This is a genomic window from Pseudomonas sp. AC193 (assembly GCF_979258075.1).
The window spans coordinates 3,904,503-3,961,387 of record NZ_OZ409832.1 but is presented as its reverse complement, the minus strand read 5'-3'; the positions used below and the strand labels follow the sequence as shown (position 1 = coordinate 3,961,387).

The following is a 56,885-nucleotide window of genomic DNA, read 5'->3' as shown; positions in this document are numbered from 1 at the left end:
GCTGCCGAAGGCTGCGATCTTTTGATCTTGAAAAAGAAAAGATCGCAGCCTTCGGCAGCTCCTACAGAGATTTTTGTTTAGCGGGAGAAACGGCGGGCGATCAGGTGGTCAATCGACAACTTGCCCGGTCCGGTCGCCATCAGATACAGCAATACCGCCGCCCACGTACCGTGAGTCGGGTAAGCATCCGGGTATACAAACAGCTGAATGGTCAACGTCATCCCCAGCAACGCCATGGCCGAAAAGCGCGTAGCAAACCCAACCAGAATCAGCACCGGAAAGAAGTGCTCGGCAAACGCGGCCATGTGCGCGGCGATCTCCGGCGACAGCAGCGGCACGTGATATTCGCTGGTGAACAACGGAATGGTCGAATCGGCCAGACGCGGCCAGCCAAGCTGAAAGGTGCCGTCGATGAGGTCGATCGCCAGCCCCTCGATCTTGGTCTGCCCGGACTTCCAGAACACCGCTGCAATCGCGAAGCGCGCAATAAAAGCGATCAGGCTCTGGGGGATTCTCTCGAGCAGCGCAATGGCGCGAGTGATCAGGTTGTTCATGGCGTTACCTTATTGTTCAAGTGGGTGATGACGTTGCGCGCGATCAGCAAGGCCAGGGTCTGGCTGAGATCGAATTCAGGGCTGTTTTCGGCGGCTGCCAGCAATGGCTGGCCGTTGATCAAATGGCGGATAAACACGCTGGCGCCATAATCGATGGCGAACACCTCAACCTCCAGACCGTTGCGCAGGATCAGCGCGTGCTGGCCCTGATGGATCTCGATGCCTTCAAGTGAAGGTTCTTGCTGATGTGCAGCCCAGATCGCAACCACGGCATAAGTGGAATCGAGCAGGTGCAGGGAGGGATGAAGCTTGAAGCGCAGTTCGCTCAAGCCTTGCGGGGCGGCGAGTGCTGCGGTGATTTGTTCTGGCCGTACGGGGTCGGCGTCGGCGGCGTGATAGGCCTGCGTGCGTAAATGCTCAAGGCGCGCAACATCGGCCAGATAGGGCACGCTCGATGCCGGTTCGAAGGCGTCGATAAAGTCCGCAAACGCTTCGCCATAGCGGCTCATCAACGGACTCTGCGGCGGCTGCTGTTGTACGAAAATGGCCGCCATGGCGCGGAAAAATTCCTCGCCGACCAATTGCGCAACCACCGGATAACCGTCCGCCAGTGCGTTGATCAACGAGCTCTGCACATTGTTGCGGTACACCGCAAAACGACTGGCGGGATCGGCGCCGTTGTTGCTGCACAAACCGGCAGGGCAGGGCAGACGTACATTGAGCAGCGCGGCGCTGAATTCGCTTTGCATGCTCATGGGCGACTCCCGGCGCACAGCAGCATTTCGTCTGCCTGCTGCGCTTCGGCCAGCAAGGTGTTGAACGGGGGCACCTGATTGTCCCGTTCGATCAAGGTTGCTATCGGCCCGATACGATCCAGCGTCTGCCAATACAAAGCCCAAACCGCCTGATCGATCGGCGCGCCATGATCGTCAATCAGCAATCGGTCGCCGAGGTTGTCGGAATCTTCGGCGAACCCGGCCAGATGAATCTCACCAACCGCGTGCAGGGGCAGCGCATCGAGATACGCCAATGGATCACGGTGATGATTTACGCACGACACATAGACATTGTTGACGTCGAGCAACAGCCCACAGCCGCTGCGACGGATCACTTCATGGATGAAGTCAGGCTCGTCGTACGTTGAATGCTGAAACGCCAGATACGTTGCCGGGTTTTCCAGCAGCATTGGCCGTTTAAGAGTGTTCTGCACCTGATCGATGTGCGCGCAGACGCGGTTCAGCGTCGGCTCGTCGTAGGCCAGGGGCAGCAGGTCATTGAGGAACACTGGGCCGTGGCTCGACCAGGCCAGATGTTCGGAAAAGGAGTGTGGTTGATAGCGCTCGATCAGCTCGGCCAGACGTTGCAGGTGCTGAGTATCCAACGGCCCTTCGCTGCCGATGGACAAACCGACGCCATGCAGCGACAGCGGATACTGTTCGCGAATCAAACCGAGAAAGTGATGAAACGGGCCGCCGGCCACCATGTAGTTTTCGGCGTGGACTTCGAAGAAACCGATGTCCGGCTGGGTGTCGAGCACTTCACGAAAGTGCCCGGTCTTGAGCCCCAGCCCGGCACGGGGCGGGAGCCCGGTGAGGGCTGCCTGAGTGCGGGGGAGGGCATGGTCGTCAGGTGTGAACATGATCGTCACTCAGGCAGGCCGTGAATCAGGACTTCGCTTTGAAAGCTTCCATCTGGCCGAAGCCGGTCGGCGAGGTTTTGCTTTCAGTCTTGGCGCAGGTGCCTTTAGGGACGAGCTTCCAGGCGTTGGCCTGGTAGTCGGTTTTCGCGGTGCCAGCGCAGGTGGTGCCGGCGCCTGCAGCGCAATCATTCTTGCCTTTCATGGCCACGCCAAAGCATTTTTCCATGTCATCGGCCGCGTGGGCGGTGGAGACGGCGGCAATGCTCAGCGCAGAGCCGAGGGCCAGAACCAAAGCGGTAGCGGACAGGGTGCGGGTGGTAGCAGTCATGGTGTTTCTCCAGTTTCGGTCAGGGTTTTTACAAGCGTTTTTGCGCTTGCTTAACCCTCTAGAGAAAGGTCATGGCGATGCGTTACAGCGGGGCTGGATGTTTTTTTTTATAATTCTTCCGGGCACCGCCGTCCCCCTTGTGGGAGCGAGCCTGCTCGCGAAAGCGTTGTGTCAGACACCATTGATATTGAATGACACACCGTCTTCGCGAGCAGGCTCGCTCCCACAGGGGGATTTTCGGTGGGTTCGAGGTTTATGGTGGACATAAAAAACGGCCCGAAGGCCGTTTTTTTGTTGGGCGAAATGCGTCAACCGCCGAGGTATGCCTCGCGTACTTTCGGATCGGTCAGCAGCGCTTCACCGGTGCCGTGCATGACCACACGGCCGTTCTCCAGAACGTACGCGCGGTCAGCGATTTTCAGCGCCTGGTTGGCGTTCTGCTCGACCAGGAACACCGTCACACCGTCCTTGCGCAGCATTTCGATGATGTCGAAAATCTGCTGGATGATGATCGGTGCCAGGCCCAGCGACGGCTCGTCGAGCAGCAGCAGTTTTGGCTTGCTCATCAGCGCACGACCGATGGCGAGCATTTGCTGTTCGCCGCCGGACATGGTGCCGCCGCGCTGGTTGAAGCGTTCTTTCAGGCGTGGGAAAAGTCCGAGAACCTTGTCCATCTGTTCCTGATAGTCGCCCTTGTCGGTGAAGAAGCCGCCCATCGAGAGGTTTTCTTCAACGGTCAGACGGGCAAACACCCGACGACCTTCCGGCACCACCGCGATGCTTTTGCGCATGATCTGCGACGAGTCCTGGCCGACCAGTTCCTCACCCATGTAACGGATGCTGCCACTGTGCGCTTGCGGCGAACCGCACAGCGTCATCAGCAGCGTGGACTTGCCGGCACCGTTGGCGCCGATCAGGGTCACGATCTCGCCCTGACGGACTTCGACGTTGACGCTGTGCAGGGCCTGGATCTTGCCGTAGAAGGTGGAAACGTTTTCGAACTGCAGCATTTACGCTTCCCCCAGGTAGGCTTTGATCACTTCAGGATTGTCGCGGATCTGTTCCGGCGTGCCGTCGGCCAGAGGCGTGCCCTGGTTGATCACGACGATGTGGTCTGAAATGCTCATGACCAGTTTCATGTCGTGTTCGATCAACAGCACGGTGACGTTGTGCTCCTCACGCAGCACGCTGATCAGCGCCTTGAGGTCTTCGGTTTCCTTCGGGTTCAGGCCGGCGGCCGGTTCGTCGAGCATGAGGATCCGCGGACGGGTCATCATGCAGCGGGCGATTTCCAGACGACGTTGCTGACCGTAGGCCAAGGTGCCGGCGGTACGGTTGGCGAACTCCTTGAGGTTGACCTTTTCCAGCCAGTACTCGGCAAATTCCATGGCCTCGCGCTCGCTTTTGCGGAACGACGGGGTCTTGAACAGGCCGGCCAGGAAGTTCGTGTTCAAGTGACGGTGCTGGGCGATCAACAGGTTCTCGACCGCCGTCATGTCCTTGAACAGGCGCACGTTCTGGAAGGTGCGCACCACGCCTTTGAGGGCGATCTTGTGGCCCGGCAGGCCTTGAATCGGCTCGCCGTCGAGCAGGATGCTGCCACCGGTTGGCTGATAGAAACCGGTCAGGCAGTTGAACACGGTGGTCTTGCCGGCGCCGTTCGGCCCGATCAAGGCAACCACTTGTTTCTCTTTGACGGTCAGGGCCACGCCGTTGACCGCCAGCAAGCCGCCGAAGCGCATGCTCAGGTTCTCAACTTTTAAGATCTCGCGGCTCATTTTCGCAACTCCATGTGTGGGCGTTGCATCGGCAGCAGACCTTGTGGACGCCAGATCATCATCAACACCATCAGCGCACCGAACATCAACATGCGGTACTCGCTGAACTCACGCATCATTTCCGGCAACAGGATCATTACCACGGCGGCCAGAATCACACCCAACTGCGAGCCCATACCACCCAGCACGACAATGGCGAGGATGATTGCCGACTCGATGAAGGTGAACGATTCCGGGGTCACCAGACCCTGACGGGCAGCGAAGAAGCTACCGGCGAAACCGGCGAACGCAGCACCGAGGGTGAACGCCGACAGCTTGATGATCGTCGGATTCAGACCCAACGCACGGCAGGCGATCTCGTCTTCACGCAGCGCTTCCCACGCTCGGCCGATCGGCATGCGCAGCAAACGGTTGATGACGAACAGCGCCGCCAGCGCCAGCACCAGGGCAACCAGGTAGAGGAAGATCACCTTGTTGATCGAGTTGTATTGCAGGCCGAAATACTCGTGGAAGGTTTGCATGCCTTCCGCAGCCTTGCGTTCAAAGGTCAGGCCGAAGAACGTTGGTTTCTCGATGTTGCTGATGCCGTTCGGACCGCCAGTGATGTCGGTCAGGTTACGCAGGAACAGACGGATGATCTCGCCGAAACCGAGGGTTACGATCGCCAGATAGTCACCGCGCAAACGCAGCACCGGGAAGCCCAGCAGGAAGCCGAACGTCGCCGCCATCAGGCCGGCAATCGGCAGGCAGATCCAGAAGCTCAAGCCGTAGTAGTGCGACAGCAGCGCGTAGCTGTAGGCGCCGACGGCGTAGAAGCCGACGTAACCGAGGTCGAGCAGACCGGCCAGACCGACGACGATGTTCAGGCCGAGGCCGAGCATCACGTAGATCAGGATCAGCGTTGCGATGTCCACCGCGCCACGCGAACCGAAGAACGGCCACACCAGTGCACCGATGATCAGCGCAATGATGAAGTAGCGCTGCGTGGTCGGCAGGGTCAGGAAGTTGCTGGCCTTGGCCGGGATCAATGGCATGCCCGGCGAGGATTTCCACGCCTTGCTGATCTGCTGGTTGAACAGCACCCGCAGGAACATCAGCACCGAACAGATGGCGATGGTCGCCAGAATCATCGGACTGGTGTTATGCACTTCGAGGTTGATGCCGACGATGGTCAGTTTCAGTCCGAGTACCGGGTAGGCCACAGCCCACACCAGCAAGGCACTGAACAGTGCCTGTTTAAGATTCCTAGTCATACTTTCTCAACCTCCGGACGGCCCAGAATGCCGGTCGGACGGAACAACAGCACCAGAACCAACAAGCCGAAAGCCACGACGTCCTTGTATTGGTCGCCGAAGATATCGGCGCCAAACGCTTCCGCCACCCCAAGCACCAACCCGCCGAGCATGGCGCCGGGGATGCTGCCGATGCCGCCGAGTACCGCTGCGGTGAAGGCTTTGAGGCCGACGAGGAAACCGGCGTTCGGGTTGATCACGCCATATTGCATGCTCAGCAGCACGGCCGCGATGGCCGCCAGCGCAGCACCAATGACGAAGGTCAGGGCGATGATGTTGTTGGTGTTGATGCCGAGCAAGTTGGCCATCTTGATGTCTTCGGCGCAGGCGCGGCAGGCGCGACCCAGGCGAGAACGGGAGATGAACAGCGTCAGGCCGAGCATGGCGATCAGCGTCACCACGAACACCACGATTTGCATGTAGGAAATCAGCACTTCATGTGCGCCACCTGGCCCGAAGGAAATGTTCCCGGGGATCAGGTTGGGGATGGATTTGTCCTTGGAGTCTTGCGCCAGCAGAACCGTGTTCTGCAGGAAGATCGACATACCGATGGCGGAAATCAGCGGGATCAGACGGTTGCTGCCGCGCAGGGGGCGGTAGGCGATCCGTTCGATGCTGTAACCGTAGGAACTGGTGACAACGATGCTCGCAATGAAGGCCGCGGTCATCAACAGCGGGACGTTGTCGATTCCCATCATGGCCAGCCCGGCGATGGCGATGAACGCCACGTAGGAACCGATCATGTACACCTCGCCGTGGGCGAAGTTGATCATTCCAATGATGCCGTAAACCATCGTATAGCCGATGGCAATCAGGGCATACGTGCTGCCAATGGTCAGGCCATTAACCAGCTGCTGGAAGAAGTGATAGAGGTCAGGCATTACAACGCTCCTAAAAACCTGATACGCATTTCACTGGTGGAGTCATTTTCCCGCCCGGCCCCGTGGATCTATATCCACTTCGAATCCGGGTTTTGCCAGCGAACCGCTGATGACGGTTTTGAGATTTTCAGGTGGGGAGACTGGCGGATCACGCCAGCGCGGCCCATACATTCGTAAAACAAAGCCCACGGCACGCCGTGGGCTTTATTGGCAGTCAGTCAGGCAGCGCCTTACTGAGGGGATACTTCAGTTTTTGGTTTGCCGAAGTGCCACTCGTAAACCACAAATTTGAAGTCCTTCAGGTCGCCCTTGGCGTCGAAGCTCAGGTCGCCAGTCGGGGTTTTGAAGGTGCCAGCGTGAATGGCTTCAGCCACTTTGGCCGGGTCTTCGCTCTTGGCAGCGGTGATACCGCCGGCAATCACTTCAACCGCCGAGTAGGAAGGGAACACGAACGGGCCGCTCGGATCTTCTTTCTTTGCTTTGAATGCATCAGCCAGGGCGATGTTGGCCGGATCCTGGTCGAAGGATTTCGGCAGGGTTACCAGCAGACCTTCGGAAGCGTCTTTGGCGATCTGCGAAATCGAGTCATTACCCACGCCTTCCGGACCCATGAACTTGGCTTTCAGGCCTTTTTCAGCCGATTGACGCAGGATCAGGCCCAGCTCCGGGTGGTAGCCGCCGTAGTAAACGAAGTCGACGTTGGCTTGCTTGAGCTTGGCGATGATCGAGGAGAAGTCCTTGTCGCCGGCGTTGACGCCTTCGAACACGGCAACTTTCACGCCTTTCTTCTCAAGGGTCGATTTGACGGCGGTGGCGATACCTTCACCGTATTGTTGCTTGTCGTGCAGCACAGCAACGATTTTCGGTTTGACGTGATCGGCAATGTAGTTACCGGCGGCAGGGCCCTGGGCGCTGTCCAGACCGATGGTACGGAAGACCATTTTGTAACCACGGGCGGTGATGTCCGGGCTGGTGGCGGCCGGGGTGATCATGATCACGCCTTCGTCTTCGTAGATGTCCGAAGCCGGTTGAGTGGAGCTGGAGCACAGGTGACCGACCACGAACTTGACGCCGTCGTTGACGACTTTGTTCGCTACCGCTACTGCTTGTTTCGGATCGCAGGCATCGTCGTATTCAACGGCTTCGAGTTTCTTGCCGTCGACGCCGCCCTTGGCGTTGATTTGCTCGATGGCCATTTTCGCGCCACTGAACTGCATGTCGCCGTATTGGGCTACTGGAACCGGTCTTAGGGCCGGCGATACCGATTTTGATGGTGTCAGCTGCAAACGAATGGCTGGCAACCCCGGCCAGAACCATAGCGGCAAACAGTTTGGAAATCTGCTTAGTAGCCTTAGTCATAGTGCTCCACTCTTACTGTTGTATTTTTTTTTGAGTTCTGGCGCCGTAGCAGCAGAACCGGGTCAGATATCTTTGCGATACCCTCCGGAAATGCCCCCGGCAACTGTACCGGTACAGTGTAGAGCGCCGGTTGTTAGCCTGGGAAGCGGGCGCCGAGGGGCAAAACCTGAGGGTGTCGCTTTTTTGAATGAAAAAGACAGAATTGCGGCGGGGCGTTCGTGGGGTTATGCCCCAATCAACAGCATTCCTTGGCTTTCCTGCTCTTTTCGTTCGGTACAGCCTTTTGCAACCGGGTTTTGCTGACGGATCACCGACGTTATTATTCGCGTCGATTTCTTTTCCGGACAGTTCCCATGAATCAAGAACCTAGCACCCTCTATGCCAAGCTGCTTGGTGAAACCGCATCTATTACCTGGAAAGAGTTGGAGCCGTTCTTCGCCAAGGGTGCCCTATTGTGGGTCGACCCTGACCTGGATTTGATCGCCGCCGCCGAGGCCGTGGCGTCGGATGATGGCGAGAAAGTCGCCGCCTGGCTGGCCGAAGACAAAGTCGCCAAGCTGTCTGAAACGCGGGCGCTGGATCTTTTCGAACGCGATCCGCAGCTCTGGGCAGTGGTGGTTTCGCCGTGGATTCTGATCCAGGAAAGGGCGGGTGCTGCCGACGTTGCACCTTGATGGTGCGTCCGCTGGTCGGCGAAAAGTGTGTAGCGGAGTAGCGTGATGGCACGTTGCCGTGAAGAAAGGCCACAAGCGAGGGTGGCATCACGGTGACGTAAACGTAACGGGAACAGTTGAGAGAGCAGCCTTTGGGCTGCTTAATTGTTTCTGGATGTTGGAATGGCTGAAATATTCAGTGAATTTGGGGGCCTCTTCGCGAGCAAGCCCGCTCCCACATTTGGAATGCATTCCCCTGTGGGAGCGGGCTTGCTCGCGAAGGAGGCGACTCGGTCCTGGATCAGACCGTAAACGACTTCCCAGTATGGTTATTCAGCGAAATAACCTTGGTCTTGCCAATCCGGTGACGATAGATCTCGCGCAAATACTTGATCGACTTCTTCACACAATCGCGCGACAACCGAATGTCATTGATCGAAACAAACTTGTCTTTGTCGTTGATCAGCTCGCGGTACTTCTTCTCGTACATCGGTTTGATCGCGTACCAGTTGGTGTCGAGGATCTTCGCCGGGTTCTCGAATTCATTAAGCAAATCGTCGATGCGATCTTCGTCGAATTCTTCATTAATGATGAAGTCGAGGATCGAGTTGTCCAGCGTCTCATCGAAACGGTACGGGGTCTTGGCGAAGCAGCGTTTGATGAACGCGACGATCAGGGTCAGGAAATCATCCGACAGGCACGGGCTCTTCGCGATCAGCGTGGTCAGCGACAGGTTGGCCGAGGCGCCGATCACCAGCGCATAACGCTTGAGCGTGGTGTTGGGGAACAGGCTGTTGAGGTGGGTCTTCAACCGGTTCAGATCCATGTAAGACAGCTTGTAATCCTTCGGCAGCGAAACGATCGAGACCACCGACGAGCAGTTCTTGAAGAAGTGCAGGTCGTGCAACGCGGCGGCGTCGTAGCCGGAATTCTTGTACTGCTCCAGCGAAGCGCGATAACGCTTGGATTCGATCGGCAGCAGGCTGATGCCTTCGATCGCTTGCGTGACCTTGTTGAAGTGCGGCAGGTCGATCGAGCGGAAGAACAGATCGTCGATGTTCAGGCGCTGCGGCTCTTTATCGAAGACCTTGAATTTGTCGCTGCTCGGCGGCGGAGTTTCCGGCACCACCGATTCGGCGTAGGCAATCGCCACCGGGCCGGCCAGACTCATGAACAGGTCGTTGGCATCGAGGCGAATGGTCTCACCGATGTCGATGCCGGCGCGGCGGAAATAGTTCTGGTCGTAGTCAGTCGTTACCGCCTGCGCCGTCAGAATGTTGAAGATCTGCTGCGAGATGTATTGGTTGGCGTGCTTCTCCATCGCATTGACATCAATGTTCTGGATGTTGCCGTCATCGCTCTCTTCGGCGTAACGCATGATGTCGTTGGAGATCAGCATCATCGCGTTCCATGGGCGGATACGGCCCATGACGCTGGCTTCGCTGCTGTCTTCGTTGGCGAAGTTGTAGGAGAAATCCCATTCTTCCGAGAGGTATTTGCACAGCAGGCGTCCGGCGTTGATGTGCAGCGCCTCGGACATTTCGCTGCGGTGATCAGAAATATTCGGCAGCACGCAGATGCCGCTGGTAAAGATCGGTTCGAACACGAACGAATGACCGCTCTTGCCGTCATGCTCGTCCATCGGTTTGGTGTCGAACGTCTTGTTCATGTACGAGTGCTGCTGGGCCAGACCGAATTCCGAGGCCATGCCGGAACCGGTACCGCCGCCGGCACTGAAGATCGAGAAATACAGGCGCGACTGGTTGGCTTTGATGCCGCAGCTGTCGATCAGGTACGAGTGGATCATTTTCCAGTCAGGGCTGGAGAAACGCTGGGTGTCCTTGTTGAGGATGATCTTCGCCAGATACTGGCCGAGAATCGGCGCGTTACCGGCGCCACCGGCGTGGACTTCGGACAAGTCCATGATCTTCATTTTGCTGTAGTCGCGAAGGAAACCGCTTTTTTCGCCCTTGCGCGAGAAACGAATGCGCCCGGCGATGTCCTTGTCGAGGTCGCCGAGCATTACCAGCGGCTCGACCAGAAACACCGGTTTGCTCGCTTTGCTGTTGCCGATGCGCAGGTTGTTCTTGATCCACTGCGCCGGGCTGTAGCCTTTTTCGGTGGCGCGTCGGTCATTCGACGGGCGATCTTCGTTGTTGAATTCGTTGAGGTAAAACTTGCGCGCGTTGTACACCAACTCCGCCACGTCGAGAGCGATGTTGGAGCCGCAGCGACCGAGGCCGATCAGGCACACCGACGGAAATTCCTGATCGTTGTGCTGTTCGTTATCGCCTTCCAGGTGCGGCGGGCGCGGGAACACCATGTCGCGCAGGCCGTCGAGGTTGTCGAGGATGCGGTCGGTATTGGTTTCGGTGAAGTACAGGTATTGCTGGGTCGACAACGGGCGCGAGGGAACCAGCGGTTTGGGCGATGACGGGCTGTTGGCGGCGGGGCTCGGATTCAGATCGGAGACCGCGGTGGCGGTATTGTTTTTAGAAGTCATTGGGCGCCATTTACCTGGTACTGGGTTGGTTCGCAGACCAATGTCAGCGAACCTCACGGAATAAGAGCTCGCGTCTTGTTTGCGCGAATTTGGCCCGGGCGTCAGGGACTTGGCCTGACGGTCGCTCGGGGGAATCCTTTCCTGATCGCTGATGAATCGGCCATTATTCGGCGATCTTTAATCAAAAGGAGGCTAAATGATGTCAACGCTACCTTCGTTGGGGTTCGCCGGAATCGGTCTGATGGGCTTGCCGATGTGCCGCCGCTTGCTGGCCGCCGGTTACCCGCTGAGCGTGTGGAACCGCAACCCGGACAAATGCGCGCCACTGGTTGAGGCCGGCGCCCGGCAGGTGGCGACCCCGGCTGAACTGTGCGCGCACGCAGACGTGGTGATGTTGTGTCTGGCCGATACGGCGGTGGTGCGTGAGGTGGTGTTTGGCACGGGCGGTGTCGCTGAGGGTGGCAAGAGCGGTCAGTTGCTGGTGGATTTTTCCAGCCTGGAACCGACCGCGACGCGCGAAATGGCCGCTGAATTGGCGCAGAAAACCGGCATGTCCTGGCTGGACTCACCAGTGTCAGGAGGCGTGGTCGGCGCCGAGGCAGGCAGCCTGGCAATCATGGTCGGTGGTGAGGCAGTGGATCTTCAGCGAGTGCGCCCGGTGCTGCTCAATCTCGGTCAGCGCGTTACGCACATGGGCGGCGTGGGCGCCGGGCAGGTGACCAAGGCCTGCAATCAGATGATCGTCGCCTGCAACGCGCTGGTGATTGCCGAAGTAGTGGCGCTGGCGGAAAAAGCCGGCGTCGATGCCAGCCTGATTGCCGAGGCATTGGCCGGCGGTTTTGCCGATTCGAAACCGTTGCAGATCCTCGCCCCGCAAATGGCCGAAAGCCGTTTCGAGCCGATCAAATGGCACGTGCGCACGCTGCTCAAGGATCTCGACACCGCGGTGAAGTTTTCTCGCGAACAGGGTTCGGCCACGCCGATCAGCGGATTGGCCGCACAATTGATGCGCCTGCATGGGGCGCAGGGCTTTTTGGCGAAGGATCCAGCAACGCTGGTGCAAATGTACCGCGCGCCAGAATCAACGGATTGACCGCATGGGACTGTTTGCGCTGATTGATTTCTTCCAGCACCGGGCGTAATTCGTCGAGCGGCACCGGGCGGCTGAGCAGGTAACCCTGAATGAAATCGCAGCCCGAGCGTTCGAGAAATTCGTACTGCTCCAGGGTTTCGACGCCTTCGGTGACCACCTGCAAATGCAGGGTGTGCGCCATGACGATGATCGCCTGGACGATTTCCATGTCCGCCGTGGCATTGGGAATGTCGATGATGAACGAGCGATCGATTTTCAGCGTATTCAGCGGCAGACGCTTGAGGTAGGCCAACGACGAATAGCCGGTGCCGAAGTCATCGATCGACAGCGACACGCCGAGGGCGCGGATCTGCCGCAACAACACCAGGGTGTTGGCGATATTGCCCATCAGCGCATTTTCGGTGACTTCCAGCTCCAGCCGTTCCGGCGCGACACCGGCAGTGCGTAAGGCGTTTTCGATTTCGTCAGCCAGTTCTTCGCGGCCAAGGTTCAGCGGCGAGCAGTTCCAGGCGATTTTCAATTCGTCGCAGCCGTGGCGCGACAGTTCTCCCAAATCCTTGCAGGCGCGACGCAGCACCCAGTTGTCCAGTTCGGCGATCAGGCCATTGTTTTCAGCGATGCTGATGAAGCGATCCGGCGTCAGCAGGCCGTTCACCGGATGCTGCCAGCGGATCAGCGCTTCAAGCTTGGTGACCTTGCCGGTTTTCAGTTCGAAGATCGGCTGGTAATACAGCATCAAACCATTTTCTTCGCGCAGGGCATGACGCAGTTCTTCTTCGAGTTGCAACTCCATCGTCGCGCGGTTTTTCAGGTTGGAATTGAAAAAGTGCAGGCCGTTGCGCCCGGCACCCTTGGATTGATACAGCGCCAGATCGGCGTGCTTGAGCAGTTCTTCGCAGGTGGTGCCGTCATCCGGAAACAGACTGATGCCGATGCTGGTGGTCATCACCATGCGCCGCCCGGCCAGCTCAATCGGCTCCTTCATTTTTTGCATGATGCGCTGGGCCATGCTGCGCGCTTCTTCGCGGTCATGCAGGCCGATGAGGATGCAGAACTCGTCGCCACCGAACCGCGCGACCACGTCTTCATGGCTGCGCACCGAGCCTTTGATGTGGTCAGCGATGACTTTCAGCAGCGCGTCGCCGGCGTCATGACCGAGGCTGTCGTTGATGCGTTTGAAGTGGTCGATGTCGAGAAACATCACCGCGAGCATGCCGCCCTCAATGGCTTTCTGATTGAGTTTCTCGGCGAAGATCTGGTTGAAGCCGCGACGGTTGATCAGGTTGGTCAGTGCGTCGTAATTGGCCACTTGCTGCAGCGACATGCGCGCCTGGTCGAGTTGGCTGAGCAGGGCGTTGACCCGGCGCAGGTCGTGCTCCTTGTGTTGCAGTTTTTTATCGGCGAGTGCGGCGCTGATTGCACTGCCGAGAATCAGCAAGGTGATCAGGGCCACGGTCAGGCCCAATTGCAAATGGCTGGTTTCGGCGGTCAGTGTCGGCGTGCTGGCCTCGGGCAAAATCAGCTTGAGTGCGGCCATCCCGGTGAAATGCATGCTGAAAATGCCGGCGCCGAGAATCAGCGCGGCGCTGTATTTGAGTACCTGATGAAGTAAACCGCTGCCTTCGCGCAGATAGCCTGCCACCCACAGAGCGGCGAAACTGGCGCCGATGGCGATCACCACTGACAGGGTGAACAGTCCAGGATCGTAGTACGCGGTGGCGGCCGATTGCATCGCCGCCATGCCGACGTAATGCATGCCGGCGATGCCCAGACCGATGACGAGCGCGGTTTTCAGGTAGAGCACCAGACTGGGCTGGGATTCGCTCAGGGTGTGCATGGCCAGCCACGAGGCGAGCAGGGCGATCAGCAGGGAAAACAGGGTGATGGGCAGGTCGTACTGGATGTCGATCGGTGCCTGAAACGCAAGCATGCCGATGAAGTGCATGGCCCAGATGCCGCCGGCCAGGCAGGTCGCGCCGATCCAGCGCCATAGTCGCTGTGAGCGCGGGTCTTCCGCGTGACCGACGCGTTCGGCCATGTCGAGGGTGGCAAAACTGGCGGCGCACGCGACCAGATAGGCCACCAGCATCAGCAGCGGGTTATGGGTGCAATTAAGAATGACCTGCCCGCTCTCCGGCAGCTCGGTAACAAACTGCAAACCAAGCCACTCCATAGCATGCCCCGTCTCTGAGTCGTCCTTACTGCGCGGCTAGCGCAGGCGAATGACTGGAGTATAGAGGCGGTTTTCGCAGAGCAAGTGGTAGTGGCACATTGGCGCTAATGATTTCGGCATTAGCGTCATAGCGATTGGCGCTAAAGACCTAAGCGATCTGTTCGAAAGGGATTTGCGCCCAGTCCGGTTGCAGCGGCGGCAGGCCAAAACGTGCGCGGGCCTTGTCGCAATCGACGTTCTGCTCGCCGTTTTCCCACGACGATTCGAACTCGCGGCAGGGGCTGGAGCGCAATTCATAAATCGAGCACTTCACTTCGCTACCGACTTCGCCTTCCAGCGCCGTGCAGCGTGGCGATTTGCAGTCGGTACCGTTCATCGCCACCCGGCTCGGGCTGATCTGCGTGACCAGTTCATCGGGCACGGTGCCGCCGGAGGAAGCGCACTCACCCCAGAAAAAAGACACACGGAAATGGGAACAACAGGCACCGCAATTCAGACACGGACTGACTTCGGACATGGACGGGGGTATCAAAGGGATTGATCGGGAGATCCGGACGGATCCGGCGGCTATTCTAGGCTTCGCCACGGCGTTGGGAAGGGGGGCGTGAAACTATTTTTTTGTGGCAAGGTTTTGCCGCAAAAGCCCCGGTTTTCGGGGGATTCAAGCGTTATCAAGGGCTTACGTTTCGTTACAGTGCCATGGCCCGATATCAGGCAGACGAATGATCACAGACAGCCTCGGTCTGGCTGACTAGATTGCAGGTTCCGGGCTCGGATGCGTTGGCAGTGAAGCCCTATAACAATAAAGAGACGGACCCATGCAGAACTCGACCCAAGCGGCGAATGCCTGGCGCATTCTGTTCCTGCTGTTCCTTGCCAACCTGTTCAACTTCTTCGACCGCACCATTCCGGCGATCATCATCGAGCCAATCCGCATGGAATGGCACCTCAGCGACTTTCAACTGGGCATCGTCGGTACCGCATTCACCCTTGTTTACGCGATTGCCGGCCTGCCGTTGGGGCGCATGGCCGACACCGGCTCACGGCGCAAACTGATGGGCTGGGGCCTGGCGACGTGGAGCGCGCTGACCGCAGTCAACGGGCTGGTCGGCAGCTTCTGGAGCTTTTTGATCGTGCGCATGGGCATCGGCATCGGTGAGGCCAGTTATGCGCCGGCAGCCAACTCGCTGATCGGTGACCTGTTCCCGGCGCACCGTCGGGCGCGGGCGATGGGCATTTTCATGCTCGGTCTGCCACTGGGCTTGTTGCTGGCATTCTTTACCATCGGCGCGATGGTCAAGGCGTTCGACAGCTGGCGCGCGCCGTTTTTTATCGCGGCGGTGCCGGGGCTGATCCTGGCGATCTTCATGTTCTTCATTAAAGAGCCGAAGCGCGGCGCGGCGGAAACCGTGCAGGTTTCGCAGGAGCGCGTCGACAAGCCGATCCGGCGGATTCTGGCCGTGCCGACCTTTCTCTGGCTGGTGATGGCCGGGTTGTGCTTCAACTTCGCGACCTATGCCTGCAACTCGTTTCTGGTGCCTATGCTGCAGCGCTATTTCCTCATGCCGCTGCAGGAAGCGGCCGTGGCAACTGGCGTGATCGTCGGCGTGACCGGACTGATCGGTTTGACGCTGGGCGGCTGGATTGCGGACAAGATTCACCAGCGCGTGGCCAACGGGCGGTTGTTGTTCGCGGCGTTCAGCCTGATTATTTCGACCCTGTGCACGGCGTGGGCCCTGCATTCCGGGCGCATCGAGATTGGTGTGTTTGTCGCGGTATTCAGTGTCGGCTGGCTGTTTGCTTACAACTTCTACACCTGCGTTTACACAGCGATTCAAGACGTGGTCGAACCGCGTCTGCGGGCGACGGCGATGGCGTTGTTCTTTGCCGGGTTGTATCTGCTGGGCGGTGGCTTGGGGCCGGTGGTGGTCGGTGGGTTGTCCGATCACTTTGCGCACACGGCGATGCTGGCGGCGGGGGCTGAGCAGATGACCGAGGCGTTCAAGGCAGTCGGGCTGCATGACGCGATGTATTTGATTCCGGTGGCGCTGTTTCTGACGATGGTGTTTCTGTTTCTCGCGGCGCGGTGTTTTGTGCGCGATGCGCAGCGGATGAAGGAAGGTTTGGTTGCGGTGGTTGAGCCAGAGGTTGCAGTGGCGACGGCTTAACCGCCTTCGCGAGCAAGCCCGCTCCCACAGGGGAACGCATTCCAAACTGTGGGAGCGAGCCCGCTCGCGAAAGGGCCATTAGCATCACTGGTCAAATAACAGGCAATCAAAAAGGCCCGCATCGCTGCGGGCCTTGTTGTTTCAGCAGGGGAGCAGGGCGGTTAACCCGCCACCAACACCCGAATCGCTTCCAGGCGCAACGCCGCTTTGTCCAGCAACGCCAGACCTTGCTCGCGCTGTTCACGCAATGCCACCAGTTCGCTGTCACGTACGGTCGGGTTGACCGCTTGCAACGCGGTCAGGCGCGCCAGTTCTTCGTCGGTGTCAGCCGCCAGACGGCGACGGGCCTCGGCCACGCGCTCGGCGTGACGCGGGGTGATCTTGTCTTCACCGGCGTTGATCCGTGGCGTCAGCTGATCGCGCTGGGCCTGGATGAACTTGTTGGCGCTGGCGCGCGGCACGCTTTCCAGCTGATCGTTCAGGGTTTCAAACGAGACGCGTGGCGACAAGTCGTTGCCATTGGCATCGAGCAGGCAGCGCAGGGCGGCCGGCGGCAGGTAACGGCCCAGTTGCAGCGCGCGCGGGGCAACCACTTCGCTGACATAGAGCAATTCCAGCAACACGGTGCCCGGCTTCAGCGCCTTGTTTTTGATCAGCGCGACGGCGGTGTTGCCCATCGAACCGGACAGCACCAGATCCATGCCGCCCTGCACCATCGGGTGTTCCCAGGTGATGAACTGCATGTCTTCGCGCGACAGCGCCTGGTTACGGTCGTAGGTGATGGTCACGCCTTCGTCGTCGCCCAGAGGGAAGCTGGCGTCGAGCATCTTCTCGCTCGGCTTGAGGATCAGGGCGTTTTCCGAATGGTCTTCGCTGTCGATGCCGAACGCGTCGAACAGGGTTTCCATGTAGATCGGCAGGGCGAACTGATCGTCTTGCTCAAGGATGTCCTCGACCAGCGCTTCACCTTCGCCAGCGCCGCCGGAGTTGAGCTCCAGCAGACGATCGCGGCCGGTGTGCAGCTCGGCCTCCAGACGCTCACGCTCGCTGCGCGCTTCGTCGATCAGCGCTTGCCACTCGCTGTCGTCGGCTTCTTCGAGCAGCGGCAGCAGGCGTGGGCCGAACTGATGCTGCAAGGCGTTGCCGGTCGGGCAGGTGTTGAGGAACGCGTTCAGCGCTTCGTGGTACCACTGGAACAGGCGCTCTTGCGGGCTGGTTTCCAGGTACGGCACGTGCAGTTCGATGATGTGCTTCTGGCCGATCCGGTCGAGACGACCGATACGCTGCTCAAGCAAATCCGGGTGCGACGGCAGATCGAACAGCACCAGGTGGTGTGCGAACTGGAAGTTACGACCTTCACTGCCGATTTCCGAGCAGATCAGCACTTGCGCACCGAACTCTTCATCGGCGAAGTAAGCAGCGGCGCGGTCACGCTCAAGGATGTTCATGCCTTCGTGGAACACCGTGGCCGGGATGCCGGAACGCACGCGCAGGGCGTCTTCCAGATCCATCGCGGTTTCGGCGTGGGCGCAGATCACCAGCACTTTGGTGCGCTTGAGCATTTTCAGCTGATCGATCAGCCATTCGACGCGCGGGTCGAATTTCCACCAGCGTTCTTCTTCGCTGGCGTCCGGCTGCGCCTGGAAGCTGACTTCCGGGTACAGCTCGGCATGATCGCCCAACGGCAGTTCGAGGTATTCGTCCGGGCACGGCAGCGGGTACGGATGCAGTTTGCGCTCCGGGAAACCCTGCACGGCGGCGCGGGTGTTACGAAACAGCACGCGGCCAGTGCCGTGGCGGTCAAGCAGTTCGCGCACGAGGCGGGCGCTGGCTTCGGTGTCGCCATCGTTGACCGCAGTCAGCAGCGCTTCGCCTTCGTTGCCGAGGAAACCCTGAATGGTTTTGTGCGCTTTGGCCGAGAGACGGCCCTTGTCGAGCAGTTCCTGAACGGCTTCAGCCACCGGGCGATAGTTGTCGCTCTCGGCACGGAACGCGGCCAGGTCGTGGAAACGGTTTGGATCGAGCAGGCGCAGACGGGCGAAGTGGCTGTCCTGACCAAGTTGTTCCGGAGTCGCGGTGAGCAGCAGCACGCCCGGAATGACTTCGGCGAGTTGCTCGACCAGCGAGTATTCGGCGCTGGCCTTTTCTTCGTGCCAGACCAAGTGGTGGGCTTCGTCGACCACCAGCAAATCCCAACCGGCGGCGAACAGAGCGTCCTGCGCCTTCTCGTCGTCGACCAGCCATTCCAGCGCGACCAGCGCCAATTGGGTGTCTTCGAACGGGTTGGTGGCATCGCTTTCGATAAAGCGTTCTTCGTCGAACAGCGCGACCTGCAGGTTGAAGCGGCGGCGCATCTCCACCAGCCACTGGTGCTGAAGGTTTTCCGGGACGAGGATCAGCACGCGGTTGGCGCGACCCGAGAGCAGTTGGCGATGGATCACCAGACCGGCTTCGATGGTTTTACCCAGACCTACTTCGTCCGCCAGCAATACGCGCGGCGCAATGCGGTCGGCGACTTCACGGGCGATGTGCAATTGGTGCGCGATCGGTTGCGCACGCACGCCACCCAGGCCCCAGAGCGAAGATTGCAGCTGGCGGCTGGTGTGTTCGAGGGTGTTGTAACGCAGCGAGAACCACGACAGCGGGTCGATCTGCCCGGCGAACAGACGGTCGCTGGCCAGACGGAACTGAATAAAGTTCGACAGCTGGGTTTCCGGCAGGGTAACGGCTTCGTTCTGCCCGTTGAGACCGTGATAAACCATCAGGCCGTCGACATCGTCGACTTGCTGCACGGTCATCTTCCAGCCTTCGAAGTGGGTAATGGTGTCACCCGGCGAGAATCGCACGCGGGTGAGGGGCGCATTCCGTAGCGCGTACTGGCGGGTTTCGCCAGTGGCCGGGTAGAGCACGGTCAACAAGCGGCCGTCCTGTGCCAGAACGGTGCCTAAACCCAGCTCGGCTTCGCTGTCACTGATCCAGCGTTGCCCCGGTTGATACTGCTGCGCCATGCTGCCTGACTCCCACCTTGAAAAAGCGGGCTATCTTAACGGAATGAGGGCTTCAGGGCCAAAGATTACTGGCGTAGGAGCTGCCGAAGGTTGCGATCTTTTGATCTTTGGAAACACTTGAGTTCTGCGCTGTCCGATGAAAGATCGCAGCCTGCGGCAGCTCCTACAGGTGCCAAGTGCGTCACAGAATTGCGACGGGTGGCTCAAGGCGTGTTTGCCTTAGCCGATAGCCTGCTGACAGGAGAACCCCCATATGTTGCCACCGATGCTCCCCCTGAGCGCTGTGCCGATCACTTCGCAGCAGGATCCGATCCGCCAGCGGCCGGATATTCCGCCGGTGGTGCCGGTGCAGGAAAGCTCCAACGAAAGTACGATCGATCTGCAAAAACGTGATCCGGAAGAGGATCGACTGCTGGCGCGCGAAGAACAGCGCCGTCAGCAGGAGCGTGATCGTCGCCGTCGCGAGGCTGACGAAGACCCGGAAGAGCATCTGGCCGTGCCGGGTACGGTGCTCAACGCCGACAATACCGTGCCGGTGGTGCCGCTGATTGAAGATCAGCCGCGTCAGGGCTTGTGGGTCGATATCGAGATTTGAGCGGCTCTGGCTAGATGACTGGTTTGATCGTGTTTGGCTGGGTGGCTGGTCAGCGCTGACGGCAGGCGGCATTATTGGCACAGTCCTGCCGGTGATGTGGCAGTTGTGATTCTTTGAAGCGATGTTCTGAACGCCATGAGCCAAGACGACAAACTGATCGACCTCAGCACTGAACGCGCCAAGCGGGTGCATGACATTAAAGAGAAGCGGCTGAACGAAGTGCGTCAGGCGTTTGAGCAGGCGATGCCGTTGGGCAAGCCGAAGAAAAAGTCGAAGAACAAGCCGAAAAAGCGTTGATCTCCCCCTGCATCTGTTGATGCAGGTCAGTTATTTCCCCTCCTTTCTCTTCCTTCGTTGTGGTTATTGATCCCGGTCAATTTGTGCGCCTGTGTGTTTGGTAATTTAGTCCCATCGCAGCAAAGCAGGGGCCAGGAGGCCAGTCATGTTTTTCGATAACGTGGTGTTTGCCGGGGTTCTGACTGTAGGGCTGATGGTTCTGTTTTTTGCAGGGTTTGGATTTTTTATCTGGAAGGATGCGCATAAGCGTAAGAAGTGATTCTTCTGGATTGATGGGCACGCAAGGCATTTTGGGGCGACTTCGGTTGCCCCTTTTTTTTGCCTTGGCGGCCTTGGCGGCCTTTGGGCCGACCAGGCTGGGGGGGTGTTTTGTGAATATCCGTTGCTGCGGTAACGGCTGCTTAGGGTTTCGCCCTTACGGCGAGTCACCTTTTCCAAACACCGAAAAGGTAACCGAAAAGGCTTTGCCCTGACGTTCGGCCCGCTCGCTGGGGCTCGGGGTTCCTTCGCTCCGGGATTGATCCGGGGGGCAGCGCCTACGGTTTGCTTCGCTGCACCTCCTCTCGCTGTGTTTGGCTGCGCCAAACGGTCGCTGCGCTCCCACCCCCGGATCAATCCCTCCGCTCAGCCTGCCGACGGGCTCTAAGATCAAAAGCAGGCGAGCTGACACTCGGCCTATTGAGTGGTGAGGAGCACGGCGCGCTTGGCTTTGGTTTTTGTGGTGTTTTTGCCCCTCATCGGAACGCCGCCCGCCCAGCCCTATCCCGAGGGAGAGGGAGCCGATTTGTGTTGCTTTCAAATCTCGAGTTCGGCTCGAACATTCAGGTCGATGCATCTCTCGCAAACAACCCGGTCAGTCCCCTCTCCCTCCGGGAGAGGGCTAGGGTGAGGGGCTCTTGATCTTGATCTGGCTTTTGACGTGGCTTTTGATCTCAAGCCCCTTCGGCAGGCCGAGCGTAGGTGTCCATCCGGGGATCAGGCGCGTAGCGCCGTGCGGCGTAGCCGCACACATCGAGAGGAGGTGCAGCGAAGCAAACCGTAGGCGATGTCCCCGGATGGACACCGTAGCGAGGGAACACTGAGCCTCAGCGAAGTGCCGTACGCCGGGGCCAAGCCTTTTCGGTTACCTTTTCGGCGTTTGGAAAAGGTAACTCGCTGTAAGAGCGAAACCGCCAGCAGCCATCACCGCAGCAACGGATATGCCCCCAATCCCAATCCCAATCCCAATCCCAACCCCCGAACCAAAAAAAAGGCGCGATCCCAAAGAATCGCGCCTTCTTCATATACAGCTATCTATCAACTACCCAAAGCCTTCGAAGCCAACCAGAACAACCCAGCCGACAACGCCACGGTAGCCGGCAAGGTCAACACCCAAGCCAACAGAATAGTGCGAACAGTCCCACCTTGCAGGCCGCTCTTATTCGCGACCATGGTCCCCGCCACACCCGAAGACAACACATGAGTCGTCGACACCGGCAAACTGAAGATGTTGGCCAAACCAATCAAACTCGCCGTAGTGATCTGCGCCGACATGCCCTGCGAGTAGGTCATGCCCTGCTTGCCTATCTTCTCGCCAATGGTCAGAACCACACGTTTCCAGCCAACCATGGTGCCCAGACCCAGCGCCAGTGCAACCGCCAGAATCACCCAGAACGGCGCGTATTCAGTGGTCGTGGTCAGGTCTTTGCGCAACTTGTCGAGGTCAGCCTTTTCACGGGCATCCAGAACCGGCAACTTGCTGACTTTCTTCGCGGTATCGTCCAGGCAAAGCAAGTAACGACGCACTTCGATGCGGCTATCCGACGACAACGAATGGTAGTCCGCTACACCTTTAAGCGTGTGCAACAGAGCGGTGATAGTCGGTTCGGTCTGCTGCGGGTTGCAGCGGAATTTCTCCGGCAGGTCGCCGTCTACGCTCTTGCCCAGTGCGAGGAATTCACCCAGCGAATCGGCGTTGCGCTGGTAGAACTGGCTCAGGTGCAGGGTCGCGTCGCGGGTGCGTTCGATCTGGTAAGTGGTGCTGTTCAGGTCGAGAACGAACTGCGCAGGCACGATACCGATCAACACCAGCATGATCAGGCCGATGCCTTTCTGGCCATCGTTGGAACCGTGCACGAAGCTCACGGCCATGGCCGAGATCACCAGAACAAGACGGTTCCAGAACGGCGGATGCTTTTTGTCGTCGAGTTTGCGGCGCTGTTCAGGCGTCTTGTGCATCTTCGACAGCGGGCGCCACCATTTCAGGCCGATCAGGATCAGCGCTGCAATCAGGAAGCCGGCCATTGGCGAGAACACCAGCGAAGCGCCGATGTCGATCGCTTTCTGCCAGTTAACACCGTCGGCCAACGGAATGTCGTTGATCAACGCGTTGGCCAGGCCGACACCGAGGATCGAGCCGATCAGGGTGTGGGAACTGGACGCCGGGATACCGAAGTACCAGGTGCCGAGGTTCCAGGCGATTGCCGCTGCGAGCAACGAGAAAACCATCGCAAGGCCATGGCCGGTGTTCACATTGATCAGCAGCTCAACCGGCAGCAAGTGGACAATGGCATACGCCACGCCAACGCCACCCAGCAGCACGCCGAGGAAATTGAAAACACCGGAAAAGAACACCGCCAAGTGCGGCGGCATGGCTTTGGTGTAGATAACAGTGGCTACCGCGTTAGCGGTGTCATGAAATCCATTGATGAACTCGAAGGCGAGGACAAACGTCAGGGCGAGCAAGAGGCTCACAAGCACCCAAGCATCCAGTCCGCTGAATAAATCGATCATGAAGGTTTTCTGACCCGGTCGTAAGGGGGCGCGATTATGCCAGAAAAGACTGGAAATCGATGCCCTCAGTGCTCATCGGTAACGCACTTCTTCGATTTAATTTGTTGCAGCACATGAAAACCAAGCGGCGTGCAGGGTTTTTCAAGCCTTTGATTTGTCTATAAAAAGGCTTTTTGGAACAAGCGTTTTACCCGCGTTTGGAGGGCTCAAACGCTTGTCTGAAATATCTGTGAAACTTTCCGAAGCTGTCCTTTAGCCGGCTCTACGCAGAATCAGCCGCTGCCCGCGGGTAGCGGGCGCGCAAGGCATCGTCTCGGCACCGCGTGGGTAACCGGTGCGTACACGGATGCTCAAGGCCTTCAAAAACCGTGGCTCATGGCTCTTCGGCTTTGAGTTCCTTTTCGATCTTTTCGATTTCTTGCTTGAAGACCTGATCCTGAACGGTAGGGCGTTTGCGCCATGCCTTGCGTTCCGGTTCTGGTTGAGCGGCGTAGGTGGTGACTTCCCCGCCGTAAACATCCTTGTAACGTTGTTCCTGGCGCTCAAGTTCCGCGCGCAGTTCGTCTTTCGTCACAGTGCTACCTGTATGAGTTGAGATAAGTGTCTGGTGAATCGCACTGCAACGAGTCGATTGAGCGGGCCCGTCGAGAACTCAACGCCAGAACAGGCATTGATGTCTTCGGCAGGGCGATCAAGACTTCCATGTTACAGGCGGCTACGACACCAGATTAAAACGGACGCAGCATCAGTTCCTGTTTCAGCGAGCGCTGGCGTTACATCAATCATGAGCGTCAGGCGCTTGCCGGGACTGGCAGCGATTGGCATCGCCTCAGCCGGTGACCACCTCGATGAATAACGGGTGCCACTGAGGTGCATTATAGCGGTCGATTCAGGATTGACTATCGTTGCCAAGTTAAAAACGGTTCGGGATGTGTGATTGTTTTGTTAATCGCAACTTTCTCGGGTAGTTGAAGTGCAAGCAAACGTTTACTTCGCCGCGATCTGTTTTTGGCGCCATTTAGTCGATCAACTAAATCTTGATTGAGTTCCCCGGCAAAGTTGCACAAGCGTCTCAAATAGCAAACCACAGCAGAGGAGGGCGATTGCGATTATCGGTCGACGGTTCGATAATCGCCCAATGTTGATGGCTCGCCGCTTGTGCATCTGCCCGCGAGCCGTTTGTATAGCCATTGATCCGTGTCGGGTAAAAAGGACAATAAATGAACGATCAAATGCGCAACTCCTTCACTTCCGTGGCGCCGCCGATCGTCGCCTCGCCGGCCAAGCGGATTCAGGCGCTGACCGGTGATCCGGATTTCATGACGTCGCTGGCCCGTGGCCTGGCGGTGGTGCAGGCGTTTCAGGAGCGCAAACGTCATCTGACCATCGCGCAGATCAGCCACCGCACGGAAATTCCCCGCGCCGCGGTGCGCCGTTGCCTACACACTCTGATCAAACTCGGCTACGCCACCACCGACGGACGCACCTATTCTCTGCTGCCGAAAGTGCTGACCCTCGGCCACGCTTATCTATCATCGACGCCGCTGGCCGTGTCCGCGCAGCCGTACCTCGACCGCATGAGCGAGCAACTGCACGAAGCCTGCAACATGGCCACGCTTGAGGGCGACGACATTCTTTACATCGCGCGGTCGGCGACCACGCAGCGGCTGATCTCGGTCGACCTGTCGGTGGGCGGGCGTCTGCCGGCGTATTGCACATCGATGGGCCGGATTCTGCTGGCAGCGCTGGACGACACGTCCTTGCGCGAATACCTCGACCACGCCGAACTGGTCGCTAAAACCAGCCGCACGATCCACACCCCCGACGCGTTGCTCGAATGTTTACAGGAAGTGCGGCAGCAAGGTTGGTGCATCGTCGATCAGGAATTGGAACAAGGCCTGCGCTCGATTGCCGTACCGGTCTACGACGCTTCGGGCCAAGTGGTGGCGGCGCTCAACGTCAGTACCCACGCCGGTCGCGTCAGCCGCACCGAGTTGGAGCAGCGCTTTCTGCCGGGCCTGCTCAGCGCCAGCCGCGACCTCAGCGCGCAGTTGTTTGCCTGATGAAGCTGTTCGATAAACGCACAGTGTTGCGTTTATCGAATTGACGCTAAAACCCCCGGATCATTAATGTCGCGGCAGCGTCATCCGGCGCTGTTGTGAATGAGCCCGCCGGATTGTCGACTCCCATAATAATGACAAGAGGCAACTCACCATGCGCACGCTCCCCGACTGTCTCCGCTCCAACCGCTGTTGCCGGGTTCACTGCAACGCCTGATTGCAACCTTCTATTCTTGTAGCTGTGCCGCTCCCTGGCCGGCCGCCGTTCGACTGCGTTTTTTGCGTGGATAAAAATAATGAACCAGCCTCAGTCCGCTGTGGGTCAGTGCCTCGACGTGCAGACCTTCATCAACGCCCAACCGATCTCGCGCTATCAATGGCGGGTGGTGATCCTGTGTTTCCTGATTGTCTTTCTCGATGGCCTCGACACCGCCGCGATGGGCTTCATTGCCCCGGCGTTGTCGCAGGACTGGGGCATCGACCGCGCCAGCCTCGGCCCGGTGATGAGCGCCGCGTTGATCGGCATGGTATTCGGCGCACTCGGTTCCGGCCCTTTGGCTGACCGCTTTGGGCGAAAAGTCGTACTCGTCGGCGCCGTGATTCTGTTCGGTGCCTTCAGCCTGGCGTCGGCTTACAGCACTAACGTGGAACAACTGCTGGTGCTGCGCTTCCTGACCGGTCTCGGTCTGGGCGCGGGGATGCCCAATGCCACCACGTTGCTGTCGGAGTACACCCCGGAGCGCAAGAAGTCGCTGCTGGTGACCAGCATGTTTTGCGGTTTCAACCTCGGCATGGCCGGTGGCGGGTTTATTTCCGCCAAGCTGATTCCGGCGTTCGGCTGGCACAGTCTGCTGCTGATCGGCGGGATTTTGCCGCTGATCCTCGCGGTGGTGCTGCTGTTCTGGCTGCCGGAATCGGCGCGCTACCTTGTCGTCCGTAACCGTGGCACCGACAAAGTGCGCAAAACCCTGGCGCCGATCGATCCGGTCACCGTCGCCCAAGCCTCGAGTTTCAGCGTGCCGGAACAAAAAACCGTGAAGGCACGCAATGTGTTCGCGGTGATCTTCTCGGGCACTTACAGCACCGGCACCTTGCTGCTGTGGCTGACCTACTTCATGGGCCTTGTGATCGTTTATTTGTTGACCAGTTGGCTGCCGACGCTGATGCGTGACAGTGGCGCGAGCATGGAGCAGGCCGCGTTCATCGGTGCGTTGTTCCAGTTCGGCGGGGTATTGAGTGCGGTCGCTGTGGGATGGGCGATGGATCGCTTCAATCCGCACAAGGTTATCGGCATTTTCTACCTGCTGGCCGGGGTGTTTGCCTACGCGGTGGGGCAGAGCCTGGGCAACATTACGTTGTTGGCGACTTTGGTTTTAGTGGCGGGGATGTGCGTGAACGGCGCGCAATCGGCAATGCCGTCGCTGGCAGCGCGGTTTTATCCGACGCAGGGGCGGGCAACCGGCGTGTCGTGGATGCTGGGGATTGGCCGCTTTGGCGCGATTCTCGGGGCGTGGATGGGCGCGACGTTGTTGGGCTTGGGCTGGAATTTTGAGCAGGTGTTGACGGCGTTGGTGATTCCGGCGGCGGTGGCGACGGCTGCGGTGGTGATCAAGGGCATGGTGAGTCATGCGGATGCGACTTGAGGTCAGGTCTATAGATCTTCATTGATACAACAGACCTCTTCGCGAGCAAGCCCGCTCCCACATTTGAAATGCATTCCCATGTGGGAGCGGGCTTGCTCGCGAAGCTTTTGATCGGATTGTTAGGCAAACAACAATCTGTTCGATAAACGAACACTCAGTCGATTATCGGATTGTTTGGCACTTTTCCCAGGCTTAATCTGCAGTAACTCCGGCGCTGAACCTCGCGCCTTTTTATCACTGGCGATTCATTACAAAAACAGGAGCCCGCTCCATGGCTGAGATCCTTTCGCTGCACGACGCGGTGAAGCAATTCGTCAACGACGGCGACACCGTCGCACTCGAAGGCTTCACTCACTTGATCCCTACGGCCGCAGGTCATGAAATCATTCGTCAGGGCAAGAAAGATCTGACGCTGGTGCGGATGACGCCTGACCTGATTTACGACCAACTGATCGGCGCCGGTTGCGCACGCAAACTGATTTTCTCCTGGGGCGGTAACCCTGGCGTGGGTTCGCTGCACCGTCTGCGCGACGCGGTCGAGAAGCAATGGCCGCAGCCGCTGGAGATCGAAGAACACAGCCACGCCGACCTGGCGAATGCCTACGTCGCCGGCGCTTCCGGCCTACCGTTCGCGGTGCTGCGTGCCTACGCCGGTTCCGACCTGCCGAAGGTCAATCCGCTGATCAAAACCGTGACTTGCCCGTTCACCGGTGAAGTGTTGGCGGCCGTGCCGTCGGTGCGCCCGGACGTGACCGTGATCCACGCACAGAAAGCCGACCGCCAAGGCAACGTGCTGCTGTGGGGCATTCTCGGCGTGCAGAAAGAAGCTGCACTGGCCGCCAAGCGCTGCATCGTTACCGTCGAAGAAATCGTCGACAACCTCAACGCGCCAATGAACTCCTGCGTGTTGCCGACCTGGGCCTTGAGCGCAGTCTGCCATGTACCCGGCGGTGCACATCCGTCCTACGCCCACGGTTACAACGAGCGCGACAATCGTTTCTATCAGGCGTGGGATCCGATCGCCCGCGACCGTGCGACGTTTACCGCGTGGATCAACGAATACATCCATGGCTGCGCTGACTTCAGCGAGTTCCAGGCCAAGTTGGCCGCTGCTTCGGAGGCCAAGTAATGACTTACACCACCAATGAAATGATGACCGTCGCTGCGGCCCGTCGCCTGAAGAACGGCTCGGTGTGCTTCGTCGGTATCGGCCTGCCGTCGAAAGCCGCCAACCTCGCGCGTCTGACTTCGTCGCCGGACGTGGTGCTGATCTACGAATCGGGCCCGATTGGCGCCAAGCCGAGCGTGCTGCCGCTGTCCATCGGTGACGGCGAACTGGCGGAAACCGCCGACACCGTCGTCCCGACCGGTGAGATTTTTCGCTATTGGTTGCAGGGCGGACGCATCGACGTCGGTTTTCTCGGCGCCGCGCAGGTCGACCGTTTCGGCAACATCAACACCACCGTGGTCGGCGATTACTTCTCGCCGAAAGTGCGCCTGCCGGGTGCCGGTGGCGCGCCGGAAATTGCCGGCTCGGCGAAAAGCGTGTTGATCATCCTTAAACAGTCGGCGCGTTCGTTTGTCGACAAGCTCGACTTCATCACCTCGGTCGGTCACGGCGAGGGCGGCGATTCGCGCAAACGTCTGGGCCTGCCGGGCGCCGGCCCGGTCGGCATCATCACCGACCTGTGCATCATGGAGCCGGAAGAGGGCACCCACGAATTCGTGGTCACCGCACTGCACCCGGGCGTGACCCGCGAGCAAGTGGTCGCGGCCACCGGTTGGGCGATTCGTTTTGCCGACAGCGTTGAAACCACCGCGGAGCCGACTGACGTCGAACTGACCGCGCTGCGCGATCTCGAAGCGCGCACCGCCGCCGCCCACGGCCAGGCACCGGGAGAAGCATGATGCGTGACGTTTATATCTGCGACGCGATTCGCACGCCGATCGGCCGTTTCGGCGGCGGACTGTCCCCCGTTCGCGCTGATGACCTGGCCGCCGTGCCGATCAAGGCCCTGATGGAACGCAACCCCTCGGTGGACTGGAACGCCATCGACGAAGTGTTCCTCGGCTGCGCCAACCAGGCTGGCGAAGACAACCGCAACGTTGCGCGCATGGCGCTGCTGTTGGCCGGCCTGCCGGAAACTGTGCCGGGCGTGACCCTCAATCGTCTGTGCGCTTCGGGCATGGACGCGATCGGTACGGCATTCCGCGCCATCGCCAGCGGCGAGATGGAGCTGGCGATTGCCGGCGGCGTCGAGTCGATGTCCCGCGCACCGTTCGTGATGGGCAAGGCTGATGCGGCGTTCTCGCGCAACATGAAACTGGAAGACACCACCATCGGCTGGCGTTTCATCAACCCGCTGATGAAGGCGCAATATGGCGTCGACGCGATGCCGCAGACCGCTGACAACGTCGCCGACGACTATAAAGTCTCGCGCGCCGATCAGGACGCTTTCGCCCTGCGCAGTCAGCAACGCACCGCCTCCGCGCAGGCTGCAGGATTTTTCGCTGAAGAAATCGTCGAAGTGCGGATTGCCCACAAGAAGGGTGAAACCGTGGTCAGCCAGGATGAACATCCGCGCGCCGACACCACGATAGAAGCACTGACAAAATTGAAACCGGTCAATGGCCCGGACAAAACCGTCACCGCCGGCAATGCCTCCGGCGTCAACGACGGTGCCGCGGCGCTGATTCTCGCGTCCGCCGAAGCGGTGAAAAAACACGGTCTGACCGCCCGCGCCAAAGTGCTCGGCATGGCCAGCGCCGGCGTAGCGCCGCGCGTAATGGGCATCGGCCCGGTGCCAGCGGTGCGCAAATTGATCGAACGCCTCGGCGTAGCGGTCAGCGATTTCGACGTGATCGAGCTCAATGAAGCATTCGCCAGCCAAGGCTTGGCGGTGCTGCGTGAACTGGGTCTGGCGGATGACGCCGCGCAGGTCAACCCGAATGGCGGCGCGATTGCCCTCGGTCACCCGTTGGGCATGAGCGGTGCGCGTCTGGTGTTGACCGCACTGCATCAGTTGGAAAAGACCGGTGGCAAGAAAGGTCTGGCGACCATGTGCGTCGGTGTCGGCCAAGGTCTGGCTTTGGCCATCGAACGCGTCTGACGCAAGCCGTGACGAAAAAGAACAGAGGAAAGCGACATGTCTGACAAGCCTGGTTACCGTCGTCCGCAGGAAGGCACTCAGCCTGAGTACCTGCACCCGACCTATCAATCAACCAACCTGCGCTCGCCGTCGAAGCCGTTGGTGTTTCTGCCGCACTCGCTGTCGGAAATCACCGGCCCGACCATCGGCGCCGAACGTGTAGGCGACACCGATAACGACCTGACCGCCCAGCATGCAGGCGAGCCACAGGGCGAACGCATCATCATTCACGGCCGCGTGCTCGACGAAAACGGTCTGCCGGTGCCGGGGATTCTCGTGGAAATCTGGCAGGCCAACGCCGCTGGCCGCTATAACCACAAGCGCGACGTGCATGATGCGCCGCTGGATCCGAACTTCACCGGCACCGGCCGCACTGTGACCGACGCCGACGGCTGGTATCAGTTCCAGACCATCAAGCCTGGCGCCTATCCGTGGGGCAACCACCACAACGCCTGGCGCCCGGCGCACATTCACTTCTCGCTGTTCGGGCCGAGCATTCTTACGCGCCTGGTCACGCAGATGTACTTCCCGGGTGACCCGCTGCTGGCCTACGACCCGATCTACAACTGCGTGCCGGACACTTCGGCCAAGGAACGCCTGATCGCCAGTTTCGATCTGGAAAAAACCATTCCGTCCTACGCCCTCGGTTATCGCTGGGACATCGTGCTGCGCGGGCGTGAAGCCACGCCGATGGAGAAATAAGATGACGCTGACTGCGACCACGTCCCACACCGTCGGGCCGTATTACCACATCGGCCTGACCTGGCTGAACCGCGAAGACCTCACCGTCGAACAAACCCTCGGCGAGCGCGTGGCGATCACCGGGCAAGTGGTGGATGGCAACGGCGATGTCGTCAACGACGCCATGCTCGAAGTCTGGCAGGCGAATGCTGCCGGCAAGTACGACCACCCGGAAGACGAGCAGGACAAAGCGCTCGACCCGAACTTTGAAGGCTTTGGCCGCGTGCCGGTGGATGCTGAAGGGCGGTTTCGCTTTACCACGATCAAACCGGGCACGGTTGAAGGGCTTAAGGGTTCGACCCAAGCGCCGCATCTGGTGGTGTTGGTGTTTGCCCGTGGCTTGGTGAAGCATTTGCTGACGCGGATCTACTTTGATGGCGAGCCGGCCAACGTTGATGATCCGTTGCTCGAATGTGTGCCGGCTGAACGCCGCGCGACCTTGCTGGCGAAGAAGGATGAATCGGGTGTTTACCAGTGGAATGTGATTTTGCAGGGCACTGATGCCGAGACGGTGTTCTTCGATTATTAAGATCAAAAGATCGCAGCCTGCGGCAGCTCCTACATGATCGTTCCCACGCTCTGCGTGGGAACGATCAATAGATCACCACCCCCCCTGTGGGAGCGGGCTTGCTCGCGAAGGCAGAGTGTCAGTCGACAGATGTATCACCTGACACACCGCTTTCGCGAGCAAGCCCGCTCCCACAGGTGAGAACTGTGTTGCATATGGAACTGTGGAACGGGACTGTTGCAAAGTATGTCTAGACTCTCACTGTCCCTATCGAGTGAAAAACAATGACAACCACCACCTCCCATTACACCGGTGAAGAGCGCAGCAAGCGCATCTTTGCCATTGTCGGCGCCTCGTCCGGCAACCTTGTCGAATGGTTCGACTTCTACGTCTACGCCTTTTGCGCGATCTATTTCGCCCCGGCGTTTTTCCCCTCCGATAACCCGACGGTGCAACTGGTCAACACGGCTGGCGTGTTCGCTGCCGGCTTCCTGATGCGTCCGATCGGTGGCTGGATTTTCGGCCGGATCGCTGACAAACACGGCCGCAAGAAATCCATGCTCATCTCGATTCTGATGATGTGCTTCGGCTCGTTGCTGATCGCTTGCCTGCCGACCTACAACAGCATTGGCGTCTGGGCGCCGATCCTGTTGCTGTTCGCGCGTCTGCTGCAAGGCCTGTCGGTCGGCGGTGAATACGGCGCCACCGCGACCTACATGAGCGAAGTCGCGCTCAAGGGCCAGCGTGGATTCTTCGCCTCGTTCCAGTACGTGACCTTGATCGGCGGGCAACTGCTGGCGGTGTCGCTGGTGGTGATCCTGCAACAGTTCCTCACCGAAGAAGACCTGCGTGCTTACGGCTGGCGTATCCCGTTTGTTGTGGGTGCAATTGCGGCGGTGATTTCGCTGTTCCTGCGTCGCTCGCTGAAAGAAACCACCAACAAGGAAACTCGCGAACACAAAGACGCCGGCAGCATCCGCGCGCTGTTCCGCGATCACAAAGCCGCGTTCATCACCGTGCTCGGTTACACCGCCGGTGGCTCGCTGATTTTCTACACCTTCACCACGTACATGCAGAAATATCTGGTGAACACCGCCGGCATGCACGCCAAGACCGCCAGCTACATCATGACCGGCGCGCTGTTCTTGTATATGTGCATGCAGCCGCTGTTCGGCATGCTCGCCGACAAGATCGGTCGACGTAACTCGATGCTCTGGTTCGGCGCGCTCGGTACGCTGTTCACCGTGCCGATTCTGTTGAGCCTGAAAAGCGTCAGCAGCCCGTTCCTTGCGTTTGTGCTGATCACCGTGGCACTGGCGATCGTCAGTTTCTACACCTCGATCAGCGGCCTGGTGAAAGCCGAAATGTTCCCGCCGGAAGTCCGCGCCCTCGGCGTTGGTCTGGCGTACGCGGTGGCGAATGCGATCTTCGGTGGTTCGGCGGAATTCGTCGCGCTGAGCCTGAAGAACATCGGCATGGAAAACTCCTTCTACTGGTACGTGACGGCGATGATGGCGATCGCGTTCCTGTTCAGTCTGCGCTTGCCAAAACAAGCGGCGTATTTGCACCACGATCTCTAACCCGATGCGCGCGGGCCGTGATGGCCCGCGCCGGCAAGGATTTTTATGACTCAGCGACCGGGCAATCAATTGTTCGATGCCTACTTCACTGCCCGCGATATGCGCGAAGTGTTCTGCGATCAGGGCCGGGTGCAGGCGATGCTCGACTTCGAAGCGGCGCTGGCCCGGGCCGAGGCGCGGGTCGGCTTGATTCCGTCCACTGCGGTGGCGCCGATTGCGGCGGCTTGCAGCGCCGGTCTGTATGACTTCGCAGCACTGGGCGAGGCGATTGCCACGGCCGGCAATTCAGCGATTCCGCTGGTCAAGGCGTTGGGCAAGCAGATTGCCGCGACCGATGCAGAAGCCGAGCGTTATGTGCATTTGGGCGCGACCAGTCAGGACGTGATGGATTCCGGGCTGGTGCTGCAATTGCGTCAGGCGCTGGAATTGATTGAAAGTGATCTGGCGCAATTGGCCGATTCGCTCGCCAGTCAGGCGCAACGTCATGCTGCGACGCCGCTGGCCGGACGCACGTGGCTGCAACACGCGACGCCGGTCACCCTCGGCATGAAAATCGCCGGATGGCTGGGCGCCGTGACTCGCAGCCGTCAGCGTCTGCGCGAACTCAAACCGCGTCTGCTGGTGCTGCAATTTGGCGGCGCCTCGGGGACGCTCGCGGCGTTGGGTGAGCAGGCGATGCCGATTGCCGAAGCGCTGGCCGAAGAACTGCAACTGAACTTGCCGGAACAACCGTGGCACACCCAACGCGATCGCGTGGTGGAGTTCGGCGCGGTGCTCGGTTTGATCGCCGGCAGCCTCGGTAAATTCGGCCGCGACATCAGCCTGTTGATGCAGACCGAAGCCGCTGAGGTTTTCGAGCCTTCAGCGCCGGGCAAGGGCGGTTCGTCGACCATGCCGCACAAACGCAATCCGGTTGGCGCAGCGGTGTTGATCGGTGCGGCGACGCGTGTGCCGGGTCTGGTCTCGACGCTGTTCAGCGCAATGCCGCAGGAGCACGAACGCAGCCTCGGTTTGTGGCATGCCGAATGGGAAACCTTGCCGGAAATCTGCTGCCTGGTTTCCGGTTCGCTGCAACAGGCGAAATTGCTCGCTGAGGGTCTGGAAGTCGACGCTGAGCGCATGGCGCGCAACCTCGAACTGACCCAAGGGCTGGTGCTCGCCGAAGCGGTGAGCATCGTCCTCGCGCAACGGGTTGGCCGCGACACCGCGCATCATCTGCTCGAACAATGCTGCAAACGCGCGGTGGCCGAGCAGCGTCATTTGCGCGCCGTACTCGGTGACGAACCGCAAGTCACCGCCGAATTGAGCAGTGCTGAACTCGATCATCTTTTGAACCCCGCCCATTACCTCGGCCAGGCGAAAACCTGGGTCGAGCGTGCGGTGGCCGAACACAACGCATTGTCTGTCTGAAAGGAGAAGGCTGTGGCTTTCGTTCAACTCGCCGATTGCGAACTGCACTATCAAATAGACGGCCCGGTCGATGCGCCGGTGCTGGTGCTGTCCAACTCGTTGGGCACTGATCTGCACATGTGGGACGCGCAGATGCCGGCATTTACCGAGCATTTCCGCGTGCTGCGTTTCGACACCCGCGGTCACGGCAAATCACTGGTTACGCCGGGGCCGTACAGCATCGAGCAACTCGGTCACGACGTACTCGGTTTGCTGGATGCGTTGCACATTGATCGCGCGCATTTCTGCGGACTGTCGATGGGCGGCCTGATCGGCCAGTGGCTGGGGATCAATGCCGGGCATCGTCTGCACAAGCTGATCGTCTGCAACACGGCAGCCAAAATCGGCGATCCGACGGTGTGGAATCCGCGCATCGAAACCGTGCTGCGTGATGGCGCGGCGGCGATGGTTGCTCTGCGCGATGCATCGATTGCTCGCTGGTTTACCCCGGATTTTTCCGCTGCACATCCGGCCGCAGCCAAGCAGATTACCGACATGCTCGCGGCGACTTCGCCTGAAGGGTATGCGGCCAATTGCGCGGCGGTGCGTGATGCCGATTTCCGCGAGCAACTGGCTTCGATCAATGTGCCGTTGCTGGTGATTGCCGGCACCGAAGATGCGGTGACGCCGCCGGCCGGTGGGCATTTCATTCAGGAGCATGTACGCGGTGCCGAGTACGCCGAGTTCTATGCGGCGCACCTGTCGAACGTGCAGGCCGGTGCTGATTTCAGTGATCGCGTATTGGCGTTTCTAAACGCCTGACAAGGGGATTTTCGTGGACGAGAAACAACGTTACGACGACGGCATGCAAGTGCGCCGCGCGGTGTTGGGCGATGCGCATGTCGATCGCAGCCTGACCACGCTGACCGAGTTCAACTCGGAATTTCAGGAGATGATCACCCGGCATGCCTGGGGCGATATCTGGACACGTCCGGGCTTGCCTCGGCACACGCGCAGTTTGATTACGATCGCCATGCTGATCGGCATGAACCGCGAAGGCGAGCTGAAACTGCATTTGCGCGCGGCGGCGAATAATGGCGTGAGCCGCGGCGAGATCAAGGAAGTGATCATGCAGAGCGCGATTTACTGCGGGATTCCGGCGGCGAATGCGACGTTTCATTTGGCGGAATCTGTGTGGGATGAGCTAGGGGTTGAATCCCGGGAATAGTCGTTGACCGGGCTGACGCCTTCGCGAGCAAGCCCGCTCCCACATTTGGAATGCATTTCAACTGTGGGAGCGGGCTTGCTCGCGAAGGCGATAGTCGCCCGAATGAAGTCAAACCCTGGCAACAATAAATATCCGCTTGAACGCAAACAACGTATGCCCATCCGCCTCCTGCGGATACTGCGCATGCACCCGCATCAGATAGTGATAAATAAACCGCGCCTGCTCCGCTGAATCCAGCGCCTGCATCACTGGCCGCAACGCCGAGACCTTCACCCAGTCATACACCGGCGATTTGCCGTCGACCACCTGCAACTGCTCGGTCTCCCAGATATCCAGCGACGTGGTCAGCGGCGCCAGCAAACGGTAGTAATCCTCCAGCGCCAACAACGGTCGCGCCGCCATACGCTGGCGCAGTTCCGGCGCGCCCAATGGCGTGCCGCCGACACCGCCGTCTTCGAGTGTTTCCAGCATCAGCCGATACCACAACGCATCGCGCCAGTCCGGCATATGCGCGGCCAGGCAGCCGCCGGCGTTGAGCTGGCCGAGCAGGCGCGGCAGCAGCGTTTCATGGCCATCAATAAAGTGCAGCACGGCAGCTGCAAACAGCAGATCCGCCGGTTGTTCAGGCTGCCAGTCGAGCAGGTCGCACTGTTGCCATGAGGCGTTGATCGGCAAGCGGCGGGCCTCGTCGAGCATTTGCGCTGAACTGTCGATGCCCAGCAAGTGCGCCTGCGGCCAGCGCTCGGCCAACAACCGCGTGGCAATGCCGGTGCCGCAACCGAGATCAAAAATACGTTGGGGTTTTTGCAGCTCAACACGGTCGAGCAATTCATTGACCGGGCGTTGCCTGAGGCGGGAAAACTGCTGGTACGCCTTGGCGTTCCAGTCAGGTGCTGCTTCTTTGAGTCGGGTGATCATGAGGTCGTCCTCTGGTGATCAACAGTGTCTTCCGATGACAGCCTGGCTCAAGTCTTTAGGGGACCGAACATCAACAGATAACGGAAGTGGGAAGGGGCATACACCTGAGTCCTTCAGGTTTTTTAACTTTACCTGCCGGCCGGCAAATCACCACTCATCCAGACCAATGGCACAAATCCCTGTAGGAGCTGCCGAAGGCTGCGATCTTTTGATTTTGTTTTTTAAGATCAAAGTCAAAAGATCGCAGCCTGCGGCAGCTCCTACAGGGTGGATTTGTGTTTAGAGGAGGCTGATCGGGTAACTGACAATCAAACGATTCTCGTCGAATTCGTTATTGCTGAAATCCCGGCGCATGGTCGAGTTGCGCCATCTGACGTTGAGGTCCTTGAGCGTGCCGCTCTGCACGGTGTAGCCCAGTTCCGATTCGCGGCCCCACTCCTTGCCGTCGGTGATGGTGCCGGTGTGTACGTTGTCGCCGCTGATGTAGCGGTTCATCAGGGTCAGGCCGGGCACGCCCAACGCGGCGAAGTTGTAGTCGTGGCGCAGCTGCCACGAGCGTTCCTGCGCGTTGTCATAACTGGCGTTGTAACTGTCGTTGGCCAGCGTGCCGCCGCTGGTGCCGTTGACGCGCATCCATGCGCTGTCGCCGGTGAGTTTTTGCAGGCCGACGTAGAAGGTGTTGCCGCCGTATCGGGCCGAGAACATCCCCGACCAGGTCTTGTTGTCGAGATCGCCGGCGCGCGCGCTGCCGTCGTCCTTGCCGTAGAAGAAACCGAGGTTGGCGCCCAGCGTCCAGTCGCCCAGCGGTTGGCTGTGCGTCAGGTTGACGTATTGCTGGCTGTAGATGTCCTTGAGTTCAGCGTTCCACAAGCCGATCTGGGTGCGCTTGTCGTTGAACACATATTCACCGCCCTGAAAGTTGAAACGATCCGAGGTGAACGCCGCTTTGCCGGTCATCGACATGTCACTCATGCTGCTGTCGTCGCGTGGACTGTTGGCGCGGAACTGGCCGCCATAGAGGGTCAGGCCGTCGATTTCTTTCGACGTAATCTGACCGCCACGAAAGGTTTGCGGCAGCGAGCGACCGTCGTCCGAACGCAGGATCGGCAGCACCGGCATCCATTCGCCGACCTTCACTTCGGTCTGGGAAAGCTTCGCCTTGAACGCGACGTTGGTGCGCCCGAAGTTATCCGCCGGGCGACCGTCGTGATCCAGTGGCAACAACTGCGTGCCGCCCGTGCCTTTGCCGCCATCGAGTTTCAACGAATACAAACCCAGCACGTCCATGCCGAAGCCGACGGTGCCTTGGGTGAAGCCGGATTTGGCGTCGAGGATGAAGTTCTGCGTCCACTCTTCAGCCTTGCCCTGCGCCTTGGTCGGGTTGGTGAAGTTGCGGTTGATGTAGAAGTTGCGCAGGTTGAGGTTGACCTTGGCCCCTTCAATAAACCCCGCTTCTTCAGCCGCGACGGGGAGGGCGGCACCCGCCAGGGCCAGGGCGATCAGGCCGGGAAATGCATAGGGCGCAGGGGAGGTGGTCATAGCTGGGTCTCTCTTGTTTTTTTGAGGCAAACGGAATGCGCTGCGGCCGTTTTTGTGGCGCAGAAATGCGATGGATTCAGGGGGCGGAGCGGCGGCGATCAGCCGGACGGAGCAGAGCGTGGGAGCATGTGGCGAACCTGTTGTTATTGGTTTTGTGGCTCGAATGGTGCGGGGGGCGGTGGTGGGGATTCAATCGGGAGAAGCGGGTTTTGGGCGATTATCGAACGCAAGATTGGGCCGGTTTTTTTGGGTGAATGTGAGGGCCTCTTCGCGAGCAAGCCCGCTCCCACATTTGGAATGCGTACCCCTGTGGGAGCGGGCTTGCTCGCGAAGGGGCCAGTTCAGGCAATACAACTTTATGGCAGGCAACAAAAAGCCCACCAATCGGTGGGCTCCTTGTTTTCACTTGATGATGATCAGAACAATCTCATCTTCGGTGCTTCTTCTTTCACCGGCTCGTTCTTCGCGGTTTGCGAATTCCAGCCGCCACCCAAAGCCTTGTACAGGTTGACCGCACTGGTCAGCTGCGCGAGGCGGTCGGTGATCAGTGCTTGTTGCGCGCTGAACAGCTGACGCTGGGCATCGAGGAAGGTCAGGTTGCTGTCGACACCGATGCGGTAACGACGCTCGGCCAGGCGGTAGTAATCCTGGTTGGCCTGAACAAAGTCACGCTGCGCTTGCAGCTGCTCGGTGTAGGTCTGGCGGGCGGCCAGGCCGTCGGCGACTTCCTGGAAGGCGGTTTGAATCGACTTCTCGTAGTTCGCCACGCCAATGTCCTTCTGGATCTTGGCGTAGTCGAGGCTGGCGCGCAGGCTGCCGGCGTTGAAGATCGGCAGGTTGATCTGCGGCGAGAACAGCCACGTCCCCGAACCACCCTTGAACAGACCGGACAGATCCGGGCTCAGGGTGCCCGCGTTGGCGGTCAGGCTGATGCTCGGGAAGAACGCTGCACGGGCCGCGCCGATGTTGGCGTTGGCCGCTTTCAGGTTGTGCTCGGCTTGCAGAATGTCCGGACGACGTTGCAGCAGATCCGATGGCAGACCCGGCGGTACGTCGCTGAGCAGATCATCCGACAGCGGTTTGGCCGCTTGCAGGTTGGCCGGGATACCGGTGCCGAGCAGCAGGGTCAGGCTGTTTTCGTCCTGAGCGACTTGGCGGGTATAGCGCGCCAGTTGTGCACGGGCGTTTTCCACCGAGGTACGCGACTGCGCCAGATCCAGTGCCGAAGCGACACCGACTTCGTTGCTGCGGCTGGTCAGCTTGTAGCTTTCTTCAAAGGCACCGAGGGTGTCCTGGGTCAGCTTGAGCAGTTCCTTGTCCGCTTGCCAGGTCAGGTAAGCATTGGCGACGCTGGCGACCAGACTGATCTGGGTGCTGCGACGGGCTTCTTCCGTGGCGAAGTATTGTTGCAGCGCTTGTTCGCTCAGGCTGCGAACGCGACCGAACAGGTCGAGTTCGTAGGCGCTGATGCCAACGGTGGCCGAGTACGAGCTGCTGATCATCGACTCGCCGGTCTGCGAAGCGCGCTCCGGAAGACGTTGACGGCTGCCGGAGCCATTGGCCGAAATCGCCGGGTACAAGTCAGCACGCTGAATGCGGTATTGAGCCGCGTAAGCGTCGATGTTCAGTGCCGCGACACGCAGGTCACGGTTGTTTTCCAGCGACACCTGGATCAGCTGTTGCAGGGCAGGGTCGTGGAAAAACTGCTTCCAGCCCTGCTCGGCAGCGGCTTGCGCCGGTGCCTGGGCCGGCGAGTACGCCGGCCCTTGCGGGTACTGGCCTGCGACCGGAGCCTCAGGCTGCTGATAATCAGGTATCAGCGAGCAACCGCTCAGCACGAAGGCGGCGACTGCGATGGAGAGTAGCGACTTGCTCATTGGCCAGCCTCTTTAGGAGTTTCTTTAGCTTTGTCATCTGGATCGGCGATTTTACGCTGGCCGATGGACGAAACCGTAACGAAGAACAGTGGAACCCAGAAGACCGCCAGGATCGTGGCTGTGAGCATACCGCCAATTACGCCGGTACCGATCGCGTGTTGGCTGCCCGAACCGGCACCGGTGGAGATAGCCAACGGTACAACACCGAGGACGAAGGCCAGCGACGTCATGATGATCGGTCGCAGACGCATGCGGCAGGCTTCGATCGCTGCATCACGCAGGCTACGCCCTTGTTCATGCAGTTCCTTGGCGAACTCGACGATCAGAATGGCGTTTTTAGCCGCCAGACCGATGGTCGTCAACAGACCCACCTGGAAGTACACGTCGTTGGACAGACCGCGCAGGCTGGTGGCCAGCAGCGCACCGATGATCCCCAGCGGCACCACGAGCATAACGGCGATCGGAATAGACCAGCTCTCGTACAGCGCCGCCAGACACAGGAACACCATCAGCAGCGACAGGGCGTACAGCGCCGGCGCTTGCGAACCAGACAGACGTTCTTCATACGACAGACCGGTCCAGGAGATACCGACACCCGCCGGCAGCTTCTTGGCAATCGCTTCGACTTCGGCCATCGCATCACCGGTGGAGTAACCCGGCGCCGGAGAACCGAGGATCTCCATCGCTTCTACACCGTTGTAACGCGCCAGTTTCGGCGAACCATAGATCCACTCGCCCTTGGCGAATGCGGAGAACGGCACCATGGTTCCGGCGCTGTTGCGCACGTACCATTTCTTCATGTCTTCGGGGCTCATGCGAGCACCGGCCTGACCTTGCACGTACACCTTCTTCACCCGACCACGGTCGATGAAGTCGTTGACGTAGCTACTACCGAAGGAAATCGACAGCGTGCTGTTGATGTCGGAAATGCTCACACCCAGGGCGCGCGCTTTCTCGTCATCGATTTCCAGATGGTATTGTGGCTCGTCGTTCAGGCCGTTCGGACGTACCTGGTAGAGCACCTTGCTCTGCGCGGCCAGACCGAGGAACTGATTACGCGCTTCCATCAACTTGTCGTGACCGATACCGGCACGGTCTTGCAGGAACACGTCGAAACCGGTGGCGTTACCCAACTCCAGTACCGCTGGCGGGGCGAAAGCAAACACCATCGCGTCGCGGAAGGTGAAGAAGTGCTGCTGCGCACGCTGGGCGAGGGCAAACACGCTGTTGCTGGCGTCACGCTCGTCCCACGGTTTGAGCATGATGAACGCCAGACCCGAGCTCTGCCCACGACCGGCGAAGTTGAAGCCGTTCACGGTGAACACCGAGGCCACCGCGCCGGACTCTTTCTCCAGCAGGTAGGAACGCATTTCGTCGATGACGACTTGGGTACGTTCAGCACTGGAACCGGCCGGGGTTTGCACCTGAGCGAACAGTACGCCCTGGTCTTCTTCCGGCAGGAACGCGGTCGGAATGCGCGTGAACAGCCAGATCATGCCAACCACGATCAGCAGATACGCCAGCAGGTACGGGGCTTTGCGCGACAGCATGTTGCCAACGCCGCGCTCGTAGCTGCGAACGCCACGGTCGAAGTTGCGGTTGAACCAGCCGAAGAAGCCTTTTTTCGGTGTGCCGTGCTCGCCTTTCGGAATCGCCTTGAGCATGGTGGCGCAGAGCGCCGGGGTGAAGATCAGCGCAACCAATACCGACAGGGCCATGGCCGAGACGATGGTGATCGAGAACTGTTTGTAGATCACACCGGTGGAGCCGCTGAAGAACGCCATCGGCAGCAATACCGCCGACAGCACCAGCGCAATACCGACCAGTGCGCCCTGGATCTGGCCCATGGACTTTTTGGTCGCTTCCTTCGGTGACAAGCCTTCTTCGCTCATCACCCGTTCGACGTTTTCCACCACAACGATGGCATCGTCCACCAGCAAGCCGATGGCCAACACCATACCGAACATGGTCAGGGTGTTGATGCTGAAACCGAACGCCGCGAGGATGCCGAATGTACCGAGCAATACTACCGGCACGGTCATCGTGGTGATGACGGTGGCGCGGAAGTTTTGCAGGAACAGGAACATCACCAGGAACACCAGCACGATCGCCTCAACCAGGGTTTCAACCACACCCTTGATCGACTCGGTCACCACCGGGGTGGTGTCGTACGGGAACACCACTTCCATGCCTTCCGGGAAGAACGGCTTGAGCTCGTCAATCGTCTTGCGCAGGGCTTTGGCGGTGTCGAGGGCGTTGGCGCCGTTGGCCAGCTTCACCGCCAGACCGGACGATGGCTTGCCGTTGAACTGGGCCGAAATGGTCGAGTTTTCGCCACCCAGACCGACATCGGCAACGTCACCGACACGAACTTGCGAACCGTCCTGATTGACCTTCAGCAGAATCGCCTTGAACTGCTCGGCAGTTTGCAGACGGGTCTTGCCGATGATCGTGGCGTTCAGTTGCTGGCCTGGCAGCGCCGGCAAACCGCCGAGCTGACCGGAGGAGACCTGGACGTTCTGCGCCGAGATCGCGGAGCTGACGTCGGCCGGGGTCAGGTTGAATTTGTTCAACTTGGCCGGGTCGAGCCAGATGCGCATCGCGTACTGGGCGCCGAAGACCTGGAAGTCACCGACACCGGCGGTACGCGAGATCGGATCCTGCATGTTCGACACGATGTAGTTGGACAAGTCGTCCTTGGTCATGCTGCCGTCACGCGATACCACGCCGATCACCAAGAGGAAGTTTTTCACTGCCTTGGTCACACGGATACCTTGTTGCTGCACTTCCTGCGGCAACAGCGGGGTGGCCAGGTTCAGCTTGTTCTGAACCTGAACCTGCGCGGTGTCGGAGTTGGTGCCTTGCTCGAAGGTCGCGGTGATGGTCATGCTGCCGTCGGAGTTACTTTCCGACGACACATAACGCAGGTTGTCGATACCGTTGAGCTGCTGCTCGATGACCTGAACCACGGTGTCCTGCACGGTCTGCGCCGAAGCGCCCGGGTAGGTCACGGAGATCGCAATGGCCGGTGGCGCAATGCTCGGGTACTGGTTGATCGGCAATTTCAGAATCGAAAGTGCCCCGACCAGCATGATCACCAGGGCAATTACCCAGGCGAAAATCGGACGGTCGATGAAGAATTTTGACATGAGTTACTCCCCTTTGCCGCCAGCGGCTTTGTCAGCAGGCTGAGCGGGGGCCGGGTTCTTTTTCGCTACGTTGGTGGCTTCGGTCGGGTTGACTTGCACGCCCGGACGAACGTATTGCAGGCCTTCGGTGATCAGACGATCGCCGGCTTTCAGGCCGTCCTCGATCAGCCACTGGCTGCCGACGGTGCGGCTGGCCTTGAGCTGACGCAGCTCGACCTTGTTGTCGGCGCCAACGACCAGTGCGGTCGGGGTGCCTTTGAGGTCGCGAGTCACGCCTTGTTGCGGTGCCAGAATTGCTGCGGCATTAACACCAGCCTGCAATTGAGCGCGGACGAACATGCCCGGCAGCAGGGTGTGATCCGGGTTCGGGAACACGGCGCGCAGGGTCACGGAACCGGTAGTCGGGTCGACCGACACTTCGGAGAATTCCAGCTTACCGTCGAGCTTGTACTGGCTGCCGTCTTCCAGGGTCAGCTTGACCGCTGCCGAGTTCTCGCCGGATTTTTGCAGGCGACCGCTTTCCAGCTCGCGGCGCAGTTCCAGCAATTCAACCGAAGACTGGGTCACGTCGACGTAAATCGGGTCCAGCTGCTGGATCGTTGCCATCGCATCGGTCTGGCCATTGTTGACCAGCGCACCTTCGGTGACCGAAGAGCGACCGATACGGCCGGAGATCGGCGCGTACACCTTGGTGTAACGCACGTTGATCTGCGCGCTCTGCAACGACGCTTCCGATTCCATGCGGTTGGACACGGCGGTGTCGTATTCCTGACGGCTGACGGCTTGTTCATCGACCAGTTGCTTGTAGCGATCGGAGATCGACTTGGTCGAACGCAGGTTGGCTTCGGCGCTTTTCAGGGTCGCTTCGTACACGGCTGGATCGATCTGATACAGCTGCTGGCCGGCTTTGACGTCGCCACCTTCCTTGAACAGACGCTTGAGAATGATGCCGTTGACCTGTGGTCGAACTTCGGCAACGCGGAACGCGCTGGTGCGGCCCGGCAGTTCCGAAGTGAGGGTAAAGGCTTGTGGTTGCAGGGTAACGACGCCGACCTGAGGGGGCGGAGCGGCCGGTGCCGCTTCTTCCTTTTTACATCCGCTGAGCAGCGATGCCAGGGCGACGGCAGTGACCAGAGCGGTAACAGCTGGCTTGAATTGCATGAAAATCCTCGGGTCAGGCGCGCAAAAAGCGCACAAGAAGTGTGGAAGGGTAAAAAAAGGGTACCGGGTGGATAAGTAGCTTGCTAAGGAATATACTTACGTTCATGGTTGTTTGTAAACACCTTGGCGTCGTACCCACCCTGTTACAAAAGTCGTCGCAAGGTAAGAAATTGTAGGCCGGGGAGCCGATCCGCGAGAGATCACCCCCTCTTTATTCAGCGGATATTCAGCCATCCCTGAAACATCCTGTTTGAGGTTTTACTGCCATGGTCCGTCGTACCAAAGAGGAAGCTCAGGAAACCCGCAACCAGATTCTGGAAGCGGCGGAGAAAGCCTTTTATGAAAGGGGCGTCGCTCGTACGACGCTGGCGGACATCGCGACCCTTGCCGGCGTCACGCGTGGCGCTATTTATTGGCATTTCAGCAATAAAGCCGACCTGCTTCAGGCCATGCTCGACACCCTGCACGAAACGCTGGATGAGCTGGCCAAGGCCAGCGAGAGCGAGGACGAACTCGATCCGCTGGGCTGCATGCGCAAGCTGTTGATTCATTTGTTTCATCAAATTGCACTGGATCCGAAAACCCGGCGTATCAACGAAATTCTGTTTCATAAGTGCGAATTCACCGATGAAATGTGCGATTTGCGCCAGCAGCGCCGGTCGGCCAGCCTCGAATGCAATGATCGCATCGGGCTGACCCTGCGTAATGCGGTAAATCGCGGCCAGTTGCCGGAGGATCTCGACACTGCCCGCGCGGCCATCAGCATTCATGCCTATATTGACGGCCTCCTGTACGGATGGCTTCTGGCACCGGACAGCTTTGAGCTGCATGCCGAGGCCGAGCGTTGGGTCGATACAGGGTTGGATATGCTGCGCCTGAGCCCTAGCCTGCGCAAATGAAACAAAATGCGTAATTGGCACAGCTTATGTCAATTGGCCTGCTTTTACTTACGTTTGCCGGGGCGCAGTTTATACGGTGCGAACTGAGCATTTTGTAGGGAATTTGTTTCTTCTGTGTGAAACGTGTGTGGCCGCTTGCCCTCTCCCAGAGGTAGAGGGACTGATCGGCGGGGTCTTTCGAGATACGCCGACGTGAAATATCCCGCCGAACTCAGGTTTCGAACATCCTCGATCGGCTCCCTCTCCCTCGGGAAAGCGCTGAGGTGAGGAGCTACATACTCAGCCTCGCAATCGCGTTCCAAGTGAACACAAAAAAAGCCCCCGACTCTCACAAGTCGGGGGCTTTTGCGTTTCTGGGTGATGCCTTACAGCGTCGGATAGTCGATGTAACCAACCGGCCCCTTAGCGTAGAACAACTCCGGACGCGCTTCATTCAACGGCGCATCAGCCTGCAAACGCGCTGGCAGATCCGGGTTGGCAATAAACGGCACGCCAAACGCCACAGCATCAGCCTTGCCACTCGCCAGCCACGCGTTGGCGCTGTCCTTGGTGAAGCGTTCGTTGGCGATGTACGGGCCACCGAAAGCTTCTTTCAGTTGCGGGCCGAGGCTGTCGGCGCCTTCTTTCTCACGGGAGCAGATGAACGCGATACCGCGCTTGCCCAGCTCACGCGCGACGTAGGTGAAGGTTTCGGCCAGGTTGTCGTCGCCCATGTCGTGGGAGTCGGCGCGCGGTGCCAGGTGCACACCGACACGGCCGGCACCCCAGACTTCGATCGCTGCGTCAGTCACTTCCAGCAACAGGCGCGCACGGTTTTCCAGGGAGCCGCCGTAGTTATCGGTGCGCTGGTTGGTGCTGCTTTGCAGGAACTGGTCGAGCAGGTAACCGTTGGCGCCGTGGATTTCCACGCCGTCAAAACCGGCGGCTTTGGCGTTCTCGGCACCGGTGCGGTAGGCGTCGACGATGTCGGCGATTTCAGCGGTTTCCAGTGCGCGCGGAGTCGGGTAGTCGGCCATTGGACGAACCAGGCTGACGTGACCTTTTGGCTGGATGGCGCTCGGTGCAACCGGCGCTTCACCGTTGAGGTACGACGGGTGGGAGACGCGGCCGACGTGCCACAGTTGCAGGAAGATCTTGCCGCCAGCGCCGTGAATGGCTTTGGTCACATTGGACCAGCCGCGCACTTGGTCGTTGGACCAGATGCCCGGGGTGTCCGGATAGCCCACGCCCATTGGCGTTACCGAAGTGGCTTCGCTGAGGATCAGGCCGGCGGAAGCGCGCTGTACATAATATTCAGCCATCAGCGCGTTCGGTACGCGGCCTTCATCGGCGCGGCAGCGGGTCAGCGGGGCCATGATGATGCGGTTGGCCAGTTCGACGTCGCCGAGTTTGATGGGATCAAAAATAGTTGCCATGTCTACAACCCTCGTAAAAGTGAAAGTTAATCAGTGAGTCGCGGGGGCCAGATCGGCATTGCCGTTCTGACGGAAAGTAATCAGGGTCACCAACAGCGCCAGTACCGCGAGGGCACCGCCGGCGAGCGGCACGCTGGTCAGGCCGTAACCGTGGGCGATGACGCTGCCGCCGACCCAGGCGCCGAGGGCGTTGCCGACGTTGAAAGCGCCGATGTTCAGGGTCGACACCAGGTTCGGTGCGGCTTTGCCGAAGGTCACCACGTTGACTTGCAGGGCCGGCACGGCGGCGAAGCAGGCGACAGCCCAAAGGAACAGGGTGATTTCAGACGGAATCAGCGCGACGCTGGTCCAGGTCAGCACGGTGGAGATCACCGCCATGGCGATGAACACGCCGATCAACGTGGCGGCCATGCCTTTGTCGGCGAGTTTGCCGCCGATGATGTTGCCGACAGTCAGACCGAGGCCGATCAACATCAGCGTCCAGGTCACGCCACGCGGCGAGACGCCGGTGACTTCGCCAAGCAGCGGCGCGACGTAAGTGAACACGGTGAAGACGGACGCGGCGAACAGCGCGGTCATGCTCAGCGACAGCCAGATACCGGCACCTTTGAGGGCGGCGAGTTCGGCGCGCATGTCGAGTTTTTCTTCGTCACGCTTGGCCGGCAGGAAGCGGATCAGGCCGATCAGCGCGATCACGCCAATCACGGTCACTGCCCAGAAAGTCGAGCGCCAGCCGTATTGCTGACCCAGCGCAGTGCCCAGTGGAACGCCAAGCACGTTGGCCAGGGTCAGACCGGTGAACATCAATGCGACGGCCGAAGCACGTTTGTTGGCCTGCACCAGATTGGCGGCAACGACCGAACCGATACCGAAGAAAGCGCCGTGGCAGAGGGCCGTGACTACACGGGCGAACATCAACACGTTGTAGTCACTGGCGATGGCGCAGAGCAGGTTGCCGACAATAAAGATGCCCATCAACGCGACCAGTGCCGCCTTGCGCGGCAGTTTGGCGGTGGCCAGTGCCATGAACGGCGCACCGATGGCCACGCCCAAGGCGTAACCAGTCACCAGCCAGCCGGCGCCGGGGATCGACACACCGAGGTCAGCCGCGACATCGGGCAGCAGGCCCATGATGACGAATTCGGTGGTGCCGATGGCAAAGGCGCTCAAGGCGAGGATGAGTAGCGAGAGGGGCATGCGGGTTTCCTTGTCGGCTGGCTGACGTTAAGGGTCAGAGCTCTTTACTGAGGGTGCTGAGGAACGCCTGGATCACGTCCTCGTTACGTTTGAAAAAGTGCCATTGCCCGGCCTTCTGGCTGCTGATCAACCCGGCGCGTTGCAACGTTGCGAGGTGGGCAGAAACGGTCGACTGCGACAGGCCGCAGCGCTGATCGATCTGTCCGGCGCAAATGCCGTACTCGTGGTTGTGCAACTGTTCCGGGAATTCGCCTTTCGGGTCTTTCAGCCAGTTGAGGATGTCTCGCCGTACTGGGTGCGCCAGGGCTTTTATTATTTCGTCGAGGTCAAGGTTCATGGCAGGGTGCTCGGTTGTGTACAACGCTATATCGCGATGAGGCGAACTTTAAATCGGTACTTCGCGATATACCAATATGATTTTGGTCTGATGAGCGCATAAATCGGTATATCGGGTTATAACGATATGGTGAGGTGTCGATTGCAGGGCGCGGTGCTAAGCTGCGCCCATGAACTATCTCGCACATTTGCACCTCGGTGGCCAGCGCCCCGGGCAATTACTCGGCAGCCTCTATGGCGACTTCGTCAAAGGGCGGTTGCAAGGGCAGTTTGCGCCGGAGGTGGAAGCGGCGATTCAGCTGCATCGACGGATTGACGTGTTTACTGATCGCCATCCCTTGGTGGATGTCGCCTTGGGGCGGTTTACCGAAACGCGGCGGCGTTATGCCGGGATCGTGCTTGATGTGTTTTTTGATCATTGTCTGGCGCGGGATTGGCGGTTGTATGCCGATCAGCCGCTGGAGGTTTTTACGGCTGATGTGTATCGGGTGCTGACCCACGAGCGGGAGCTGCCCGAGCGACTGGCGAAGATTGCGCCGCACATGGTTGCCAATGACTGGTTGGGTTCGTATCAGGAATTTGAAGTGCTGGAACAGGTGTTGCGCGGGATCTCGCGGCGGCTGAGCCGGCCCGAGGAACTGGCGGGGGCGATGCAGGAATTGCGGCGGTTGTATGAGCCGTTGAGTGAAGATTTTAGATTGTTCTACCCACATCTCCAGGACTTCGCCCAAAACCCCCAGACACCGAATATCTAATGTAGGAGTGAGCCTGCTCGCGAAAGCGGTGGGTCAGTCACATTGATGTTGCCTGATGTACCGCTATCGCGAGCAGGCCCACTCCTACAGGGGATTTGTGTTTCAGGCAGTTCTCCAGGATTTTGCTGGGTTGCGGGATTAAGCAAGATCAAAAGATCGCAGCCTTCGGCAGCTCCTACAGGGATCGGTGTAGGAGCTGCCGAAGGCTGCGATCTTTTGCTTTTCAGGCGGCGATCAATTCGCCTGTGCGACGCGGTTCGGCAGGTTTCGCCACCTCACCAAACAACACCTTCTGCACCGCCTGCTGCGCTTCAAACGCCAGCGCCGCACGCTCACGACCCTGACAGGCAATCGGCTGAAGCAGGTGCACTTCAACGTCGCCGCAATCATTGCTGAACAAACGCATCAAGTGCGAGAGCAAATCATCGTCGCCAATAAACGGCGCCAGCGTATCGATCTCGCCGTCGCGCAGATAACGAATCGCCACCGGTTGCAGCATCACCTCGGAATCAATCGCCGCCGACAGCAAGCGACCGTGAAAGGTGCGCAGCGAGCGGCCATCCGTGGTGGTGCCTTCCGGGAACATCAGCAGCGGATGCGCGGTTTGCAGGTGACGGGTCATTTGCTTGCGAATCAACTGGCTATCGCCCGAACCGCGACGAATAAACAGACTGCCAGCCTTCGCCGCGAGCCAACCGGCGACCGGCCAGGTGCGCACTTCGGCCTTGGACAGAAACGACAGCGGCGTGAGCATGCCGAGCAACGGAATATCCGTCCATGACACATGATTGCTCACCCACAACATCGGCTGCTTCGGCAGCTCGCCGTGCACGGTCATGCGAAAGGGCAGGGCATTGCCCAAGCGTGCCATGAAAAAGCGCGACCAACGCTGGCGACGTTCCATCGAATGCGCCAGACCAATCCGTTCAAAAACGCCGAAGACACCGGCCATGGTCAGCCCCAGTGTCACCACGATCAGCACTCGCGCAATCCGCGCGTACACCCGCAACCGGCTCATCACACGGCCGCCTTGAAGTGCTTGGCGTAGCGCGGGCAGAGTTCGTCGCGCTTGAGCAGGATGAACACGTCGGCGACCTGAAAATCTTCGTCCCAGCACGGCTCGCCGCAGATCTTCGCGCCCAGACGCATGTAGGCCTTGAGCAGCGGCGGCATTTCCGCGATCACGTTCGATGGAATATCCAGCGTCGGCAGCGGTTTTTTCGGCTCGGCGCGCAGGTGTTCGGTGCACAGATAACGTTCGCGCAGACGCTGCATGATCGCGTGCGCCTGCACGCCGCCGTCCTGCATCGGGATGCTCGCGCAGCCCATCAGATAGCTGTAGCCGCCCTGATTCAACACCTCGGCCAACTCGCCCCACAACACGGCGATGGTGCCGCCATTGCGGTACGCCGGGTCGACGCAGGTGCGGCCGATTTCGAGGATCGGGCCTTGCAGATGCGCGAGGCCGTGCAGGCTGAATTCTTCTTCGCTGTAGAACTTGCCGAGGCTGCTGGCGGCGGTGTGGTCGAGCAAACGCGTGGTCGCCACCAACCGCCCGGTGTTCAGATCACGCACGCCGATGTGGCTGCAGTGAACATCATAATCATCCATGTCCAGACCCAGTTCCGCGCCTTTCAGCTTGGCGTTGAACTCGCCGCTGAACACGTTGAATCGCAGGGCCTGGGCTTGCTGCAAGGCCTCGGCGCCGATCAGGCGTTCGGCTTGCAGGCGGCGTTCATTGCCGGTGTCGCTGATGCGGGCGATCTGAGTCATGTGAATCTCCGTACGGGCCTTGAACCCGTCGTGGGTTGCAGCCGATCGACTTTCTTTATGCAGCCGTGTTGTGCAAAGTCAGGCTATGTAGCCCCGGTGTCATCGCCATGAACGTTCGGTGATGCTTATATGACAGCCCACAAGGAGCCTCCTATGCCCTGGCCAGATCTGCTGCAAAGCCGTGAACGAATGCCCGCCGTTGCTGACCTTGCCGAGGGTTTTGCGACGTTGTTGCAGCAGTTGGGCAACGTCACGCCGTTCGAATTGGCGGTCGCCGGTGGGCGGCGAATGGCGACGCCGGGGCTGGCGTTTCTGGTCGGTTATCAGGCGGCGTTGCGCATGTTGTGGCCGAGTGCGCCGCTCAGCCTTGGCGCTTTGTGTGCGACCGAACAGCGCAGTCTGCGCCCGCCAGACATGCAGACGCGGCTGACGGATTTGCGTCTGAGCGGACGCAAGGATTTCGTCACCGCCGGCGATGCGGCGGATTGGCTGTTGATCGCGGCGCGCAGTGAAGAGCCCGGCGAAAGTCCGCGCCTGAGTCTGGCCGTGGTCTACCCCGGCGAGCCCGGCGTGAGCGTGGAGAAATTGCCGGCGCTGCCGTTGATGCCGGACATCAGTCATGGTCGGCTGTTGCTCGATGGTGCGCTGTGTGAGTTGTTGGCCGGGGATGGTTGGGATGCTTACGTGAAGCCGTTTCGCACGCTGGAAGATGTTTATGTGCTGAGTGCGATGACCGCGTGGCTGTATGGCGTTGGGCAGGACAGCGATTGGCCGCAGACGCTGCTATTGCGTTTGCTGGCGCTGTTGGCCGGGTGTGCCGAGGCGAGCCGGCAGCCGCCGAATAATCCGGCCGGGCATGTGTTGTTGGCTGGGCTGTTTGCGCAGTTTGATGCGCTCAAGCCTGAGGTCGATCACGCGCTGGGGGAGAGTGGCTCGGAGTGGGCGCAGATGTGGCGGCGGGATCAAGGGGTGATGCAGTTGGCGGCGGGGGCTCGGGCTAAGCGTTTGGCAAAGGCGCTGGCGGTGGCATGACTGGCGCTTTCGCGAGCAAGCCCGCTCCCACAGTTGATCGAGTTCCTTCAATTGGAATGCAATCAAACTGTGGGAGCGGGCTTGCTCGCGAAGGCGGCCGAAAAATCACCACACCCCTGTCATAAACCCCGACTAATCTCAGCAGGTTCACCCCCAGAGCCCCTCACCATGTTCAAAGGCCTGACCCTGCTTCTGCTGCTGATCAGCTTCACCATTCAGGCCGAACCATGGCCCGGTGAGCAATGGCCGAGCGGCTCGCCCATCACCAATACTCAAGCGCTGGAAAACTACGCCTTCCCACCCCGCGACGACACCAGCCGCAAAGGCATCCGCACCGATGCGCTGCTGATCATCCGCGACGGGCAGATCATCTACGAACGCTACGCCGGCCCGACCAACGCGCAAACCCCGCACCTGACCTGGTCAATCAGCAAAAGCCTGATGGCCGCCGTCCTCGGTGTGGCGTACGGCGAAGGCCTGTTCAAACTTGAGGATCCGGCAGCGAAGTTTTACCCGCCGCTGGCTAAACACCCGCAGATAAAAATCGCTGACTTATTGCATTGGGCCTCAGGCCTCGACTGGCAGGAAGACTACGAATACGCCCCGCTGAAATCCTCGGTGGTGGCGATGCTCTACACCCGTGGTCACCGCGACATGGCGGCTTTTACAGCGGATCACGACAGCTACGCACCACCGGGTCAGGCTTTCCGTTATTCCAGTGGCGACAGCAATCTGCTCGCCGCCGCACTGAAAAACATCGTCGGCCCGCAGCGTTATCCCGACTATCCGTGGACAGCGCTGTTTGAGCCTTTGGGCATCCACCACGCCGTGTGGGAAACCGATGCGACGGGCACCTTTGTCGCTTCGTCTTACGCCTATCTCACCGCACGGGATCTGGCGCGAGTCGGGCTGTTGATGGCCCGCGACGGGCGTTGGGACGGACCAGCAGTTGCTGCCCAAGGATTGGCTCGGGTTCAACCTGAAACCGTTCGCCGGTTACCAGGCCCATCAGGACGAAGCCGTGCCCGGCGGACAGTGGTGGCTCAATCGAGCGGTAGATGGCGCAACGTCTCCGTGGCCCGAGGCGCCGCCCGATACCTTCGCTGCCCTCGGCCATTGGGGGCAGGCGCTGTATGTGATTCCCAGCGAGAAACTGCTGATCGTCCGTTATGGCGATGATCGCGATGGCAGTTATCGGCATAACGAGCTGCTCAAACGCGTGCTGCAGGCGGTGCGGCCATGAAGCGCTTTTTGCTGTTGCTGCTGGTTTTGTTGCTCGGCTGGATCGTCTATGAGCGCGAAAATCTGTGGGCCTTCCCGGACATCATCAGCGCCTACACCGCCAAGGAATATTGTTCGTGCCGGTACGTGATGAACAACGATGCAGAGTATTGCCGTGGCTACGTAAAACAATGGCTACCGACCAGCCTGTTCAGCGATGACCCGGCCCGCAAAACCATCACCGTCAGCGGCATGGGGCGCAGCAACAGCGCCCAGTGGCAAAGCGAACGCCAGGGCTGCCGCCTGAATCCCTGATCACACCGAATCGTCCCTGTAGGAGTGAGCCTGCTCGCGATGGCTGTGTGTCAGTCAACATAATTGTTTCTGATACACCGCCATCGCGAGCAGGCTCACTCCTACAAGGGGTTGGGTTGATCACGGAAGCGGGGTTCCACTCTGCGGAACCACATTCGATTGTCCTCGCGCGCGTCTCGCGGTTATCTGGCGGTGAGCACGACCTGCCTTCCAACGTGTCGTGAATTCATTGCGAACAACAAGACCGGGAAAACCCGCGCGAGGAGAACCGTCATGACCCGACATCAGCACATTCTGGCCTGGCTCAGCGACGTCGCCAGCGACCTGCACGCTACCCGCCAGGACATCCACGCCCACCCAGAACTCGGCTTTGAAGAAAGCCGCACCTCGGCGCTGGTCGCCAAATCCCTCGAAAGCTGGGGCTACGAAGTCCACACCGGCATCGGCAAAACCGGCGTCGTCGGTGTGCTGCGCAACGGCAGCAGCTCGCGCAAACTCGGCTTGCGTGCCGACATGGACGCCTTGCCGATCATCGAAAACACCGGCGTCGCCTACAGCAGCCAGCACAAGGGCTGCATGCACGCCTGCGGTCACGACGGACACACGACCATGTTGCTCGGCGCCGCACGTTATCTGGCGGCGACGCGTCAGTTCGACGGCACCCTCACGCTGATTTTCCAACCCGCCGAAGAAGGTCAGGGCGGCGCCGAAGCGATGCTCGCTGATGGCCTGCTTGAGCGTTTCCCCTGCGATGCGCTGTTCGGCATGCACAACATGCCGGGCCTGCCCGCTGGGCATCTGGGCTTTCGCGAAGGGCCGATGATGGCTTCGCAGGATCTGCTCAACGTGGTCATCGAAGGCGTCGGCGGCCACGGTTCGATGCCGCACCTGACTGTCGATCCACTGGTCGCTGCGGCGAGTGTGGTGATGGCGCTGCAAACCGTGGTCGCCCGCAACATTGATGCGCAGCAAGCGGCGGTGGTCACCGTCGGTGCACTGCAAGCGGGGGAGGCGGCCAACGTCATTCCGCAGCAGGCGATTCTGCGTCTGAGCCTGCGCGCACTGAATGCCGATGTGCGCGAGCAAACCCTCAATCGCGTGCGCAATATCATCGAAACCCAGGCGCAGAGTTTCGGCTGTACTTCGACAATCGAACATCGCCCGGCCTATCCGGTGCTGGTCAACCACGCTGCCGAAACCGAGTTCGCGCGCAGCATTGGAGTCGAATTGGTCGGTGCTGATGCCGTCGATGGCAACACGCCAAAATTGATGGGCAGCGAAGACTTCGCCTGGATGCTCCAGCGTTGCCCCGGCGCCTATCTGTTTATCGGCAACGGCGTGTCGCGGCCGATGGTGCACAACCCCGCCTATGACTTTAACGACGACATCCTGCTGACTGGCGCCGCCTACTGGGGCGCGCTCACCGAGAGCTGGCTCAAGCCGGCCTGATTTCTTCACGTTCTGCTGCCGCTGAATCCCGAGCGCACCGGCGCACGGGCTCACCCAACAGCTTTTGGAGAATCTCCCATGCAGGCTTCAGGCACAGGTGTTTCGCGTACCCGGCAAGTGGTCGCCGCCGTGATCGGCAACGCGCTGGAATGGTATGACTTCATTGTTTACGGCTTTCTGGCGAGCATCATCGCCCGGCAATTCTTCCCCTCCGAAGACAGCTACGCCTCGCTGCTGATGGCGCTGGCGACCTTCGGCGTCGGCTTCTTCATGCGCCCGGTGGGCGGCATCCTGCTCGGCATGTATTCCGACCGCAAAGGTCGCAAAGCGGCGATGCAGATGATCATTCGTCTGATGACCGTGTCCATTGCAATGATCGCTTTCGCGCCAAGTTACGCCGCCATCGGCATGGGCGCGCCGTTGCTGATTGTGGTCGCGCGGATGCTCCAGGGCTTCGCCACTGGCGGCGAATACGCTAGCGCCACGGCGTTTCTGGTGGAAAGCGCGCCGGCTCATCGCAAAGGTTTGTACGGTTCGTGGCAATTGGTCGGGCAATGCCTGGCGGTGTTTGCCGGCGCGGCGATGGTGGCGTTGGTCACCCACCTGTTTACCCCTGAGACGCTGGACAGTTGGGGCTGGCGGATTCCGTTCGTGCTCGGCCTGTTGATCGGCCCGGTCGGCTTGTGGATTCGCAAGCACATGGAAGAGCCGGAAGAGTTTCTCGAAGCGCGCAAAAAAGCCAAAGGCGCAGCGCCGGGTCTGTGGCAAGTGGTTCGCGAACATCGCCGCAGTCTGCTGGTGTCGATGGGCCTGGCCAGTGGTGCGACGGTGGCGTTTTACGTGGTGCTGGTGAACATGCCGACCTTCGCCCACACCAACCTCGGCTTGCCGCTGGATCAGGTGTTGCTGGTGCAGATGCTCGCGGTGGCGCTGATGACCGTGGTGATTCCGTTCTCCGGCGCACTGTCGGATCGCGTCGGCCGGCGACCGGTGTTGATGGCGTTCACCCTGGCGTTTTTCGTGATGATTTATCCGCTGTACGTGTGGGTCGCGGCAGCGCCTTCAATCGAACGTTTGCTGGTGATGCAACTGCTGCTGTGCGGCGCGATTGGCGGCTTCTTCGGCCCGGCACCGACGGCGCTGGCCGAGCAATTTCCCATCGAAGTGCGCTCCACCGGCGTGTCGATTGCCTACAACATTTCGGTGATGGTGTTCGGCGGTTTCGCGCCGCTGATCGTGACCTGGTTGAGCAAGGTGCTGGAAACCCCGGTGGCGCCTTCGTTTTATGTGTTGTTCGCTTGCCTGCTGACCTTGCTCGGGATTTATTGCATGCAAGAGGCGCCCCGCGCCAAAGCCCCCAGCGCGCTCAACCTTGGAGTGAAATCTTGAGTCCGTTAGCCATCGATCCGATTGTCGCGCTGGACGCCGATGCGTTGTCCCGCGCGATTCATGCCCGCAAAGTCTCGTGCCGTGAAGTGATGCAGGCGTATCTGCAACACATCGAGCGTTTCAATCCGCAGGTCAACGCGCTGGTGTCGTTGCGTCCGGCGGAGGAGGTTTTGCGCGAGGCCGATGAATGTGACCGACAACTCGATCGCGGCGAATCCCGGGGCTGGATGCACGGCATGCCGCAGGCGATCAAGGATCTGGCCGCCACCGCTGGACTGCGCACGACCATGGGTTCGCCGCTGTTCGCCGAGCAGGTGCCGCAGCACGATGCGATCAGCGTGGCGCGGGTGCGCGAGTGCGGCGCGATCATCATCGGCAAGAGCAACGTGCCGGAATTCGGCCTCGGCTCGCAGACCTACAACAACGTGTTCGGCACCACCACCAATGCCTACGATGCCAGCCGGATTGCCGGCGGCAGCAGCGGCGGCGCGGCGGTGGCGTTGGCTCTGCGTTTGCTGCCGGTGGCCGATGGCAGCGACATGATGGGCTCGCTGCGCAACCCGGCGGCGTTCAATAACGTCTTCGGTTTTCGCCCGTCCCAGGGCCGCGTGCCGCACGGGCCGACCCCGGAAGTGTTCGTCCAGCAACTGGCCACTGAAGGGCCGATGGGCCGCAGCGTCACCGACGTCGCACGATTGCTGTCGACGCAGGCGGGTTACGACCCTCTCGTGCCGCTGTCGCTGAAAGATCAGCCGCGCAACTTTGCCGAAGGCCTGCAACGGGACTTCAGCGACGTGCGCATTGGCTGGCTCGGCGACTACAACGGCTATCTGCCGATGGACGACGGTGTGCTCAGTTTGTGCGAATCGGCGCTGGCAGATTTCACCGCGCTGGGCTGTCAGGTCGAAGCCTGTCAGGCGGATTTTTCCATGGAGCGTTTGTGGCAAACCTGGCTGACCCATCGGCACTTTCTGGTGCAGGGCAGTCTGGGTGCCGCGTATGCCGATCCGCACAAACGCGAGTTGCTCAAACCGGAAGCACAATGGGAAGTCGAGGGTGGTTTGCGTCT

49 protein-coding genes and 1 pseudogene (1 of these 50 only partly in view) are annotated in these 56,885 nt (G+C 59.8%); 25 read left to right on the top strand and 25 right to left on the bottom strand.

Translation table 11 applies throughout. The features are described 5' to 3' along the window. Nucleotides 1–77: 77 nt before the first annotated feature. From ACZZ0D_RS17865 to ACZZ0D_RS17825, 9 genes and pseudogenes are all read right to left on the bottom strand, one after another. Nucleotides 78–554: a DoxX family protein gene (locus ACZZ0D_RS17865; RefSeq protein ID WP_463553916.1), complete on the bottom strand. Its 477-nt coding sequence runs from the start codon at nt 552–554 to the stop codon at nt 78–80. Further along, a complete protein-coding gene (locus tag ACZZ0D_RS17860) occupies nt 551–1,309 on the bottom strand; it encodes an HvfC/BufC N-terminal domain-containing protein (protein WP_463553915.1) in 759 nt (252 codons plus the stop codon). Before ACZZ0D_RS17860 ends, ACZZ0D_RS17865 begins: the two co-directional genes overlap by 4 nt. Beyond that, nucleotides 1,306–2,193: an MNIO family bufferin maturase gene (gene bufB, locus ACZZ0D_RS17855; protein WP_401242419.1), complete on the bottom strand. Its 888-nt coding sequence runs from the start codon at nt 2,191–2,193 to the stop codon at nt 1,306–1,308. The genes ACZZ0D_RS17860 and bufB overlap by 4 nt, the downstream gene beginning before the upstream one ends. 25 nt (nt 2,194–2,218) lie before the next feature. Beyond that, nucleotides 2,219–2,521: a BufA1 family periplasmic bufferin-type metallophore gene (locus tag ACZZ0D_RS17850; RefSeq protein WP_053117837.1), complete on the bottom strand. Its 303-nt coding sequence runs from the start codon at nt 2,519–2,521 to the stop codon at nt 2,219–2,221. A 308-nt stretch (nt 2,522–2,829) separates the two neighbouring features. Further along, nucleotides 2,830–3,531: an ABC transporter ATP-binding protein gene (locus ACZZ0D_RS17845; RefSeq protein WP_463553914.1), complete on the bottom strand. Its 702-nt coding sequence runs from the start codon at nt 3,529–3,531 to the stop codon at nt 2,830–2,832. Continuing rightward, entirely contained in the window at nt 3,532–4,299 is a 768-nt protein-coding gene (gene livG / locus ACZZ0D_RS17840; RefSeq protein ID WP_034154995.1) for a high-affinity branched-chain amino acid ABC transporter ATP-binding protein LivG, read from the bottom strand. It lies immediately after the preceding gene. Beyond that, entirely contained in the window at nt 4,296–5,552 is a 1,257-nt protein-coding gene (locus tag ACZZ0D_RS17835; protein ID WP_008082257.1) for a high-affinity branched-chain amino acid ABC transporter permease LivM, read from the bottom strand. The genes livG and ACZZ0D_RS17835 overlap by 4 nt, the downstream gene beginning before the upstream one ends. Further along, entirely contained in the window at nt 5,549–6,472 is a 924-nt protein-coding gene (gene livH / locus ACZZ0D_RS17830) for a high-affinity branched-chain amino acid ABC transporter permease LivH (protein WP_008082254.1), read from the bottom strand. The genes ACZZ0D_RS17835 and livH overlap by 4 nt, the downstream gene beginning before the upstream one ends. A gap of 230 nt (nt 6,473–6,702) precedes the next feature. Then, nucleotides 6,703–7,831: pseudogene (locus ACZZ0D_RS17825) on the bottom strand (branched-chain amino acid ABC transporter substrate-binding protein). Between the two features lie 353 nt (nt 7,832–8,184). Here ACZZ0D_RS17825 and ACZZ0D_RS17820 point away from each other — a divergent pair. Then, nucleotides 8,185–8,505: a DUF2288 domain-containing protein gene (locus tag ACZZ0D_RS17820; protein ID WP_159815466.1), complete on the top strand. Its 321-nt coding sequence runs from the start codon at nt 8,185–8,187 to the stop codon at nt 8,503–8,505. A gap of 280 nt (nt 8,506–8,785) precedes the next feature. On the opposite strand, the gene ACZZ0D_RS17815 is transcribed toward ACZZ0D_RS17820, so the two are convergent. Beyond that, nucleotides 8,786–10,987 (bottom strand): hypothetical protein, encoded by a 2,202-nt coding sequence (locus ACZZ0D_RS17815; RefSeq protein ID WP_463553913.1) that lies wholly within the window; start codon nt 10,985–10,987, stop codon nt 8,786–8,788. Nucleotides 10,988–11,183: 196 nt separating this feature from the next. On the opposite strand from ACZZ0D_RS17815, the gene ACZZ0D_RS17810 reads away from it, so the two are divergent. After that, nucleotides 11,184–12,080, top strand: coding sequence for an NAD(P)-dependent oxidoreductase (locus ACZZ0D_RS17810; protein ID WP_463553912.1), 897 nt, complete (start codon nt 11,184–11,186; stop codon nt 12,078–12,080). Here ACZZ0D_RS17810 and ACZZ0D_RS17805 read toward each other — a convergent pair. Together ACZZ0D_RS17805 and ACZZ0D_RS17800 are read right to left on the bottom strand one after the other, a co-directional pair. Beyond that, nucleotides 11,971–14,253, bottom strand: coding sequence for a putative bifunctional diguanylate cyclase/phosphodiesterase (locus tag ACZZ0D_RS17805; protein ID WP_463553911.1), 2,283 nt, complete (start codon nt 14,251–14,253; stop codon nt 11,971–11,973). The two genes, ACZZ0D_RS17810 and ACZZ0D_RS17805, sit on opposite strands and share 110 nt — an antisense overlap. A gap of 148 nt (nt 14,254–14,401) precedes the next feature. Next, nucleotides 14,402–14,770, bottom strand: coding sequence for a YkgJ family cysteine cluster protein (locus ACZZ0D_RS17800; protein WP_053117848.1), 369 nt, complete (start codon nt 14,768–14,770; stop codon nt 14,402–14,404). A gap of 301 nt (nt 14,771–15,071) precedes the next feature. Between ACZZ0D_RS17800 and ACZZ0D_RS17795 the strand changes: the two genes are divergently transcribed. Further along, entirely contained in the window at nt 15,072–16,421 is a 1,350-nt protein-coding gene (locus ACZZ0D_RS17795) for a spinster family MFS transporter (RefSeq protein ID WP_401244610.1), read from the top strand. Between the two features lie 161 nt (nt 16,422–16,582). On the opposite strand, the gene rapA is transcribed toward ACZZ0D_RS17795, so the two are convergent. After that, nucleotides 16,583–19,429 (bottom strand): RNA polymerase-associated protein RapA, encoded by a 2,847-nt coding sequence (gene rapA / locus ACZZ0D_RS17790; RefSeq protein WP_463553910.1) that lies wholly within the window; start codon nt 19,427–19,429, stop codon nt 16,583–16,585. A 253-nt stretch (nt 19,430–19,682) separates the two neighbouring features. Between rapA and ACZZ0D_RS17785 the strand changes: the two genes are divergently transcribed. From ACZZ0D_RS17785 to ccoM, 3 genes are all read left to right on the top strand, one after another. Continuing rightward, nucleotides 19,683–20,024, top strand: coding sequence for a hypothetical protein (locus ACZZ0D_RS17785; RefSeq protein ID WP_053117854.1), 342 nt, complete (start codon nt 19,683–19,685; stop codon nt 20,022–20,024). Nucleotides 20,025–20,159: 135 nt separating this feature from the next. Then, entirely contained in the window at nt 20,160–20,321 is a 162-nt protein-coding gene (locus ACZZ0D_RS17780) for a hypothetical protein (RefSeq protein WP_172680076.1), read from the top strand. Nucleotides 20,322–20,466: 145 nt separating this feature from the next. After that, nucleotides 20,467–20,580, top strand: coding sequence for a cytochrome c oxidase subunit CcoM (gene ccoM, locus ACZZ0D_RS17775; protein ID WP_041070550.1), 114 nt, complete (start codon nt 20,467–20,469; stop codon nt 20,578–20,580). A gap of 1,037 nt (nt 20,581–21,617) precedes the next feature. On the opposite strand, the gene ACZZ0D_RS17770 is transcribed toward ccoM, so the two are convergent. Beyond that, nucleotides 21,618–23,093: an inorganic phosphate transporter gene (locus tag ACZZ0D_RS17770; RefSeq protein WP_212550611.1), complete on the bottom strand. Its 1,476-nt coding sequence runs from the start codon at nt 23,091–23,093 to the stop codon at nt 21,618–21,620. Nucleotides 23,094–23,466: 373 nt separating this feature from the next. Next, on the bottom strand, nt 23,467–23,667 hold the full coding sequence (locus ACZZ0D_RS17765; protein ID WP_053117858.1) for a hypothetical protein: 201 nt from the start codon (nt 23,665–23,667) through the stop codon (nt 23,467–23,469). Nucleotides 23,668–24,313: 646 nt separating this feature from the next. Here ACZZ0D_RS17765 and pcaR point away from each other — a divergent pair. The 11 genes from pcaR to pcaC all read left to right on the top strand — a co-directional run bounded on the left by pcaR (nt 24,314) and on the right by pcaC (nt 35,391). Next, nucleotides 24,314–25,156, top strand: coding sequence for a pca regulon transcriptional regulator PcaR (gene pcaR, locus ACZZ0D_RS17760; protein WP_007917109.1), 843 nt, complete (start codon nt 24,314–24,316; stop codon nt 25,154–25,156). A gap of 293 nt (nt 25,157–25,449) precedes the next feature. Beyond that, nucleotides 25,450–26,796 carry a 4-hydroxybenzoate transporter PcaK gene (gene pcaK, locus ACZZ0D_RS17755; RefSeq protein WP_053117860.1) on the top strand — a complete coding sequence of 449 codons (1,347 nt, stop codon included), beginning with the start codon at nt 25,450–25,452 and terminating at the stop codon, nt 26,794–26,796. A gap of 271 nt (nt 26,797–27,067) precedes the next feature. Then, on the top strand, nt 27,068–27,925 hold the full coding sequence (locus ACZZ0D_RS17750; protein WP_463553909.1) for a CoA transferase subunit A: 858 nt from the start codon (nt 27,068–27,070) through the stop codon (nt 27,923–27,925). Continuing rightward, nucleotides 27,925–28,704 carry a CoA-transferase subunit beta gene (locus ACZZ0D_RS17745; RefSeq protein ID WP_016982817.1) on the top strand — a complete coding sequence of 260 codons (780 nt, stop codon included), beginning with the start codon at nt 27,925–27,927 and terminating at the stop codon, nt 28,702–28,704. Before ACZZ0D_RS17750 ends, ACZZ0D_RS17745 begins: the two co-directional genes overlap by 1 nt. Beyond that, complete coding sequence (gene pcaF / locus ACZZ0D_RS17740; protein WP_463553908.1) at nt 28,701–29,906, top strand: 3-oxoadipyl-CoA thiolase; 1,206 nt, start codon at nt 28,701–28,703, stop codon at nt 29,904–29,906. The genes ACZZ0D_RS17745 and pcaF overlap by 4 nt, the downstream gene beginning before the upstream one ends. Before the next feature lie 36 nt (nt 29,907–29,942). Continuing rightward, the gene (gene pcaH / locus ACZZ0D_RS17735) at nt 29,943–30,647 is read left to right on the top strand and encodes a protocatechuate 3,4-dioxygenase subunit beta (RefSeq protein WP_053117867.1); all 705 of its coding nucleotides are present in this window, start codon (nt 29,943–29,945) and stop codon (nt 30,645–30,647) included. Nucleotide 30,648: 1 nt separating this feature from the next. After that, nucleotides 30,649–31,215 carry a protocatechuate 3,4-dioxygenase subunit alpha gene (pcaG, locus tag ACZZ0D_RS17730; RefSeq protein ID WP_212550610.1) on the top strand — a complete coding sequence of 189 codons (567 nt, stop codon included), beginning with the start codon at nt 30,649–30,651 and terminating at the stop codon, nt 31,213–31,215. Nucleotides 31,216–31,478: 263 nt separating this feature from the next. After that, nucleotides 31,479–32,774, top strand: a complete 1,296-nt coding sequence (locus ACZZ0D_RS17725; RefSeq protein ID WP_053117871.1) for an MFS family transporter — start codon at nt 31,479–31,481, stop codon at nt 32,772–32,774. 45 nt (nt 32,775–32,819) lie between these two features. Then, on the top strand, nt 32,820–34,184 hold the full coding sequence (locus ACZZ0D_RS17720) for a 3-carboxy-cis,cis-muconate cycloisomerase (RefSeq protein WP_463553907.1): 1,365 nt from the start codon (nt 32,820–32,822) through the stop codon (nt 34,182–34,184). 12 nt (nt 34,185–34,196) lie between these two features. Continuing rightward, nucleotides 34,197–34,985 carry a 3-oxoadipate enol-lactonase gene (gene pcaD / locus ACZZ0D_RS17715; protein ID WP_463553906.1) on the top strand — a complete coding sequence of 263 codons (789 nt, stop codon included), beginning with the start codon at nt 34,197–34,199 and terminating at the stop codon, nt 34,983–34,985. A gap of 13 nt (nt 34,986–34,998) precedes the next feature. Next, nucleotides 34,999–35,391, top strand: a complete 393-nt coding sequence (pcaC, locus tag ACZZ0D_RS17710; protein WP_025110738.1) for a 4-carboxymuconolactone decarboxylase — start codon at nt 34,999–35,001, stop codon at nt 35,389–35,391. 108 nt (nt 35,392–35,499) lie between these two features. On the opposite strand, the gene ACZZ0D_RS17705 is transcribed toward pcaC, so the two are convergent. The 5 genes from ACZZ0D_RS17705 to ACZZ0D_RS17685 form a co-directional block, all read right to left on the bottom strand. Next, a complete protein-coding gene (locus ACZZ0D_RS17705; RefSeq protein WP_463553905.1) occupies nt 35,500–36,309 on the bottom strand; it encodes a methyltransferase domain-containing protein in 810 nt (269 codons plus the stop codon). A 279-nt stretch (nt 36,310–36,588) separates the two neighbouring features. Further along, nucleotides 36,589–37,848 carry an OprD family porin gene (locus tag ACZZ0D_RS17700; protein ID WP_463553904.1) on the bottom strand — a complete coding sequence of 420 codons (1,260 nt, stop codon included), beginning with the start codon at nt 37,846–37,848 and terminating at the stop codon, nt 36,589–36,591. Between the two features lie 416 nt (nt 37,849–38,264). Next, on the bottom strand, nt 38,265–39,725 hold the full coding sequence (gene emhC / locus ACZZ0D_RS17695) for an efflux RND transporter outer membrane subunit EmhC (RefSeq protein ID WP_053117884.1): 1,461 nt from the start codon (nt 39,723–39,725) through the stop codon (nt 38,265–38,267). Continuing rightward, nucleotides 39,722–42,874: an efflux RND transporter permease subunit EmhB gene (gene emhB / locus ACZZ0D_RS17690; RefSeq protein WP_463553903.1), complete on the bottom strand. Its 3,153-nt coding sequence runs from the start codon at nt 42,872–42,874 to the stop codon at nt 39,722–39,724. The genes emhC and emhB overlap by 4 nt, the downstream gene beginning before the upstream one ends. A 3-nt stretch (nt 42,875–42,877) precedes the next feature. Further along, nucleotides 42,878–44,035, bottom strand: a complete 1,158-nt coding sequence (locus ACZZ0D_RS17685) for an efflux RND transporter periplasmic adaptor subunit (RefSeq protein ID WP_053117889.1) — start codon at nt 44,033–44,035, stop codon at nt 42,878–42,880. Between the two features lie 266 nt (nt 44,036–44,301). Between ACZZ0D_RS17685 and emhR the strand changes: the two genes are divergently transcribed. Next, nucleotides 44,302–44,934, top strand: a complete 633-nt coding sequence (emhR, locus tag ACZZ0D_RS17680) for an efflux system transcriptional repressor EmhR (protein WP_159815374.1) — start codon at nt 44,302–44,304, stop codon at nt 44,932–44,934. 365 nt (nt 44,935–45,299) lie between these two features. Here the strand turns inward: emhR and ACZZ0D_RS17675 are convergent, their stop codons facing one another. The 3 genes from ACZZ0D_RS17675 to ACZZ0D_RS17665 are packed head-to-tail and all read right to left on the bottom strand — an operon-like array spanning nt 45,300 to nt 47,883. Beyond that, entirely contained in the window at nt 45,300–46,349 is a 1,050-nt protein-coding gene (locus ACZZ0D_RS17675; RefSeq protein ID WP_053117895.1) for an alkene reductase, read from the bottom strand. Nucleotides 46,350–46,379: 30 nt separating this feature from the next. Beyond that, on the bottom strand, nt 46,380–47,546 hold the full coding sequence (locus ACZZ0D_RS17670; RefSeq protein ID WP_463553902.1) for an MFS transporter: 1,167 nt from the start codon (nt 47,544–47,546) through the stop codon (nt 46,380–46,382). A gap of 34 nt (nt 47,547–47,580) precedes the next feature. Beyond that, nucleotides 47,581–47,883, bottom strand: coding sequence for an ArsR/SmtB family transcription factor (locus ACZZ0D_RS17665; RefSeq protein ID WP_016771327.1), 303 nt, complete (start codon nt 47,881–47,883; stop codon nt 47,581–47,583). Between the two features lie 169 nt (nt 47,884–48,052). Between ACZZ0D_RS17665 and ACZZ0D_RS17660 the strand changes: the two genes are divergently transcribed. Next, nucleotides 48,053–48,637 carry an acyl carrier protein phosphodiesterase gene (locus ACZZ0D_RS17660; RefSeq protein ID WP_401242578.1) on the top strand — a complete coding sequence of 195 codons (585 nt, stop codon included), beginning with the start codon at nt 48,053–48,055 and terminating at the stop codon, nt 48,635–48,637. 223 nt (nt 48,638–48,860) lie between these two features. On the opposite strand, the gene ACZZ0D_RS17655 is transcribed toward ACZZ0D_RS17660, so the two are convergent. Both ACZZ0D_RS17655 and olsB read right to left on the bottom strand, forming a co-directional pair. Then, nucleotides 48,861–49,655 (bottom strand): lysophospholipid acyltransferase family protein, encoded by a 795-nt coding sequence (locus tag ACZZ0D_RS17655; protein WP_463553901.1) that lies wholly within the window; start codon nt 49,653–49,655, stop codon nt 48,861–48,863. Then, nucleotides 49,655–50,410, bottom strand: coding sequence for an L-ornithine N(alpha)-acyltransferase (olsB, locus tag ACZZ0D_RS17650; RefSeq protein WP_008080112.1), 756 nt, complete (start codon nt 50,408–50,410; stop codon nt 49,655–49,657). The genes ACZZ0D_RS17655 and olsB overlap by 1 nt, the downstream gene beginning before the upstream one ends. 153 nt (nt 50,411–50,563) lie before the next feature. On the opposite strand from olsB, the gene ACZZ0D_RS17645 reads away from it, so the two are divergent. From ACZZ0D_RS17645 to ACZZ0D_RS17620, 6 genes are all read left to right on the top strand, one after another. Then, nucleotides 50,564–51,442, top strand: a complete 879-nt coding sequence (locus ACZZ0D_RS17645; protein WP_463553900.1) for an acyl-CoA dehydrogenase middle domain-containing protein — start codon at nt 50,564–50,566, stop codon at nt 51,440–51,442. A 168-nt stretch (nt 51,443–51,610) separates the two neighbouring features. Beyond that, nucleotides 51,611–52,621, top strand: a complete 1,011-nt coding sequence (locus ACZZ0D_RS17640) for a serine hydrolase domain-containing protein (RefSeq protein ID WP_463553899.1) — start codon at nt 51,611–51,613, stop codon at nt 52,619–52,621. 60 nt (nt 52,622–52,681) lie between these two features. Further along, a complete protein-coding gene (locus ACZZ0D_RS17635) occupies nt 52,682–52,978 on the top strand; it encodes an amidase (RefSeq protein ID WP_463553898.1) in 297 nt (98 codons plus the stop codon). Between the two features lie 273 nt (nt 52,979–53,251). After that, on the top strand, nt 53,252–54,427 hold the full coding sequence (locus ACZZ0D_RS17630) for a M20 aminoacylase family protein (RefSeq protein WP_400750314.1): 1,176 nt from the start codon (nt 53,252–53,254) through the stop codon (nt 54,425–54,427). Between the two features lie 78 nt (nt 54,428–54,505). Next, complete coding sequence (locus ACZZ0D_RS17625) at nt 54,506–55,816, top strand: citrate-proton symporter (protein WP_053117911.1); 1,311 nt, start codon at nt 54,506–54,508, stop codon at nt 55,814–55,816. Then, nucleotides 55,813–56,885: the 5' portion of an amidase gene (locus ACZZ0D_RS17620; RefSeq protein ID WP_463553897.1), read on the top strand. The gene runs 385 nt beyond the window's last position; only the first 1,073 of its 1,458 coding nucleotides appear in the window; it begins with the start codon at nt 55,813–55,815; its stop codon lies off the right edge, out of view. The genes ACZZ0D_RS17625 and ACZZ0D_RS17620 overlap by 4 nt, the downstream gene beginning before the upstream one ends.

Excerpts from the sequence above, each read along its gene's own strand:
- ACZZ0D_RS17865 (WP_463553916.1), bottom strand. The coding sequence starts at position 554 with ATGAACAACCTGATCACTCGCGCCATTGCGCTGCTCGAGAGAATCCCC.
- ACZZ0D_RS17860 (WP_463553915.1), bottom strand. The coding sequence starts at position 1,309 with ATGAGCATGCAAAGCGAATTCAGCGCCGCGCTGCTCAATGTACGTCTG.
- bufB (WP_401242419.1), bottom strand. The coding sequence starts at position 2,193 with ATGTTCACACCTGACGACCATGCCCTCCCCCGCACTCAGGCAGCCCTC.
- ACZZ0D_RS17850 (WP_053117837.1), bottom strand. The coding sequence starts at position 2,521 with ATGACTGCTACCACCCGCACCCTGTCCGCTACCGCTTTGGTTCTGGCC.
- ACZZ0D_RS17845 (WP_463553914.1), bottom strand. The coding sequence starts at position 3,531 with ATGCTGCAGTTCGAAAACGTTTCCACCTTCTACGGCAAGATCCAGGCC.
- livG (WP_034154995.1), bottom strand. The coding sequence starts at position 4,299 with ATGAGCCGCGAGATCTTAAAAGTTGAGAACCTGAGCATGCGCTTCGGC.
- ACZZ0D_RS17835 (WP_008082257.1), bottom strand. The coding sequence starts at position 5,552 with ATGACTAGGAATCTTAAACAGGCACTGTTCAGTGCCTTGCTGGTGTGG.
- livH (WP_008082254.1), bottom strand. The coding sequence starts at position 6,472 with ATGCCTGACCTCTATCACTTCTTCCAGCAGCTGGTTAATGGCCTGACC.
- ACZZ0D_RS17820 (WP_159815466.1), top strand. The coding sequence starts at position 8,185 with ATGAATCAAGAACCTAGCACCCTCTATGCCAAGCTGCTTGGTGAAACC.
- ACZZ0D_RS17815 (WP_463553913.1), bottom strand. The coding sequence starts at position 10,987 with ATGACTTCTAAAAACAATACCGCCACCGCGGTCTCCGATCTGAATCCG.
- ACZZ0D_RS17810 (WP_463553912.1), top strand. The coding sequence starts at position 11,184 with ATGATGTCAACGCTACCTTCGTTGGGGTTCGCCGGAATCGGTCTGATG.
- ACZZ0D_RS17805 (WP_463553911.1), bottom strand. The coding sequence starts at position 14,253 with ATGGAGTGGCTTGGTTTGCAGTTTGTTACCGAGCTGCCGGAGAGCGGG.
- ACZZ0D_RS17800 (WP_053117848.1), bottom strand. The coding sequence starts at position 14,770 with ATGTCCGAAGTCAGTCCGTGTCTGAATTGCGGTGCCTGTTGTTCCCAT.
- ACZZ0D_RS17795 (WP_401244610.1), top strand. The coding sequence starts at position 15,072 with ATGCAGAACTCGACCCAAGCGGCGAATGCCTGGCGCATTCTGTTCCTG.
- rapA (WP_463553910.1), bottom strand. The coding sequence starts at position 19,429 with ATGGCGCAGCAGTATCAACCGGGGCAACGCTGGATCAGTGACAGCGAA.
- ACZZ0D_RS17785 (WP_053117854.1), top strand. The coding sequence starts at position 19,683 with ATGTTGCCACCGATGCTCCCCCTGAGCGCTGTGCCGATCACTTCGCAG.
- ACZZ0D_RS17780 (WP_172680076.1), top strand. The coding sequence starts at position 20,160 with ATGAGCCAAGACGACAAACTGATCGACCTCAGCACTGAACGCGCCAAG.
- ccoM (WP_041070550.1), top strand. The coding sequence starts at position 20,467 with ATGTTTTTCGATAACGTGGTGTTTGCCGGGGTTCTGACTGTAGGGCTG.
- ACZZ0D_RS17770 (WP_212550611.1), bottom strand. The coding sequence starts at position 23,093 with ATGATCGATTTATTCAGCGGACTGGATGCTTGGGTGCTTGTGAGCCTC.
- pcaR (WP_007917109.1), top strand. The coding sequence starts at position 24,314 with ATGAACGATCAAATGCGCAACTCCTTCACTTCCGTGGCGCCGCCGATC.
- pcaK (WP_053117860.1), top strand. The coding sequence starts at position 25,450 with ATGAACCAGCCTCAGTCCGCTGTGGGTCAGTGCCTCGACGTGCAGACC.
- ACZZ0D_RS17750 (WP_463553909.1), top strand. The coding sequence starts at position 27,068 with ATGGCTGAGATCCTTTCGCTGCACGACGCGGTGAAGCAATTCGTCAAC.
- ACZZ0D_RS17745 (WP_016982817.1), top strand. The coding sequence starts at position 27,925 with ATGACTTACACCACCAATGAAATGATGACCGTCGCTGCGGCCCGTCGC.
- pcaF (WP_463553908.1), top strand. The coding sequence starts at position 28,701 with ATGATGCGTGACGTTTATATCTGCGACGCGATTCGCACGCCGATCGGC.
- pcaH (WP_053117867.1), top strand. The coding sequence starts at position 29,943 with ATGTCTGACAAGCCTGGTTACCGTCGTCCGCAGGAAGGCACTCAGCCT.
- pcaG (WP_212550610.1), top strand. The coding sequence starts at position 30,649 with ATGACGCTGACTGCGACCACGTCCCACACCGTCGGGCCGTATTACCAC.
- ACZZ0D_RS17725 (WP_053117871.1), top strand. The coding sequence starts at position 31,479 with ATGACAACCACCACCTCCCATTACACCGGTGAAGAGCGCAGCAAGCGC.
- ACZZ0D_RS17720 (WP_463553907.1), top strand. The coding sequence starts at position 32,820 with ATGACTCAGCGACCGGGCAATCAATTGTTCGATGCCTACTTCACTGCC.
- ACZZ0D_RS17705 (WP_463553905.1), bottom strand. The coding sequence starts at position 36,309 with ATGATCACCCGACTCAAAGAAGCAGCACCTGACTGGAACGCCAAGGCG.
- ACZZ0D_RS17700 (WP_463553904.1), bottom strand. The coding sequence starts at position 37,848 with ATGACCACCTCCCCTGCGCCCTATGCATTTCCCGGCCTGATCGCCCTG.
- emhC (WP_053117884.1), bottom strand. The coding sequence starts at position 39,725 with ATGAGCAAGTCGCTACTCTCCATCGCAGTCGCCGCCTTCGTGCTGAGC.
- emhB (WP_463553903.1), bottom strand. The coding sequence starts at position 42,874 with ATGTCAAAATTCTTCATCGACCGTCCGATTTTCGCCTGGGTAATTGCC.
- ACZZ0D_RS17685 (WP_053117889.1), bottom strand. The coding sequence starts at position 44,035 with ATGCAATTCAAGCCAGCTGTTACCGCTCTGGTCACTGCCGTCGCCCTG.
- emhR (WP_159815374.1), top strand. The coding sequence starts at position 44,302 with ATGGTCCGTCGTACCAAAGAGGAAGCTCAGGAAACCCGCAACCAGATT.
- ACZZ0D_RS17675 (WP_053117895.1), bottom strand. The coding sequence starts at position 46,349 with ATGGCAACTATTTTTGATCCCATCAAACTCGGCGACGTCGAACTGGCC.
- ACZZ0D_RS17670 (WP_463553902.1), bottom strand. The coding sequence starts at position 47,546 with ATGCCCCTCTCGCTACTCATCCTCGCCTTGAGCGCCTTTGCCATCGGC.
- ACZZ0D_RS17665 (WP_016771327.1), bottom strand. The coding sequence starts at position 47,883 with ATGAACCTTGACCTCGACGAAATAATAAAAGCCCTGGCGCACCCAGTA.
- ACZZ0D_RS17660 (WP_401242578.1), top strand. The coding sequence starts at position 48,053 with ATGAACTATCTCGCACATTTGCACCTCGGTGGCCAGCGCCCCGGGCAA.
- ACZZ0D_RS17655 (WP_463553901.1), bottom strand. The coding sequence starts at position 49,655 with ATGAGCCGGTTGCGGGTGTACGCGCGGATTGCGCGAGTGCTGATCGTG.
- olsB (WP_008080112.1), bottom strand. The coding sequence starts at position 50,410 with ATGACTCAGATCGCCCGCATCAGCGACACCGGCAATGAACGCCGCCTG.
- ACZZ0D_RS17645 (WP_463553900.1), top strand. The coding sequence starts at position 50,564 with ATGCCCTGGCCAGATCTGCTGCAAAGCCGTGAACGAATGCCCGCCGTT.
- ACZZ0D_RS17640 (WP_463553899.1), top strand. The coding sequence starts at position 51,611 with ATGTTCAAAGGCCTGACCCTGCTTCTGCTGCTGATCAGCTTCACCATT.
- ACZZ0D_RS17635 (WP_463553898.1), top strand. The coding sequence starts at position 52,682 with ATGAAGCGCTTTTTGCTGTTGCTGCTGGTTTTGTTGCTCGGCTGGATC.
- ACZZ0D_RS17630 (WP_400750314.1), top strand. The coding sequence starts at position 53,252 with ATGACCCGACATCAGCACATTCTGGCCTGGCTCAGCGACGTCGCCAGC.
- ACZZ0D_RS17625 (WP_053117911.1), top strand. The coding sequence starts at position 54,506 with ATGCAGGCTTCAGGCACAGGTGTTTCGCGTACCCGGCAAGTGGTCGCC.